Annotated in this window: 60 protein-coding genes (1 of these 60 cut by a window edge); 28 read left to right on the top strand and 32 right to left on the bottom strand. The window is 59.6% G+C overall.

Annotated elements, in window-relative coordinates:
- Positions 1–16 precede the first annotated feature (16 nt).
- Both rpmE and rplS read right to left on the bottom strand, forming a co-directional pair.
- A complete protein-coding gene (gene rpmE / locus ACOTTU_RS13610; protein ID WP_219504657.1) occupies positions 17–238 on the bottom strand; it encodes a 50S ribosomal protein L31 in 222 nt (73 codons plus the stop codon).
- Between the two features lie 11 nt (positions 239–249).
- Positions 250–633: a 50S ribosomal protein L19 gene (gene rplS / locus ACOTTU_RS13605; RefSeq protein WP_219504655.1), complete on the bottom strand. Its 384-nt coding sequence runs from the start codon at positions 631–633 to the stop codon at positions 250–252.
- 386 nt (positions 634–1,019) lie between these two features.
- On the opposite strand from rplS, the gene ACOTTU_RS13600 reads away from it, so the two are divergent.
- Positions 1,020–1,652, top strand: coding sequence for a VPLPA-CTERM sorting domain-containing protein (locus ACOTTU_RS13600; RefSeq protein ID WP_425658764.1), 633 nt, complete (start codon positions 1,020–1,022; stop codon positions 1,650–1,652).
- Between the two features lie 182 nt (positions 1,653–1,834).
- Here ACOTTU_RS13600 and ACOTTU_RS13595 read toward each other — a convergent pair whose 3' ends face one another.
- The 14 genes from ACOTTU_RS13595 to ACOTTU_RS13530 all read right to left on the bottom strand — a co-directional run bounded on the left by ACOTTU_RS13595 (position 1,835) and on the right by ACOTTU_RS13530 (position 10,431).
- A complete protein-coding gene (locus tag ACOTTU_RS13595) occupies positions 1,835–2,137 on the bottom strand; it encodes a hypothetical protein (RefSeq protein WP_298920410.1) in 303 nt (100 codons plus the stop codon).
- Between the two features lie 120 nt (positions 2,138–2,257).
- Positions 2,258–3,049 carry a tRNA (guanosine(37)-N1)-methyltransferase TrmD gene (gene trmD, locus ACOTTU_RS13590; protein ID WP_425658762.1) on the bottom strand — a complete coding sequence of 264 codons (792 nt, stop codon included), beginning with the start codon at positions 3,047–3,049 and terminating at the stop codon, positions 2,258–2,260.
- 1 nt (position 3,050) lies between these two features.
- Complete coding sequence (gene rimM / locus ACOTTU_RS13585) at positions 3,051–3,557, bottom strand: ribosome maturation factor RimM (protein WP_425658761.1); 507 nt, start codon at positions 3,555–3,557, stop codon at positions 3,051–3,053.
- Positions 3,554–3,694 carry a hypothetical protein gene (locus ACOTTU_RS13580; protein ID WP_425658759.1) on the bottom strand — a complete coding sequence of 47 codons (141 nt, stop codon included), beginning with the start codon at positions 3,692–3,694 and terminating at the stop codon, positions 3,554–3,556. Before ACOTTU_RS13580 ends, rimM begins: the two co-directional genes overlap by 4 nt.
- Positions 3,695–3,783: 89 nt before the next feature.
- The gene (rpsP, locus tag ACOTTU_RS13575; protein WP_298920416.1) at positions 3,784–4,146 is read right to left on the bottom strand and encodes a 30S ribosomal protein S16; all 363 of its coding nucleotides are present in this window, start codon (positions 4,144–4,146) and stop codon (positions 3,784–3,786) included.
- Positions 4,147–4,194: 48 nt separating this feature from the next.
- Positions 4,195–4,491, bottom strand: coding sequence for a chorismate mutase (locus tag ACOTTU_RS13570; protein WP_298920418.1), 297 nt, complete (start codon positions 4,489–4,491; stop codon positions 4,195–4,197).
- Positions 4,492–4,593: 102 nt separating this feature from the next.
- On the bottom strand, positions 4,594–5,196 hold the full coding sequence (locus tag ACOTTU_RS13565; protein WP_298920420.1) for a GNAT family N-acetyltransferase: 603 nt from the start codon (positions 5,194–5,196) through the stop codon (positions 4,594–4,596).
- Positions 5,193–5,726: a GNAT family N-acetyltransferase gene (locus tag ACOTTU_RS13560; RefSeq protein ID WP_425658756.1), complete on the bottom strand. Its 534-nt coding sequence runs from the start codon at positions 5,724–5,726 to the stop codon at positions 5,193–5,195. Before ACOTTU_RS13560 ends, ACOTTU_RS13565 begins: the two co-directional genes overlap by 4 nt.
- Entirely contained in the window at positions 5,717–6,298 is a 582-nt protein-coding gene (locus ACOTTU_RS13555) for a GNAT family N-acetyltransferase (protein ID WP_425658754.1), read from the bottom strand. The genes ACOTTU_RS13560 and ACOTTU_RS13555 overlap by 10 nt, the downstream gene beginning before the upstream one ends.
- Before the next feature lie 4 nt (positions 6,299–6,302).
- On the bottom strand, positions 6,303–6,638 hold the full coding sequence (locus ACOTTU_RS13550; protein ID WP_298920427.1) for an NIPSNAP family protein: 336 nt from the start codon (positions 6,636–6,638) through the stop codon (positions 6,303–6,305).
- Complete coding sequence (locus ACOTTU_RS13545; RefSeq protein ID WP_425658752.1) at positions 6,635–7,174, bottom strand: GNAT family N-acetyltransferase; 540 nt, start codon at positions 7,172–7,174, stop codon at positions 6,635–6,637. The genes ACOTTU_RS13550 and ACOTTU_RS13545 overlap by 4 nt, the downstream gene beginning before the upstream one ends.
- Entirely contained in the window at positions 7,171–8,676 is a 1,506-nt protein-coding gene (gene ffh / locus ACOTTU_RS13540) for a signal recognition particle protein (RefSeq protein WP_425658750.1), read from the bottom strand. The genes ACOTTU_RS13545 and ffh overlap by 4 nt, the downstream gene beginning before the upstream one ends.
- A gap of 264 nt (positions 8,677–8,940) precedes the next feature.
- A complete protein-coding gene (locus ACOTTU_RS13535; RefSeq protein WP_425658748.1) occupies positions 8,941–9,813 on the bottom strand; it encodes a DMT family transporter in 873 nt (290 codons plus the stop codon).
- 273 nt (positions 9,814–10,086) lie between these two features.
- Complete coding sequence (locus tag ACOTTU_RS13530; RefSeq protein WP_425658746.1) at positions 10,087–10,431, bottom strand: MarR family winged helix-turn-helix transcriptional regulator; 345 nt, start codon at positions 10,429–10,431, stop codon at positions 10,087–10,089.
- Between the two features lie 177 nt (positions 10,432–10,608).
- On the opposite strand from ACOTTU_RS13530, the gene ACOTTU_RS13525 reads away from it, so the two are divergent.
- The 7 genes from ACOTTU_RS13525 (at position 10,609) to ACOTTU_RS13495 (ending at position 19,263) form a co-directional block, all read left to right on the top strand.
- A complete protein-coding gene (locus ACOTTU_RS13525; RefSeq protein WP_425658744.1) occupies positions 10,609–11,112 on the top strand; it encodes a hypothetical protein in 504 nt (167 codons plus the stop codon).
- A gap of 20 nt (positions 11,113–11,132) precedes the next feature.
- Complete coding sequence (locus ACOTTU_RS13520) at positions 11,133–11,447, top strand: hypothetical protein (RefSeq protein WP_425658742.1); 315 nt, start codon at positions 11,133–11,135, stop codon at positions 11,445–11,447.
- Positions 11,448–11,783: 336 nt separating this feature from the next.
- On the top strand, positions 11,784–13,373 hold the full coding sequence (locus ACOTTU_RS13515; protein WP_425658740.1) for an alpha/beta fold hydrolase: 1,590 nt from the start codon (positions 11,784–11,786) through the stop codon (positions 13,371–13,373).
- A gap of 273 nt (positions 13,374–13,646) precedes the next feature.
- Entirely contained in the window at positions 13,647–14,882 is a 1,236-nt protein-coding gene (locus ACOTTU_RS13510) for a hypothetical protein (protein ID WP_425658738.1), read from the top strand.
- Positions 14,883–15,299: 417 nt separating this feature from the next.
- Positions 15,300–16,247, top strand: coding sequence for a VPLPA-CTERM sorting domain-containing protein (locus ACOTTU_RS13505; protein ID WP_425658737.1), 948 nt, complete (start codon positions 15,300–15,302; stop codon positions 16,245–16,247).
- Entirely contained in the window at positions 16,163–17,719 is a 1,557-nt protein-coding gene (locus ACOTTU_RS13500; RefSeq protein ID WP_425658735.1) for a calcium-binding protein, read from the top strand. The genes ACOTTU_RS13505 and ACOTTU_RS13500 overlap by 85 nt, the downstream gene beginning before the upstream one ends.
- Positions 17,720–18,030: 311 nt before the next feature.
- Positions 18,031–19,263, top strand: coding sequence for a cytochrome P450 (locus ACOTTU_RS13495; RefSeq protein WP_425658733.1), 1,233 nt, complete (start codon positions 18,031–18,033; stop codon positions 19,261–19,263).
- A gap of 237 nt (positions 19,264–19,500) precedes the next feature.
- Here the strand turns inward: ACOTTU_RS13495 and ACOTTU_RS13490 are convergent, their stop codons facing one another.
- Positions 19,501–20,079, bottom strand: a complete 579-nt coding sequence (locus ACOTTU_RS13490) for an FMN-dependent NADH-azoreductase (protein WP_425658731.1) — start codon at positions 20,077–20,079, stop codon at positions 19,501–19,503.
- A gap of 147 nt (positions 20,080–20,226) precedes the next feature.
- Between ACOTTU_RS13490 and ACOTTU_RS13485 the strand changes: the two genes are divergently transcribed.
- Positions 20,227–21,105, top strand: coding sequence for a LysR family transcriptional regulator (locus tag ACOTTU_RS13485; protein ID WP_298920451.1), 879 nt, complete (start codon positions 20,227–20,229; stop codon positions 21,103–21,105).
- Positions 21,102–22,019: a DMT family transporter gene (locus ACOTTU_RS13480; protein ID WP_425658729.1), complete on the top strand. Its 918-nt coding sequence runs from the start codon at positions 21,102–21,104 to the stop codon at positions 22,017–22,019. Before ACOTTU_RS13485 ends, ACOTTU_RS13480 begins: the two co-directional genes overlap by 4 nt.
- Before the next feature lie 114 nt (positions 22,020–22,133).
- Here ACOTTU_RS13480 and ACOTTU_RS13475 read toward each other — a convergent pair whose 3' ends face one another.
- Both ACOTTU_RS13475 and ACOTTU_RS13470 read right to left on the bottom strand, forming a co-directional pair.
- Complete coding sequence (locus ACOTTU_RS13475) at positions 22,134–22,466, bottom strand: ArsR/SmtB family transcription factor (protein WP_298920454.1); 333 nt, start codon at positions 22,464–22,466, stop codon at positions 22,134–22,136.
- Positions 22,467–22,505: 39 nt separating this feature from the next.
- Positions 22,506–22,748: a hypothetical protein gene (locus ACOTTU_RS13470; RefSeq protein WP_425658727.1), complete on the bottom strand. Its 243-nt coding sequence runs from the start codon at positions 22,746–22,748 to the stop codon at positions 22,506–22,508.
- Positions 22,749–22,854: 106 nt separating this feature from the next.
- Here ACOTTU_RS13470 and ACOTTU_RS13465 point away from each other — a divergent pair, with 106 nt between their 5' ends.
- From ACOTTU_RS13465 to ACOTTU_RS13435, 7 genes are all read left to right on the top strand, one after another.
- Complete coding sequence (locus ACOTTU_RS13465; RefSeq protein ID WP_425658725.1) at positions 22,855–23,751, top strand: LysR substrate-binding domain-containing protein; 897 nt, start codon at positions 22,855–22,857, stop codon at positions 23,749–23,751.
- A gap of 202 nt (positions 23,752–23,953) precedes the next feature.
- Positions 23,954–24,286: an AtpZ/AtpI family protein gene (locus ACOTTU_RS13460; RefSeq protein ID WP_298920460.1), complete on the top strand. Its 333-nt coding sequence runs from the start codon at positions 23,954–23,956 to the stop codon at positions 24,284–24,286.
- Between the two features lies 1 nt (position 24,287).
- Positions 24,288–25,037, top strand: coding sequence for a F0F1 ATP synthase subunit A (locus ACOTTU_RS13455; RefSeq protein ID WP_298920463.1), 750 nt, complete (start codon positions 24,288–24,290; stop codon positions 25,035–25,037).
- A gap of 55 nt (positions 25,038–25,092) precedes the next feature.
- On the top strand, positions 25,093–25,317 hold the full coding sequence (locus ACOTTU_RS13450) for a F0F1 ATP synthase subunit C (RefSeq protein ID WP_011567586.1): 225 nt from the start codon (positions 25,093–25,095) through the stop codon (positions 25,315–25,317).
- An 86-nt stretch (positions 25,318–25,403) separates the two neighbouring features.
- Positions 25,404–25,931, top strand: coding sequence for a F0F1 ATP synthase subunit B' (locus ACOTTU_RS13445; RefSeq protein WP_298920466.1), 528 nt, complete (start codon positions 25,404–25,406; stop codon positions 25,929–25,931).
- Positions 25,932–25,935: 4 nt separating this feature from the next.
- A complete protein-coding gene (locus ACOTTU_RS13440) occupies positions 25,936–26,505 on the top strand; it encodes a F0F1 ATP synthase subunit B (RefSeq protein WP_425658722.1) in 570 nt (189 codons plus the stop codon).
- A 129-nt stretch (positions 26,506–26,634) separates the two neighbouring features.
- Positions 26,635–26,766 (top strand): hypothetical protein, encoded by a 132-nt coding sequence (locus ACOTTU_RS13435; RefSeq protein ID WP_425658721.1) that lies wholly within the window; start codon positions 26,635–26,637, stop codon positions 26,764–26,766.
- A gap of 40 nt (positions 26,767–26,806) precedes the next feature.
- On the opposite strand, the gene ACOTTU_RS13430 is transcribed toward ACOTTU_RS13435, so the two are convergent.
- Entirely contained in the window at positions 26,807–27,577 is a 771-nt protein-coding gene (locus ACOTTU_RS13430) for an FCD domain-containing protein (RefSeq protein ID WP_425658719.1), read from the bottom strand.
- A gap of 235 nt (positions 27,578–27,812) precedes the next feature.
- On the opposite strand from ACOTTU_RS13430, the gene smc reads away from it, so the two are divergent.
- Positions 27,813–31,268, top strand: coding sequence for a chromosome segregation protein SMC (gene smc / locus ACOTTU_RS13425; protein WP_425658968.1), 3,456 nt, complete (start codon positions 27,813–27,815; stop codon positions 31,266–31,268).
- 235 nt (positions 31,269–31,503) lie between these two features.
- On the opposite strand, the gene ACOTTU_RS13420 is transcribed toward smc, so the two are convergent.
- From ACOTTU_RS13420 to ACOTTU_RS13410, 3 genes are read right to left on the bottom strand one after another with little or no spacing between them, the layout of a single operon-like run.
- Positions 31,504–32,673, bottom strand: coding sequence for a lytic murein transglycosylase (locus tag ACOTTU_RS13420; protein ID WP_425658717.1), 1,170 nt, complete (start codon positions 32,671–32,673; stop codon positions 31,504–31,506).
- Positions 32,674–32,694: 21 nt separating this feature from the next.
- Positions 32,695–33,600 carry an adenosylcobinamide-phosphate synthase CbiB gene (gene cbiB, locus ACOTTU_RS13415; RefSeq protein ID WP_425658715.1) on the bottom strand — a complete coding sequence of 302 codons (906 nt, stop codon included), beginning with the start codon at positions 33,598–33,600 and terminating at the stop codon, positions 32,695–32,697.
- Entirely contained in the window at positions 33,597–34,550 is a 954-nt protein-coding gene (locus tag ACOTTU_RS13410; RefSeq protein WP_425658713.1) for a threonine-phosphate decarboxylase, read from the bottom strand. The genes cbiB and ACOTTU_RS13410 overlap by 4 nt, the downstream gene beginning before the upstream one ends.
- 196 nt (positions 34,551–34,746) lie before the next feature.
- Between ACOTTU_RS13410 and ACOTTU_RS13405 the strand changes: the two genes are divergently transcribed.
- Entirely contained in the window at positions 34,747–35,127 is a 381-nt protein-coding gene (locus ACOTTU_RS13405; protein WP_298920480.1) for a response regulator, read from the top strand.
- Here the strand turns inward: ACOTTU_RS13405 and ACOTTU_RS13400 are convergent, their stop codons facing one another.
- Positions 35,128–36,102, bottom strand: coding sequence for a glutathione S-transferase family protein (locus ACOTTU_RS13400; protein WP_425658711.1), 975 nt, complete (start codon positions 36,100–36,102; stop codon positions 35,128–35,130).
- A gap of 201 nt (positions 36,103–36,303) precedes the next feature.
- Between ACOTTU_RS13400 and ACOTTU_RS13395 the strand changes: the two genes are divergently transcribed.
- Positions 36,304–36,654, top strand: coding sequence for a hypothetical protein (locus ACOTTU_RS13395; protein WP_425658709.1), 351 nt, complete (start codon positions 36,304–36,306; stop codon positions 36,652–36,654).
- Between the two features lie 9 nt (positions 36,655–36,663).
- On the opposite strand, the gene ACOTTU_RS13390 is transcribed toward ACOTTU_RS13395, so the two are convergent.
- Positions 36,664–37,860 (bottom strand): MalY/PatB family protein, encoded by a 1,197-nt coding sequence (locus tag ACOTTU_RS13390; protein ID WP_425658707.1) that lies wholly within the window; start codon positions 37,858–37,860, stop codon positions 36,664–36,666.
- A gap of 99 nt (positions 37,861–37,959) precedes the next feature.
- On the opposite strand from ACOTTU_RS13390, the gene def (ACOTTU_RS13385) reads away from it, so the two are divergent.
- Genes def (ACOTTU_RS13385) through ACOTTU_RS13370 form a run of 4 tightly spaced genes read left to right on the top strand, consistent with a single transcriptional unit; the run spans position 37,960 to position 40,151 of the window.
- Positions 37,960–38,478, top strand: coding sequence for a peptide deformylase (def, locus tag ACOTTU_RS13385; RefSeq protein WP_425658705.1), 519 nt, complete (start codon positions 37,960–37,962; stop codon positions 38,476–38,478).
- A complete protein-coding gene (gene def, locus ACOTTU_RS13380) occupies positions 38,475–38,972 on the top strand; it encodes a peptide deformylase (protein ID WP_425658704.1) in 498 nt (165 codons plus the stop codon). The genes def (ACOTTU_RS13385) and def (ACOTTU_RS13380) overlap by 4 nt, the downstream gene beginning before the upstream one ends.
- Positions 38,973–38,996: 24 nt before the next feature.
- Positions 38,997–39,902, top strand: a complete 906-nt coding sequence (gene fmt / locus ACOTTU_RS13375; protein ID WP_425658702.1) for a methionyl-tRNA formyltransferase — start codon at positions 38,997–38,999, stop codon at positions 39,900–39,902.
- Positions 39,903–39,914: 12 nt separating this feature from the next.
- Positions 39,915–40,151, top strand: a complete 237-nt coding sequence (locus ACOTTU_RS13370) for a hypothetical protein (protein ID WP_298920494.1) — start codon at positions 39,915–39,917, stop codon at positions 40,149–40,151.
- A 3-nt stretch (positions 40,152–40,154) separates the two neighbouring features.
- Here the strand turns inward: ACOTTU_RS13370 and ACOTTU_RS13365 are convergent, their stop codons facing one another.
- The 6 genes from ACOTTU_RS13365 to ACOTTU_RS13340 all read right to left on the bottom strand — a co-directional run bounded on the left by ACOTTU_RS13365 (position 40,155) and on the right by ACOTTU_RS13340 (position 49,958).
- A complete protein-coding gene (locus ACOTTU_RS13365; protein WP_425658701.1) occupies positions 40,155–43,313 on the bottom strand; it encodes an efflux RND transporter permease subunit in 3,159 nt (1,052 codons plus the stop codon).
- Between the two features lie 9 nt (positions 43,314–43,322).
- Complete coding sequence (locus tag ACOTTU_RS13360; protein WP_425658699.1) at positions 43,323–44,444, bottom strand: efflux RND transporter periplasmic adaptor subunit; 1,122 nt, start codon at positions 44,442–44,444, stop codon at positions 43,323–43,325.
- Between the two features lie 116 nt (positions 44,445–44,560).
- Positions 44,561–45,247, bottom strand: coding sequence for a TetR/AcrR family transcriptional regulator (locus ACOTTU_RS13355; RefSeq protein ID WP_425658697.1), 687 nt, complete (start codon positions 45,245–45,247; stop codon positions 44,561–44,563).
- 3 nt (positions 45,248–45,250) lie between these two features.
- The gene (locus ACOTTU_RS13350) at positions 45,251–46,795 is read right to left on the bottom strand and encodes a trimethylamine methyltransferase family protein (RefSeq protein ID WP_425658695.1); all 1,545 of its coding nucleotides are present in this window, start codon (positions 46,793–46,795) and stop codon (positions 45,251–45,253) included.
- A complete protein-coding gene (locus ACOTTU_RS13345; RefSeq protein ID WP_425658694.1) occupies positions 46,792–49,194 on the bottom strand; it encodes a GcvT family protein in 2,403 nt (800 codons plus the stop codon). The genes ACOTTU_RS13350 and ACOTTU_RS13345 overlap by 4 nt, the downstream gene beginning before the upstream one ends.
- A 110-nt stretch (positions 49,195–49,304) precedes the next feature.
- Positions 49,305–49,958, bottom strand: a complete 654-nt coding sequence (locus ACOTTU_RS13340) for a class I SAM-dependent methyltransferase (protein ID WP_425658692.1) — start codon at positions 49,956–49,958, stop codon at positions 49,305–49,307.
- 93 nt (positions 49,959–50,051) lie between these two features.
- Here ACOTTU_RS13340 and ACOTTU_RS13335 point away from each other — a divergent pair, with 93 nt between their 5' ends.
- The 3 genes from ACOTTU_RS13335 (at position 50,052) to ACOTTU_RS13325 (ending at position 52,900) form a co-directional block, all read left to right on the top strand.
- Positions 50,052–50,954: a LysR family transcriptional regulator gene (locus ACOTTU_RS13335; protein WP_425658690.1), complete on the top strand. Its 903-nt coding sequence runs from the start codon at positions 50,052–50,054 to the stop codon at positions 50,952–50,954.
- Between the two features lie 101 nt (positions 50,955–51,055).
- Positions 51,056–51,724, top strand: a complete 669-nt coding sequence (locus ACOTTU_RS13330) for a GntR family transcriptional regulator (protein WP_425658689.1) — start codon at positions 51,056–51,058, stop codon at positions 51,722–51,724.
- 105 nt (positions 51,725–51,829) lie between these two features.
- Positions 51,830–52,900 carry a saccharopine dehydrogenase family protein gene (locus tag ACOTTU_RS13325; protein ID WP_425658688.1) on the top strand — a complete coding sequence of 357 codons (1,071 nt, stop codon included), beginning with the start codon at positions 51,830–51,832 and terminating at the stop codon, positions 52,898–52,900.
- Here the strand turns inward: ACOTTU_RS13325 and ACOTTU_RS13320 are convergent.
- Positions 52,894–53,649, bottom strand: a complete 756-nt coding sequence (locus ACOTTU_RS13320; protein WP_425658686.1) for an aspartate/glutamate racemase family protein — start codon at positions 53,647–53,649, stop codon at positions 52,894–52,896. The two genes, ACOTTU_RS13325 and ACOTTU_RS13320, sit on opposite strands and share 7 nt — an antisense overlap.
- A gap of 141 nt (positions 53,650–53,790) precedes the next feature.
- Here ACOTTU_RS13320 and ACOTTU_RS13315 point away from each other — a divergent pair, with 141 nt between their 5' ends.
- Positions 53,791–55,123, top strand: partial view of a thiamine pyrophosphate-binding protein gene (locus ACOTTU_RS13315; protein WP_425658685.1) — the 5' portion only. It continues 359 nt past the right edge of the window; 1,333 of the gene's 1,692 nt are visible here — the first part of the coding sequence; it begins with the start codon at positions 53,791–53,793; the stop codon falls past the right edge of the window.

Here is a 55,123-nt window from a genome sequence, read left to right as displayed (position 1 = left end):
GCAGTGAGAGAGAGCTTTAGAAGCCCAGTCCTGCATATTTGTTTTTGAACTTCGAGACGCGACCGCCTGTGTCCATCAGACGGGACGAACCGCCAGTCCATGCAGGGTGCACAGAAGGGTCGATGTCGAGCGACAGCTGGTCGCCTTCCTTACCCCATGTGGATTTCATCTGCACGATGGTTCCATCGGTCATCTTGACGTCGATGATGTGATATTCGGGATGTGTATCGGCTTTCATCGATCAGGTCCTTATGCGCTCGCGCCCGATTTGGGCTTGTAATGAGTGTTCTCGGCGATCCGTGCGGATTTACCGCGACGGCTGCGCAGATAGTAGAGTTTCGCGCGGCGCACACGGCCACGACGGACAACTGTGATGCTGTCGATGTTTGTCGAATGCAGCGGGAACACACGCTCCACGCCTTCGCCAAAGGAAATCTTGCGAACCGTGAAGGAGCCGGCGATACCCTTGCCGTTGTTGCGCGCAATGCACACGCCTTCGTAGTTCTGCACACGGGTGCGTGTGCCTTCGGTCACTTTAAAGCCTACGCGGACGGTGTCGCCTGCGCGGAAGTCGGGAATGTCTTTCCCCAGAGCGGCGATTTGTTCCGCTTCGATTTCTGCAATCAGATCCATCTGATCGTCTCCTATGATGCCCGTGGTTTTCCCCACGAAGTATTGCGCGTTTCAGAGCTCCGGGTTCTTTCGGGTCGGCCGCAGCGCCCGCCGGGAGAGTACAAACATCATTCCTTGTTTCAACGCCTTGCAAAGCAAAACGACCCGGAGCCGCGACAGCGATTCCGAACAGTGGGGGTTTAGGGGCAAATTCCATGCAGTTCAAGCCTTCTGACACGCCAAAGGGCCAGTTATTCGCCTCATTTTGCCGATTCACGTTGCCGACATCAGCTATTATCTGATAATCTGCACGCATTCGGCAATTCGAAATCGACCATTAAAAATAGAATTCGAGAACGGATTGCTTCGAAGGGTACGAAACATAACAAGTCAGGGGTATGATTTACATGAATAAATTAGTGAAGTCTTTGGCGGCTTTTGCCGTCGCTAATGGGCTGTTGGCCGGTGCTGCGAGCGCGGCCTCGGTCATTTTCGAGGATGATTTCAACCGGGCCAACAGCAATAGCGTCGGTAATGGCTGGACCGAGTTGGAAGATGAAAACAACGATGTAAGGATACTAAATAATCGGCTAAGGCTGCGCGATTTTCTACCGGGAAATCCCGATGCCGCAGCTGCCAGTGCGGTGATTGATGCCACTGGATATACAAACATCACCGTGTCTTTTGACTGGCAATCTCTGGAGCCGAATGAGAACAATGATGATCTCTTTCTGGTCTGGGCTCTGGATCCGAGACCGTCGCTTTCAAATCAAGGCGCCTGGACGGAAGTGTTTCAGGGCGATAGCGGTGGAACCAACACGTTTTCTGAGTCCGTGTCCATCAGTCCAGGGGCCGACAACAGCATGTTCAACCTGATGTTCTGGTCGGACGTGGGCAATAGCAACGAAGGCTTCTTGATCGATAATCTGGTCGTTACCGGCGATCTCATCTCTCCGGTTCCAGTCCCGGCATCCTTGCCACTTCTGGCAGCAGCCTTTGCAGGTTTCGGCGTGATGCGGCGTCGTAAAAACAAGAGCTGAAAATTGAGAGAACTCAAAGCGAAGGGGCGGTCTTTTGGACCGCCCTTTTTTTGTTCGATTGGTATTTGGGCAGGATATGGCCCGGGAAGGGGATGCGCGCCTGTCCGATGTGCTGCGCCCCTGCAACCTTCCCGAACGAACCTGCGAATCTGAATAAGTGATCCCGCAAACTGCGGCAGCCTTCAGGTCATGCCCGCAAATCGTTGGGGAAGCGCGCGACGTAAAACGGCAATGGAGACGCGCGCGTCGGAATGTAAATGGGCGGCTTCATCAAAAACCGGTCTCGGCTTTTTGTTGGCCAGCGATACCGGGCGATAGGCGGCGACCGGTATTGATGCACGTTGTTGCGGCTGCGGCGGTGCGACACATTCTTCGGCAATCGGATCGCGCACATGACGCGGCTCGAACCGTGAGAATTTCTTGGTCGGCATCGAGAGTTGTTGTTCGTATTTTGACGCGTTTATCGTGTTGAACAGGCGCAGCATTTAATATCTCCCCAGATTTCCATTCTCTGGAGTGTCGGTGCAAATTTTGACGAAACTTAGTCGAATTGATCGGAGTTTGGGGCAATTGTAAGGCTGCGCCTCCCAAGCGGGCGCAAGCTGTCACATGTCTTCGTGGGTTTTCTTCCACAGGTCGGGACGCCGGGTTTTGGTCAGAGTTTCGGATTGCTGACGTCGCCACTTGGCGATTTCACCGTGATTGCCAGACATCAGAACATCAGGAATATCGCGGCCCTCCCATGTCGCGGGCCGGGTATATTGAGGATGCTCCAGCAGGCCATTTGAATGGCTCTCATCAACGGTGCTGTCGGCATTGCCCAGCACGCCCGGCAAGAGACGCACGGTGGCATCGATCATGGCTTGGGCGGCCAACTCACCACCGGTCATCACGAAGTCCCCCAGTGAAACCTCCGTGACGTTATAGTGCTGTAAAACGCGTTCATCGACCCCCTCAAAGCGACCGCACAGGACGGTCACCCCATCACAGCGCGCCAGATCGCGGGCCATTGCCTGATCGAAAGGGCGTCCTCTTGGGGACATGTAGAGGATTGGCCAGTGGCCTTTCGCGTGTTGCTGGGCAGCTTCAATCGCGGGGCCGACGACATCTGCCCGCATGACCATGCCAGCGCCACCACCTGCGGGTGTATCGTCGACATTCCGATGCTTGCCGATGCCAAATCCGCGCAGATCATGTGTGTGCAATTGCCACGCCCCTTCCTTCAGGGCCTTGCCGGTCAACGAAAAACCGAGCACGCCGGGGAAGGCGTCGGGAAAAAGAGTGATGATCCGCGCTTGCCAGACGCCTGCCAGAGTTTCTTCCGTGCCCATCAATGACTGCGGCGTCAGCCGAGGCTGGATGCTCTTGCGACCGTGGCTTTTGGGCTTTTCCGCCACCTTAGAACAATCCTTCGGGCGGATCAGCGATGATGCGGCCCGACGCAAGATCAACCGTTGGCACAGCCGCCAGGGTAAATGGCAGCAGCACCGTGTCGGAGGAGCCGGGGCGCTGCACTTCCAGAAGATCACCGGCGCCGTGATCCTGCACCAGCTTCACGGTTCCAAGCAATGCACCGCCTGTGTCGAACACGTCCAGGCCCATGAGGTCGGCGTGGTAGTATTCGTCATCGGGCAGGGAAGGCAACTGGTCGCGGGAGGCAAAAAGCTGTGTGCCTTTGAGAGCATCTGCCTCTTCCTTGCTGGAGACCTCCGCGATGCGGGCGGCAAAGCCGTTCTTGATGCCGTGCAGAATGGCCAAGTGAAAATGCTGTGTTCCGGCTTCATCGGTCAGGGGGGTATAGGTTTCGATATCTTCGGCCACGGCGCAGAAGCTTTTGAGGCGCACTTCGCCGCGCACGCCATACGCGCCGCCGATCGCCCCTACACAAATCTTGTTTTCGCTCATTGTGCTCCCCTGCAGAGCCCCGCCAGCATGGTCCCACCGGCAGCAACACAAACATCTGATACCCGGCTGCGCTCAAAAAGCAATCCGGCCAGAAAGGCAATGAAGATCAGGCTCAACGTGCGGATGGGTCGGAACATATGTCCTGCCTTGTTATGAAAAAGCGCTGCCTCATCTTAGAGGCAGCGCCATCTTTGCTGCCGCTATGGCAGCAAATCGCAAAGACGGATTATTCCGCGCTTTCTTCAGCAGGGGCTGCGGCCTTGGCGGCTTTCTCTTCGGCGCGTTCCTGTGCTTTCTTGCCGGGTGTGCCCTTGTTGGGGTTGCTGCGCTCGGTTTTGTCTTTCAAACCAGCGGCTTCCAGCATGCGTGCCACACGGTCGGTAGGCTGTGCGCCCTGACCCAGCCAGTGCTGAATGCGCTCAACATCCATTTTCACGCGCTCTTCGCTGTCTTTTGGCAGCAGCGGGTTATAGGTGCCCAGTTTCTCGATGAAACGGCCATCGCGTGGCATGCGGCTGTCGGCTGCAACGATGCGATAGAAAGGGCGTTTCTTGGAGCCGCCGCGGGCGAGACGAATTTTCATAGCCATGGTGTATTTCCTTTTTTTTGCGTTCGTAAGGTGGGTTTCAGGCCACCGTTATTTCTGGTGTTGGTGATGATGCTGAATGACTTCAGCGATGATGAAGTTGAGAAACTTCTTGGCGAATTCGGGATCGAGATCGGCCCGGTCCGCCAAATCTTCGAGCCGTTCGATCTGTGCTGCTTCGCGCGCGGGATCGGACGGGGGAAGGTCGTGTTCAGCCTTGAGTTTCCCCACGGCCTGAGTGTGTTTGAACCGCTCGCCCAGCGTGTAGACGAGGATCGCGTCAAGGCGGTCAATGGACGCGCGGTGTTCCTTGAGCAGCGCGGCGGCACGGGTCACGGCATCGGTCATGAGCGCCCTCCATGCCCGCAAATCGGGTGTATGACATCTGTGCACAGCCCGTGCACAGGGCGTGCACCGCAAATGTGCTGCAACGGCCGCGAGGGGGTCAGGTCAGTCAAGGGCCCATCCTTTCGGTTTGAAGAGCGGATCGGCGTAGTGGCTGATCTCCATGTCGATCCCATGCGCCAGTTGGGTGCCCTCCAGCGCTGCGGCTGAGGGGTGACGGTAGACCGCGTCATTGCCGTCGATCGTCGCCGCCTGCGGGTCCTTTTTGGCGCCCAGCCGCTCGGCCAGCCGGATGCTGTCGAGGTTCTTGGGGTCGATGTAGCTGACGGCCGTTTCCCAACCCTTTTCGGTGTAGAGATGCTTGCGGACCGCATGGGTCGCTTCCAGCGCATAGCCTTTGCCGTTCTTGTCCGGCCAGATCACCCAGGCGATCTCCGCCTCAGGCCATTTGGCAGGTTTCCAGCCACCGGCCATGCCGTAGGTCTCATCCGTCTGCCTGTCATGGATCATCCACATGCCATAGCCGCGGATCTGCCAATGCCCGATTTCGGCCGCATAGAGCATCCAGGCTTCATAGGCGTTCAGCGGACCCCCCATGAAACGGGCGCGATAACTGGTGAAGGTCGCCTTGAAATCCGGGTAGTCCTCGGGCTCCGGGCCGCGCAGGCTCAGGCGCGTGGTTTCGAGTGTCGGGATCAGGGCAGTCATGCGGCCACCCCCGGGTGCGGGTGGCGGTAGACAAAGACCTCTTTTTCCGGGTTCGGTATATCAGCTTCTGCGTCCAATATGCAGCCGAGTCGTTCGGCCAGACGCACAGAGGCGTCATTTCCCTTGTCGATGTAACTGACGATGGTCTCCCAACCGAGCACGTTCCAGGCATGATCAATACAGGCCTCTGCCGCTTCACGCGCAATGCCCTGTCCTTCGGAGGCGGCGTCAAACAGCACCCAGCCCACTTCCTTTTCCGGCCAGCCATGGGGATACCAGTGACCAACGATCCCCAAGGGATCGTCAGACCCCCGGGCAGTCACCACGAACATGCCAAAACCGCGCATCACCCAATGGCCGATCTCGGTGCCAAAGAAGTTCCACGCCTGACGGGGCGTCATTGGCCCGCCGGTATATTGCGACCGCCCGGAGGCGTAAAAATCCATGAAGGCATCAACGTCCGAAGGTTTCGGGCCGCGCAGGATCAGACGGTCGGTCTGCAGGGTCGGGAAATCCAGCGTCATACCCATCCCTCAGGCGCCGGGTGGCGATAGACGAGAACATCCTCGGGCAGGGTTGCTTCGACATGGCCGTCACGGACCGCTCCCAGACGTTCGGCCAGGCGCTGCGAACGCGCGTTGGCGGGGTCAATGGTGCTGATCAGCGTTGGCAATTCCAGCACCGAAAACCCGTAGTCACGCGCAGCCACGGCGGCCTCATGGGCGTAGCCCTGTCCCTCTGCACTGGCGCGCATCATGAAGCCAAGCTCCGGTTCGGGGTCGCCGGGTTCAAACCCCAGCAACACAAACCCCAGCGCCGTGCCGTCTGATTTTCGTTCGATCGTCCAGAGCCCATGGCCACGCAGGGTCCACCCGGCGATCATCTGGGTGAAATCATACCATGCCGCCTCGCGGGTCTGCTCTTCGAGAATGTACTGGCCCCGGGTCCCGACAGTGATTTCGGCGTAATGTTCAAATTCACCGATATGCGGTGCGCGCAGGCGCAGCCGGTCGGTTTCCAGCACTGGCACCAGCGACTGGAACTGTGCCGCCAGAGCGGCGGCAGGGCCGACAGAAGGGGTCTCGCAGGCAAGCACGGTCATGATGCTACATCAGCCCCAGGTCAGCCGGGCTGGTCCCGTCCAGAACGGGGCGGGTGAAATGGCGGTCATAGCGGCGGATGCATTTGGTACGTTCCGCATGCGCATAGGTCGCGATGCAGGCCGGGTCGGTCGCCATCTCGGTGCGATATGCCTCATAGGCGGCAAGCGACGGGAAGCTGAACGCGCACCATGCCAGGTCCGACGGACCCTCAGAAGGCAGCCAGTAGCCGTGATGGGTGCCGCCCATCCGGTTGATGTTGTGTATCCACGCTTTGGCGTAAATCTCGAAATCCGCCACTTTTGCGGGATCAATTTCGTATTTCAGAAAACATGTGATCATGCTGCGGCCTCCGGTGATGGATGACGGTAGATGAAAAGCTCGCCCAGCTCTTCGTGGGTGAAGCTGCCGTCACGGGCGGCACCCATGCGTGTCGCCAGCGCGTGGCTGCGGGTGTTGTCGGCCAGAACGCAGCCGATCGCGGTTGTCCATCCCAACACGTCATAGGCGTAGGTGCGGGCGGCCTGCGCGGCCTCGAAAGCCACGCCTTTTCCTTCGGCGTCGCCAAAGACCGACCAGGCGATTTCCGGTTCCGGCCAGAACGGCGTGTTCATCAGGCCGACCACACCCAGCGGTGTGTCGTCAGTGTCGGTGACCATCCAGCGGCCATAACCTTCCAGATGCCAGTGTCCGATGATGCCGCAGAGGTTGTCATGGGATTGCTCGCGGTTATAGGGCCCGCCGACACCTTTGCTGCGTTCAGAGCCGCGAAAGGCTGCATAGGCATCCAGATCGGACATGCGCGGGGCGCGCATCACAAACCGTTCCGTCCGCAGGGTCGGAATGCGGATGAGGGTATGATCCTCTGCGGGGCTCATTTCTTCTTGCCAAACCCTGAGAGGCCCGGGGGCAGGGGCATGCCACCGCCCATGCCACCCAGACCGCCGGGCAGTTTGCCGCCCATGGCCTTGGCGGCGGCTTCAAGCTGTTTGGGGTCCATCTGGCTTGGGTCCATGCCGGGCATTCCACCCTTGCCCATCATGCCCTTCATGGCTTGTTTGAGCATGCCGCCTTTGCCCATTTTGCCCATCTTCTTCATCATGTCGCCCATCTGGCGCTGCATTTTCAGAAGCTTGTTCAATTCGGAGACTTCCATCCCCGCGCCCTTGGCGATGCGTTTCTTGCGGCTGGCCTGCAGGATCTGCGGATTGGCGCGTTCCTTTTTGGTCATGGATTGGATCAGGGCGATTTGGTGTTTCAGGACCTTGTCGTCAAAACCGGCATTCTCGACCTGCTTGGCCATCTTGCCCATGCCCGGCATCATGCCCATCATGCCCTGCATGCCGCCCATCTTGATCATCTGTTCAAGCTGCATCTTGAGGTCGTTCATGTTGAACTGACCTTTGGCCATACGCTTCATCATGCGCTCGGATTGTTCGAGCTCCAGCGTTTCCTGCGCTTTTTCCACCAGTGCGACGATGTCGCCCATGCCCAGAATGCGGCCCGCGATGCGCTCGGGCTCAAAGGTCTCGATGGCGTCCATCTTTTCGCCAAGACCCACATATTTGATCGGCTTGCCGGTGACCGCGCGCATGCTGAGCGCCGCCCCGCCGCGTCCATCGCCATCCATCCGGGTCAGCACAACACCCGACACACCGATCTTGTCGTCAAATTCGGTGGCCACATTGACCGCGTCCTGACCGGTCAGACCATCGACCACCAGCAGGGTTTCGCGCGGGTTGGCGACGTCGCGCACGGCGGCGGCCTGCGCGATCAGTTCCGCGTCGATGTGCAACCGGCCCGCGGTGTCCAGCATATAGACGTCATAGCCGCCCAGTCCGGCCTGGGTTTTGGCGCGTTTGGCAATGGCAACCGGGTCTTCGCCCTTGACGATCGGCAGGGTGTCCACGCCGATCTGGGTGCCGAGAATGGCAAGCTGTTCCATCGCGGCGGGGCGGTTCACGTCCAAAGACGCCATCAGCACGCGCTTGCCGTCACGGTCTTTCAGACGTTTGGCGAGTTTCGCGGTGGTGGTGGTTTTACCCGAGCCCTGCAGGCCGACCATCAGAATGGGCGCGGGCGGGTTATCGATCTTTAGCGCACCGGGTTCGCCCTCACCGGTCAGCACGTCGATGAGCGCGTCATGCACGATCTTGACGACTTGCTGGCCGGGGGTGATGGATTTGGTGACCGCCTGCCCGGTGGCTTTTTCCTGCACGGCCTTGACGAAATCGCGGGCCACGGGCAGGGAGACATCCGCCTCCAGCAGCGCCACACGGACTTCGCGCAGGGCTGTCTTCACGTCCTCTTCGGAGAGCGCGCCCTGTTTGGTGAGCCGGTCAAAGACGCCGGAGAGGCGTTCAGAGAGATTTTCAAACATGGGCCAGAGCCCCCTTCGATGTCGGTTGCGGGATAGGCCTGATGTAGGCAACCCGCGGTGAATGCACAAACGCCCCGGCCGGAACCGAAACGAAAAGCGCCCCCGTGGGCGCGACGCGCTGACGGAGGGCGATCCCGACAGAGCCGGGACCGGAAGATCAAAGCTTCCGGATATGGGGGCCGTTTACGCCTGCGCGCGCGGCCTGTCAAGACGGCGCAGGGGGCCGCGCTTGCGGTGCTCAGGGAGCAGTCTCGACCCGGTGCCCTATCCCTCTTGGGTGCCTTCGAGACGGTCAATCAGCGCGTGCCAGAGGACCGTGGCCATGATGACAGCACCACCCATCAGCGCCGTTGCCGGTGGAAGCTCGCTGACGATGAGCCAGGCCAGAAATATGGCGCAGGGGATTTCCGCCGTTCCAAGAAGGGCAGACTGGGCCGAGGGAATGAGCTTGGTGCCTTCGGTCCAAAGGATTACCGCAGCCGCAAATGCAATTCCGAAGAGCGACAGCAATGCCGCGTCCTGAAATGAGACGTCCAGAGGATGTCCCATGAATGCTCCAATGCCAAAAAGCTGCAATGCTGACGCCCCGCCTGCCCAGACGACCGGCACATCGCTGAATTTGCGTATCAACACGATATAGATCGCGTTCCCGATGGTCATGGCGACGGCCAGCAGATCGCCCGCCATCTTGCCTGCGCCAAGCCCGTCCGACACGATGATCATGACACCTGCGAGCGAGAGCGCGCCAGCCACGAGCGTGCGTCCCTTCGCCCGTTCATGCAGGACGCACCAGCCGAGTGCCGCCGCAAAGAATGGGGCAGTCGCATAGATCACCGCGACATTGCCCACATAGGTCAGCTTGAAAGCGTAGATGAAAGCAACGCTGGCGAGACTGCCGATGGTGGCCAGCAACCAGCCTCTCGGCCCGAGTCGAAAGGCCTGGTGTCTGGGCAGGCTGCCGCGCCCAAGCTCGACATAGAGAACAACGGCCATGCCGCCGATCAACCCGCGCCAGCACACGATGGTCCAGCCATCGGCTTCGATCAGTTTTGTCAACACGCCCGAAAGGCTGAAGACAACCGCCGACAGCACCACCAGCAGGGTCCCGCGTCCGTGGTTGGTCACCGTGCGGCTCATCGTTTTGTTTCCTTTGGCTGGCTTTCTTCATCCAATAGCGGAGGGCTGCTGCCAAAGCGTGTCAGCAGTCTTTCGACGCGCATTCCTTCGGGTTCTTACGCGATTGCCGGGCGGGCATGGCGCCACCCTCCGCGGACCCTCGGGCAGAATATAGCCGCAGTTGCGGCATTGACCCGCCTCATCAGGTGCCAGCGGTGCACGTTCCCGTCGGTGCGGGGGGGCGGACCGGCAAGACGCAGAGTAAAACTGCCAGTCACCGACGCGACATAAATGTCAGTTTTCCCCAATCTCGGTAAGCGCTTCTTTCATGGTCAGGAACTTCTGCTCCCCCAGCCGCGTCAGGAAATTCTGCTCGATTTCTTTTTTGACCTCATTGGCAATGTGCTGGCTTTCGACACCTTTATGCGTCAGTCTCACCCGTTTCTTGCGCGCATCCTTGGGATCGGGAAGACGTTCGATAATCCCGTCTTTGACAAGACCGTCCAGATGTTGCTGCACCGCTTGTTTGGTCAGGCCGCTCTTTTCTACAATCGCGTTTTGAGAGACCCCGCCGGGGCCTATGTGCTGCATCAGTGCGCCGCGTGCCTCCGCGACCCAGGGACAGCCACGCTGAACCATCTTTTCAGTGAAGAGCATTTTCCAATGTTTGTACGCTTGGAACAGTCGCCATCCGACGTGATCCAATAATTCGGGTTTGTCTATTTTGGCCACTGTGATCTCAATTTAGTCAAGTTTCTTGACAATATTATCTCCTCCAAATACCGTCAATCTACTTGACGAATCACAGGTAACCTAATGCTGAAACGAACGTTGTTAAAGTCGATTTGTGCACTGCCCCTCTGGTCATGGCCTGAGATGTCAGGGGCGGCGGGGCAGATCACCGAGCGTGACGTATCCTTTGACTGGCGCCACACCAGAGATCGTTTGGTCTGCACGTTTCACGCGCCCACGTGCGGTTGGCTCGCGGTCGGCTTTAACGCCGAAAGAACCCTGAAGGGTACCCGTTTTGTCATTGCGGCACGTGCGGATGATACCCTGCTTGTCGAAGAGCACATTGCGATCGTTCCGGGACATGACCCCGTGGAAAAGCTTGGCTTGTCCCGCGCTGTGACGAGGGCCGAGGTTGTGCATACCCCGGGTGGATCACAGCTGCGGTTTGCCTATCCGCTGACCTTCCCTGACCAGCCAAGGCTGTCTCTTGCGCCAAAAATGGCGACGCATCTGCTTCTGGCCTGGTCGCAAGATACCGATTTCGACCATCACTCGGCATGGCGGAAGCATTACGACATCACCCTGTAATTCAGAAAGAGGATAGAAGAATGGAAACTCTGACCGACGCAATTCTCGCAATCATCATGATCGGTAACACGCATTACGTTGACGTAGGCGCGGGTTCGGACGCGATTATTTTCTATGAAACCGAAAAGACGGCCCATATGACATTGCCGGGCAAGGAGCCGCTGGTCGGAGACATGACGGTTTATGACCACGGGTATCATGTCGCCTGGCAGGGTGGCCCCGCCGGTGACTGGCAGATTGCCCATGAGGCCGGTGCGTTCACCTATATCGGCCCAGACGGTAAAGCAGCCGGGACGATCACGAAAATCGTTCCCGGTAACTCTGAAGGATACTGAACGTGACACGCGCGGTCCACGCCGCGCTGTTGAAACCCGCTTCGAAAACATAAAGCCGCGACCCTACAACCTGCTGTCGATTACAACATGGAACTACGCCATGCCGCGCAGGTTGCCTGCGTGTTCGGGACGGGCGCAGACCACCCAAAGTCGCATCCATCACAAGAACCGCAGCTTCTTAGTTGCGGTCGTTGCGCGGCGGCGAAAACCCGCCTGAACTCACAACGCGCCGATGGAATTCGAGATTTAGCCTATACTGACGTTGCGTGAGGTTCGATCGGCGACCATCTACTGTCGATCCCCGTTCAAGTTTAATCAGTTTCACAGGTCATCCATTTGTCATCGAAATCAAAAAAGCCAAATACCGCCCCACAAGCGACCGCGCCGACGGGTCTGGAAATCTCCTTCTTCGGCGATTTACGGGTGGTTCGCGACGGAACGGAGGTCCCGCTTCCGGCATCACGCAAAGCCCGGGCTCTTTTGGCCTTTCTGGTCGAAACCGGTCGCCCACATCGGCGGGAACGCCTGTGCGAGCTCTTCTGGGATCTGCCGGATGATCCCAAAGCGGCGTTGCGCTGGTCGCTAAGTAAGCTGCGCAAGGTGGTCGATACGCCTGAGCGTGTTCGCATCGTTGCGGACCGAGAACGCGTGGCTTTTGATGGTGAAGGGCTGTCGATTGACGTTCTGGATGTTCAGGCACGGTTGCGCAGCGGCGCAGAGGGCTTGTCGGTTGCCGAGTTGGAAGATCTAGCTCTGCGCCTTGATGCGGTTGTTCTGGACGGCCTTGACGAAGCTGGAAGCGATGCGTTCCGGTCGTGGCTCGCAGCGGTGCGTGACGATGCAGGTGCGGCGCGTAAAGAGGTTCTTCGGCTGCTGGCCCTGCGCTCTGATGGTGCTTCCAAATGGATGCGTCTGTGGCGCGAGGCGGCGCCAGAGGACGCAGGGGCCTTCGCGCAAACGCAGCAAGCTCCCGGCTTTGGCGAGAAACAGGATGCGCTCCAAGGACCTGATGCGCCAAAACCTGGCCGGTTGCTGGCCCAAGACCGTCGGTTGCCTCGACAAGCAAACGCCGAAGCCCTGCGCGCGCAACGCATTGGCTTTTGCGATGCGGCGGATGGCACCAAGATTGCCTATGCGCTGGTCGGATCGGGGGCTCCCATTCTGAAAGCCGCCAACTGGCTCACGCATCTCGAATTCGACTGGGCAACGCCGATATGGGGCGAGTGTTTCTCGGAGGTCGCGCGGGATCGAACCCTTATCCGTTATGACGAACGGGGGTGTGGCCTGTCGGATTGGGACGTCGAAAACCTGAGCTTCGATGCATTTGTCGAAGACCTCGAAGCCGTCGCCGACAAGTTGCAGCTGAAGCGCTTTCCGCTGCTCGGCATCTCGCAGGGCGCGGCGGTTGCCATCGAATACGCGGTGCGCCATCCCGAACGGGTGTCGGGGCTGATCCTCTTTGGCAGCTATGCCGCCGGTTGGCGGCACCTTGCCAGCCCCGAAGAGCAGGCACGACGCGAGGCGGTGCGCAACCTGACCGAGGTTGGCTGGGGCACGGAAAACCCTGCCTACAGGCATATCTTTTCCAAGACGTTCATGCCCGATGCGGGCGCTGACGACCTTGCATGGTTCGATGAATTCCAGCGGCGGACCACCTCGCCACAGAATGCAGCGCGTTTTCAGGATGCGTTCGGCGACATTGACGTGCGTCACAGGCTGGATCAGGTCAAGGCCCCCGCGATCGTGCTGCATTCCAAGGGTGACCAGCGCATTCCTCTGGCGCAGGGACGTGCGGTGGCGTCGGGCATCGCGGATGCGCGCTTTGTGCCGCTGGAGAGCCGCAATCACGTGCTGGTCGACTACGAACCCGCGTGGCGCACCGGCATGGATGCAATCCGGGATTTCATGAAAGCGCATGATCTTTGACGCGCTGTGGCTTTGACTGCGCGCCCAATCCGTCTTCTGGCAACGTGACCCATTCCTGATCATCGGGCGACCAAATCGAAGTCTGTTAGCACCGTTTGATCATCATCCTGCACCGATGCCGACGCTCATGCGAAAAATACAAGGCCAATAGCGGGGCAATACAACGGTCCTGACAGCGCTCGTCACAACGCTCGGTCCCAGATGATCAACACGCGGCGCGAAGTGCTTCCCGGCACCCCCGCGCCGTGTGTTCATGTTGAAAGGAAAAGACGTATGAGTACCACACCCGAAATTCTGACCGGACCGCTCCGGGTCAACACAACAGGCTCGGCGGCCGAACCGCAGGCCGTTGTGATGGGCAACGGCAACCTTGTTGTGGCCTATATCTCCGAGCGGATCGGACAACAGACCACTGACGCCTTCTTTGCGCGTGGTCAGCAGTTCGACTTCGATGGAAATCGCATCGGCGAAGAGGCTCTTTTTAAGTTTCCTGAAGAGACGGACAGGGAGAGTTTTGACATCATCGGGCTGGAAAGGAACCTCATTGCGATTCTCGCTGATCAGGATTTGGGAGGTAACCGCGATGGGCCGTTTATCGGGGTGTTCAATATCAGCGCTGGGGGCCGGGCAAGTTTTGTAAGAGGTCGGAGCGAAAATGTCGGCGGTAGGGCCGTCAAGCATTTTGACTTCGCGCTCACCAAGCGCGGCAACAATGGCTGGATGACCCATTCGATTGGCCGGCGCGGCACAGTAATCTTTATCACCCACGATACGCTGCGTCAGGCCTCGAATGCAAAAGATACGGAGGTGGTACAGGGGCTTGGTGCACGCGGGGGCAGTGATGACGATCTGCAATCCACGGCGCTGGCCAATGGCAACATCGTGCTGCTTGATGACCACGACGGTGACAGAAACGCGGAAGGCCGGTTCGAGGCGCGGATCGTGTCCCTCGGTGGCAGTACCATCAGAAGCGTTTTCCTTGGGAATGGCGGGTTCAGAAACTATGCCGGCACCATTCAGGCCCTGCAAGGCGGTGGCTTCGTTGTGGCCCACAACGAGGCTGCGGACCGCGACAAGGACGTCGTGTTCCATCTGTTCGAAGCCGATGGCACCGTAGTGAAATCCTTCGTCAATGTGACCACGACCGGCGCAATCGGCGACAACAATAACGAGCCCGCGATTGCCCTACTGGGAGATGGTGGTTTCATCATCTTTTACGACAAGGACACTGGCCCGGTGGGGGTCCGCGGTCAGTGCTATGACAGCAAAGGTATCGCGGCGGGCGATGACTTCATGGTCGCCAAGGAGGACGGAACCCGGATCAGTGCGCATCTGCTGGATGGCAGCCGGATGGCGGTGGTCTACCGGCGTGCCGGCGCCGACAACATCCCTTTGGTGTCCGCCAAGGCAGAAATGCCCGATACCGTCACTATCGCCACCGCCACCGGCGGCGACGACGTGCTCACAGGCGTGGGCGATGAGGATGTTCCTGACCTTGAGGCGACCTGATCGGTTCTGGTTCTGACCGCCGGTGAGCGTCCAACAGGGTGCTCACCTGATCCCGCCACCCTGTCCTCAACGCGCATTACAACGCTGCCGGGCGCAAATACAACGCCAATACAACGGTGATGACAACGCTTTGGGCAAGGCGCTTCGCCTATAACGACCCGGGGATAGATTCGCCCCGCCGGTGCCCTGTCCCTCAACAGTGGTGCCGGGCCGAGCAGAATTTAGGGCGGCCCGTTTATCGCCCGCAAAAGCAGTTATTAACAAGTACGCAAAGTTATTTTTGACCATAAAGCCCGGTGCCGGATTCCTAGAAAGGCACCGGGCCCCCCTTTTCCCTCCCCGCCAATTGGCCTCGCCCCGACCCTTGCTTCCGCGAGGGTCGGGGGCCCATCACTCCTCTTTTCAGGAAAATCACAGATGACAAGAATTCTCTCCCTCACCGCCGCTGCGCTCTTTGCCGCCTCTACGGCGCAAGCCGCCCTTGTCGCCGATATCTCGGGCACCCCCGGCAGCGGGCAAACCACCTGGACCTTCAGCGGAACGGCCGTTCCAGACGGTGCGGGAAGCTTTAACGCGGACAGTTTCAGCCTTGCAATGATATGGTCAGGACTGGGCGATTTTACCGCGCTACGGGCTTCAATCCTCACCGATATCCAAGGCAAGGCCAGAGTACGAATTGATAACGAGACGCGCTGGATCGACGAGGTTGTTGTCAACGATGCAAATTCTGTACGTGGTGATCTTTTTGCCATCGGTGTGAACGGTGATGAAAATTTTGCATTCAGCGCCGGCTCTGAAATCACCTGGCAAGGCACTCTCACAGTTTTTGGGATCGACATTAACGTGCTGAGCGAAGGTGGTTTGCCTTCGACGTTCGCGAGCTCGACATTTGGCGTCGAGGGCGTACAGCTCGACCTGGAACTGAACATCGCGGCGGATGAGATCTCCGCCGTGCCGCTGCCCGCAGGCGGCGCGATGCTCCTCTCTGGTGCGGCCGGGATTGCCGCGCTGCGTCGGCGCAAAAAAAGCCACCCGCTGACGCACCAGCGAAGACACGCTCGCCCAGCAAATCCCGTCGGGCGAGGCCGCTCTTTGGCAATTTTTCAAAAAGGATATTTGACATGGCTATCACACCCGAAGTGCTCGTCGCACCCGTCCAGGCAAACGCCACACCCCGAGCGTTACGCCCAAAAGTCGTCGCCCTCAGCGACAACCGGTTTCTGGTCGCGTTTTCCACCGAAACCGGCAGTTCCAGTGGCAGATACCGCATCCATGGTCAGGTGTTTGACTATGATGGCAATCGGATCGGGTCGCAGCTCCTCTTTCCCTTTGACTTCATCTCGGGGGGTGAAAAAAAAGAAATAGATGAGGAACGATTTTCAATCTCGACGATGGGCAATGGCAAGGTAGTCATCGGCACAGAGATGCGGCACTTTACGGCTGAGATTTCGACCCGGACGTTCCGGATTGACGAGGCTGGGACTATTCAGTCCATGGGCGATCAGTTTAAGCTTTTCAGCAATCAGGGCACGGGCCCTAGCAATCCTGAGGTCATTGGCTTTGGTGAGAACAGGTATCGGTTCATCTACGCCTTCTTGGGAAGGATTAGAGGCACCCTCAAGATTGGCGGTTTCAACGGTGGCACCCTGTTGCGTGAAAAACGGATTACCCAATATACCTCCCATGCCAACACCACCATCGACGCCGACGTCCTGACGAACGGCAATCTGATCGTTCTGGTCGACCCGGACGGAGACGGTCGCCGTCGCGGGCAGCTTCACTTGTACCTGCTGCAGCAAGATGGCACGACGATCAGGGACATCATCGGCGGCAGTGAGGATGGCAGGACGTTTCACGCAAAAGTCATAGCCCTGACAGGCGGCGGTTTCGTCATCGCTTTTGCGGAGAATGACGGCGGTGATATCAACATCGTGTACCGCGTCTACAAGCAAAACGGCGACCCTTTGACGACCAATCTTGGTGCAGGCATCGACACCAATGGTACAGGCGACAACAACAATAACGAACCCGCGATTGTGCCGCTGCCTGATGGTGGCTTCATTCTCTTCTACGACAAGGACAGAGGGCTGTCCGAGTTTCGGGGGCGACGTTACAACGCTGCCGGTAGCCCGATCGGGGGTGATTTCCGGGTGGCCGCTGAACGCAGCGCACAGCCTGACGCGGCGCTGCTGGAGGATGGCCGGGTGGCCGTTGCATATCACGTGTCCGGGTCGGAGATCGTCAAGGTCGCGATCCTCAATGGCATGCCGGAGGTGATCCGCGGCACCGATGCCGCCGACACCCTGCTCGGTACGGACGACGACGATGTGATCCTGGGTTTTGGCGGCGATGACACGCTCAGCGGCAGAGATGGCTTCGATCAGCTTGACGGTGGCGCAGGTGATGACGTGGTGACCGGCGGCGGCGGCGCGGACATTGTCCGGGGCGGTCCGGGGGCTGATACGCTCTTTGGCTTTTCGGGGAATGACTTCCTTGAGGGAGGTACCGGCAACGATGTGCTTGATGGCGGGCAAGGTGCTGACCGGTTCATCTTTGTGGATGATGATGGCGTCAATGAAATCCGCGACTTCGATGCATCCCCGACCGGGGACAGGATCGACCTGCGCGCGGTCAGCCGGATCAACAGCTTTGCGGACCTGCGAGCCCTTTACCTGAACCAGACCAATGCATTGGTGAGTGTCGCCCCGGGTGGCGAAGTCGTCACAACGCAGGCTGAAGAACTGGGAGACGTGGTGATCGACGATGGCGTAGGCCTGCGGATCATCCTCAAAGGGATCGACATCGCCGATCTGACAGCCAGCAACTTCATCTTCTGAAGGGGGTCTTTGGTATCTACATCAACGATATGAACAACAGCGGCCTGCCAGTGACCTTCATGACCTTCAACTTTGGCTTTGAGTGAAGCGGTGTGCTGAATCTCGCACCGGGTCATCCATGGGGGCAGCTTCACATTTTTTGCGGGCCACGGCGTCGCTTCGAAAAACAACGATAGCGCGGCGCCATTACCACGGTTGTAACAACGATCGCGACAACGCTTGGGACCTAGGTCCGTCATAAAATTCAGGCGTCACCCCCTCACGAATGGGGCGTGTGTGACGCTTGACGCAAAAAAAACCGGAGTGATCCCATGAACCATCAAAACCAGACCTTCCCGACCCAAGCCCGCCTTATCGACCCCGCAAGTCTGACCGATGCGCCGCACAAGCGGCTGGCAGAATTGCGTCAGGAAACACCCGTGGTACAACTCGGTCCCAATCAGTATCTCGTGCTACAGGCGGCGCATGTGACTTCTCTTCTGACCGACCCGGGCACCCGGCAGATCGAAGGGCGGGAGCTTGTGGCGCTGAACCAGGTACCCGACGGGATGACCGCGCGCTTCATCGCCGATATCTTCCTGCTCTCAAATGGCGAGGCACATCGGCAGAAACGCGGGCTCTTCGCGCGCAGCTTTGCCCACCGGGCGATGAAGGACCTTCGCACAGAAATTCGGGCCGCCGCCGATGCGCTCATCGCGGACCTGCCACGTGGGGAGAGCTTCGATTTTGTTGACCGGTTGGCCGCCCGCGTCCCTGCCGACATCATTGCCGCGATCCTGGGGCTTCCCAAGGAAGATACGCGCCACTTTGCACAGCTGGTCTACAAGGTTTCCCTCGCCTTCGTGCCGATCTATCCGCACGACCGGCACGACATGATCGAAAGCGCCACCACAGAGCTTTTTGACTACGTCGAAGGACAGATGAAGGCCCGCAGGACCGCTCCCCGTGATGATCTGCTGTCCGGTCTCGTCGCAGATTGGGACGCCAAGGGTGATCTGTCCTTCGACAGCCTTATCTTCCAGGTTGTCGGCATGATCATTGCGGGCAGCGATACGACCCGCGGGGCCTTTGCGATGCTCTGCGCGATGCTGCTGCAGCGCCCCGCCGACTGGCGCGCGCTCTGCGACGATCACAGCCTGATCCCGGGTGCCGTGTCCGAGGGCCTGCGCTTTGAACCCTCCGTTGCCACCATTCCGCGCGTGACAACGGTCGCGATCACCTTGGGCGGCATCGAAATACCCGCCGGTGCTTTTCTGCGCCTCAGCACGATGTCGGCGATGCGCGATGCGGGGCTCTACACCAACCCGGATGACTTCGACATCCGCCGCACCGACCATCCGCGTCTTCATCTGGTCTTTGGCCTTGGACCCCATCGATGTCTCGGCGAAATGCTCGCGCGGATCGAAATGGAGGAAAGCCTCGCCGCGCTGCTCGCTGCCACCCCCGAGATGGAATTGCTATCAGCTCCGGACATGCTGGGCTTTGGGGGCTTGCGTCAGATCACGCCGATGACGGTCAGGATTCCTTGCCCGGAAACCATCTGACGCCATGCCGTGAACCCGCATCGTTTGCTATGATCCGATCGGCTCTCGCGAGGGTGCCGGAGTGCGGGATAATTGAGAGAGAATTTCACCATCTTTGATGAGATACGCATCTGAAAGATGTCTCAGCAGAGCCGGAAGAGCCCTTGATATCTGTATTGGAAGGCTCTTCCCGCGCGTCTGGTGCGGCATCTATGCGACGCCGATGCCCATTCGGTCCTGCCGCTTTAAACCCGTGTTTCAGGCGGCGAGGGCGTTGATTTGCGCAGTGGCTTTGGCATGCGCGGCATCCGCATCGCTCATCACCCGGTCAGCGGCGACGATCTGGACGTCGGTGATGCCAATGAACCCCATGATGTGACGCAGGTACCCGGAGGCGAAATCGACCTCCGAGCCAATCTCCGTGCCGCCCGTCGCCAATGCGATCACCGCGCGTTTGCCTTCCAGCAGGCCTTTGGGGCCGTTTTCCGTATAGGCGAAGGTCACGCCCGCCCGGGCAATCAGGTCAATCCATGCCTTGAGTGCCGCCGGTACGCCAAAGTTATAGACCGGCGCGCCGATGACCAGAACATCCGCCGCCTGGATTTCTTCAACCAGTGTGTCGGAGAGCGCCAGCGCCTTTTGGTGTTGTGCGTCGCGTTGATCTGCGGGCGTGAAATTGGCGGTAACCCAGGTTTCGTTGATTTGCGGCAACGCCGTTGTAAGGTCACGGTAGAGAACATCTCCGCCCAACCGCTCGACAATCTTCGCTGAAAGATCGCGTGTTGTGGAACCGGTATGGCGGGCTGATGCATCAATGTGCAGGATGGTCTGTGTCATGTCAGAATTTCCTTGAAGAAGGGAAAGAACTTTACGTCGGTTGGTAACAGATGGGCTATTGCATTTATGAACTCAATTGCTGATATTGAACAAAGTTTGTGCGTTTTCGCACATTCCTGAATGAACCATCCCAACACGGACGCGCAAATGGACAACTGGGACGAGATCAAAACCGCCTATCAGGTGGCCCGCCTTGGAACGGTCAGCGGGGCGGCCGAAGTGCTCGGTGTGCACCATGCCACGGTGATCCGCCACATTGATGCGCTTGAAGGACGGTTGGGCGTCAAGCTTTTCCAGCGCCATGCGCGCGGCTACACTGCCACCGAAGCGGGGCAAGATCTGCTGCGGGTCGCCCAGGCCACCGACGATCAATTCAGCCAGTTGGCAGGGCGCATCAAGGGTCTGGGCAACGAGGTTTCCGGCGATCTGGTGATCACGTCGCTGATCAGCCTCGCCCCGCGTATGGTGCCGCTGCTGGCGGATTTCCAAACGCAATATCCGGACGTGGTGGTGCGTTACCTGACCGGCGAGCGCCTTTTTCGGCTGGAATACGGGGAGGCCCATGTGGCCATCCGTGCGGGCAGCGCGCCCGAGCAGCCAGATAATGTGGTGCAGGCGTTTCATCGCCAGCATATGGGGCTTTTCGCGACGCGCGGGTATCTGCAAGCGCATGGCACGCCGAAAACGATCGAGGATTTTGCCCATCACCGCTTTGTCGGACAGGACAGTGATGTGAGCCGCGCGCCTTTCAACCGGTGGCTGCGCGCAAAGATCCCGACGGCCACCCTGACGTTCCGCTCCAACGATTCGCGCGCCTTGGAGGTTGCGGTGAAAACCGGCGCGGGCATCGGGTTCCTGCCGGTGATGGAGGCGCGCGCGACCCCCGATCTGGTGGAGGTCTTTGAGCGGCAGGAGGAATGGTCCGGCCCGCTGTGGCTGGTCACCCATGTGGATTTGCATCGCACGACCAAGGTGCAGGCTTTCCTGAGCTTTCTCAAAGAGCAATCGAAAGACTGGGAAATATGACACCAGGCAGACAGGGGCATGCAGCGATGCTTGCTTTCTCCGCGCTGGTGGCGGGGTCTTTCTCTCTGGGGGCGCTGGCGGCCAATGAGATCGACCCGGTGGTGCTGAACGCGGTGCGCTTCGTTCTGGCTGCTGTGGTGATCGGCGTGGCGGCGCTTGCCACCACCGGGCTGCCCAGAAGTGCGGCACAGGCCCCGTGGCGATACATTATCCTGGGCGGTATTTTCGCCATCTATTTCGTGCTGATGTTCGAAGGGCTGAAAACCGCCCCGCCGGTGAGTGCGGCGGCGGTGTTCACCCTGACCCCGGTGTTGGCTGCGGCCTTTGGCTGGCTGCTCCTGCGTCAGATCACGACGGGGCGTATGGCGCTTGCCCTTGCCATTGGTGCGGTTGGCGCGCTTTGGGTCATTTTCCGCGCCGATCTTGCGGCTTTGCGGGCATTCGAAGTGGGGCGGGGTGAGGCCATCTATTTCGTCGGCTGTATCGCCCATGCGGCCTACACGCCGCTGGTGCGCAAGCTGAACCGCGGTGAGCCGGCCGTTGTCTTCACCTTCGGAACCCTGGTGGCCGGGGCGCTGTTACTTACGGTCTATGCAGCACCCGACATCATCGCGACGGACTGGTCCGCCTTGCCGCCCATCGTCTGGGTCACCCTGATCTACGTGGCGATCTTTGCCTCAGCGGCCACCTTTGTGCTGGTGCAATTTGCCACCCTGCGCCTGCCAAGTGCCAAGGTCATGGCCTATACCTACCTCACACCCAGCTGGGTCATCCTGTGGGAAATAGCGCTGGGCAATCCGGTACCGGGTGCCCTGGTTTTCGGTGGTGTGGCCATCACCATTCTCGCCTTGCTGATGCTTTTGCGGGATGGTGCTGAAATGCAGACGGAACAAAAGCTGCGGGGTACGGGTTGAGCTTCCGAACACCACAAAGGAGACATTCCAATGCGTAGTATTATCTATCTTGTCGGGCTTGTTGTTGTCGTGATGGCCGTGATCAATCTGGCCACCTGACCTCATACAAGGGGTTCAGCCCCCGTTTTCGGGTAGCTCGGTCGCCAGAAACCTTTCAAATGCGTCGAGGTTTACCGGCTCGAACTGCCCGAACCCCTGCATCCAGACCGAAGCCGCCCGAAGCGCGTCCGGCTCCAGTTTGCACCACTTTACGCGACCGCGCTTTTCCTGAGAAATCAATCCCGCTGCTGTCAGCACGCCCAGATGTTTGGAGATCGCCGCAAGCGACATCTCGAACGGTTCGGCCACATCCGTTACTGCCATATCATCTTCCAGCAGCATGGTCAGAATGGCGCGCCGAGTGGGATCGGCAAGGGCGGCAAAGGCCTGATCGAGATCACGTGTCATACCCCGTCATAGCGCCCGTACCGTGGGAGGGAAAGCGCATCACCCGCGCGGGTGATGCATTGACTGCGATGGCAACTCCAGCCGGTGGCGTTCCATTTCCGCCGGGGTGAGGCCGATGTCGCGCGCCATATGATCGTTCAAAGCGCGGATATGGGGGATGTAAGGCCGCGGCTTGAGGCCCTCCAAAATCTGACGCCATAGGCTCTTGCGCGGCAAAACGGGTGCGTTTAAGACACATTTATCTTGTACGCAGCAAGCTGCGTTCAGGGTCTGAGATTGCATGGAAATCACCTGTTTTCTGAGTTACAATCCAGATTTAGTACCGCTAACGCCATTTCACAAAGACAATTGCTTGACATCACCTGTGCAAAAAACGCACGTATTAATGATGTCACGCAAACTCCCTCCATTGAATGCACTGCGTGCGTTTGAGGCGGCCGGGCGTCATGAGAGTTTCACCCGCGCAGCGGAGGAGCTGGGCGTCAGCCACTCCGCGATCAGCCGTCATGTGCGCGGGTTGGAGCACAGGTTGGGCGCGCAGCTTTTTCGCGATTTGCCACGCGGGTTGCAGCTGACACCAGATGGCAAAGCCTATCTGGCGCGGATCATCCCGGCCCTTGATGTGATCAGCGAAGCAACCGAGGAGCTGGAGGAAGCCCCGGCGGGTCAGATCACGGTCAGTAGCGAAACGCTCTTTGCACAGCGGTTCCTGATCCCCCGGCTGCCGGATTTCTACCGGACCTACCCGGAAATCGAGGTTCGGCTGGATGCGTCGCAAAACCTTGCGGACATCGAACGCTATGAGGCCGATATCGCCGTGCGCTTTCTGATCTCCGGCGAAGTTGATGCCCCCTCTGACCTGCTCAGCAACGCGCCGCTTTACCCCTATGCTGCTCCCAGCCTGATCCCCGAGGGCGCGGTCAGCCCCGATGACCTTCTGCAGTTTCGGCTGCTTAAGGATCGCGGTCGCAATGTCTGGCAGCAATGGTGCGAGGCCGCAGGTCTGGGCGCGGACAGGATTGCCGAGCCGCGTTGGCGCATGCGTTCCACCCTTGCGATCGAGGCAGTGATCCACGGCCACGGCGTGTATCTGGGATCGGCTGAATGTGTTGAGATGGAATGCCGCTTGGGGCGCCTGATCCGCTGTTCCGATGTGAGCATCCGGTCGGGCAGTTATCATCTGGTCTATGGCAGCCGGGGGGTGCGTCGCAAAGCGCTGCGTCAGTTCCGCCGCTGGCTGCTGGAGCAGACAGAACCTTTTCGTGAGGCTGGGGTGCTGGCCTAAGTTCAACCAATTGGTTGAATACCGCAAACGCCTTCAGCGGCAGCCCCGCGTCCTGCGACATTCTGTGATTGGCTTGTCCGACAGTATATAAAATCATTTTGAATCAGTAGTTTAACGTAATTTGGCGAACGCCCCGCCGGCGCTTGACTCGCCGCCTCGCGCACAATAGCAAAAGCGCAACCATCCAAAGGGGTGTTTGCGTGTGACGGATCCCGACCAAAAGCAGCGAATGGCGCAGCTTCAGGCCAAGATCGACGCCGCAAAACAGGCGCAGGCGCCAAAGCCCCGGGTGGATGAACACTACTCTCAGGCGCAGCTTGCCTGGCGGATGGTGATTGAACTTGTGGCCGGTCTCGGGATCGGTTTTGGCATCGGATACGGCCTTGACGTTCTGTTTGGAACCTTGCCGATCTTCATGGTGCTGTTTGTCATGCTGGGTCTGGCGGCCGGGGTTAAAACGATGCTCCGCTCCGCACAGGAAATCCAGGAAAAGAAGCTGGCTGAAGAAGCCGAGAAACGAGACGAGGGGGCCTGAAATGGCGGATAAAGCGGAGACCGGCGGTCTGGTATTCCACCCGATGGACCAATTCATCATCAAGCCGCTTTTCGGGGAGGGTGCCATTACCTGGTACACACCCACCAACGCGGCCCTGTGGATGGGTTTTGCGGTGATCGCCGTCATCGTGCTGATGGTTCTGGGCAGCTCCAAACGCGCGATCGTGCCCTCGCGCGGCCAGTCCGTTGCTGAACTGGCTTACGGCTTCATCTATAAGATGGTCGAAGACATCTGCGGCAAGGAAGGGGTCAAATATTTCCCCTATATCATGACGCTGTTCATGTTCATCGTCTGCGCTAATTTCCTCGGTCTGATCCCCACGGCCTTCACCCCAACCTCGCATTTTGCCGTAACAGTTGTGCTGGCGATGGCTGTTTTCCTGACCGTGACCATCCTTGGATTTGTGAAAAACGGCGCGGGTTTCCTGAGCCTTTTCTGGGTCGCGTCGGCGCCACTGGCCTTGCGTCCGATCCTCGCGATCATCGAATTGATTTCGTATTTCGTGCGCCCCGTAAGCCACAGCATTCGTCTGGCAGGCAACGTCATGGCCGGTCACGCGGTGATCAAGGTTTTTGCAGGTTTCGCCGTCATAACGCTGGTCAGCCCGGTTTCGGTTGTGGCGATCACCGCGATGTATGGTCTGGAGGTCCTGGTGTCCTTCATCCAGGCCTATGTCTTCACCATTCTGACGTGCGTTTATCTCAAAGACGCACTTCACCCGCATCACTAATTCGGACGGAAACGCCCGTTCAAATACGCAACTTCCAATCGTAAGGAGAATTCACATGGAAGGCGAACTCGCACACATCGGCGCAGGTCTGGCAGCAATCGGTTCCGGGGCAGCAGCCATCGGGGTTGGCAACGTGGCCGGCAACTATCTGGCAGGCGCGCTGCGCAACCCATCTGCCGCTGCAAGCCAAACGGCAACACTCTTCATCGGCATCGCGTTCGCCGAGGCTCTGGGCATTTTCGCCTTCCTCGTCGCCCTGCTGCTGATGTTCGCCGTCTAAGACTTAAGACGACGACAATCCTTACGGTCGGGCGGCGCTGATGACAGCGCTGCCCGATGTAACGGCCCGCCGCGCAGGAGACCGACATGGCAACCGAAACACATAGCGCTGAAGCAGCCGCCGCACCGGGCATGCCGCAGCTCGATTTTTCGACATGGGGCAATCAGATTTTCTGGTTGGTCATCGCGTTGATCGCGATCTACTTCGTGTTGTCGCGCATGGCTTTGCCGCGCATCGCAGCCGTTCTGGCTGAGCGTCAGGGCACCATTACAAGCGATCTGGCGGCTGCCGAAGACCTCAAGGTCAAAGCGCAGGAAGCCGAAGACGCATATGACAAGGCGCTGGTGGATGCCCGCGCCGAAGCGCACCGTATCGTCGGTGAAGCAAAAGCAGAAATTCAATCCGATCTGGATGCGGCCATCGCAAAAGCCGATGCCGAAATCGCAGCCAAAGCGGCTGAATCGGAGAAAGCCATCGCGGAGATTCGTGCCGGTGCGCTGGACGCTGTGAAAGTAGTGGCCGCAGATACCGCCAAGGAGATCGTGGCGGCCATGGGTGGCAAAGCGGATGCCAAGGCGATCACCTCTGCCGTTGATACCCGGTTGAAAGGATAAAGCCATGAGACATCTCAGACCCCTTTTGACCGTTACATTCGCGGCAGGTGCTGCGAGCCCCGCATGGGCCGCGAAGGGACCTTTCTTCTCGCTCGGCAACACTGATTTCGTGGTGCTGCTGGCGTTTCTTCTGTTCATCGCCGTTCTGTTTTATTTCAAGGTCCCGGGCCTTCTGGGCGGGATGCTGGACAAGCGCGCCGAAGGCATCAAATCCGAGCTTGAAGAAGCGCGTGCCCTGCGTGAAGAGGCCCAGTCGCTGTTGGCAAGCTACGAGCGCAAGCAACGTGAAGTTCAGGAACAGGCCGACCGCATTGTGGAGGCGGCGAAAGAAGAGGCCCGCACCGCGGCAGAGCAGGCCCGGGCAGATCTCGCAACGTCGCTGGAGCGCCGGATGGCCGCAGCCGAAGAGCAAATTGCCAATGCTCAAAGCGCCGCTGTCAAGGAAGTGCGTGATCAATCCGTGACCGTGGCCGTGGCCGTTGCGCGCGAAGTCATTGCCAAGCAGATGACAGCAGCGGCAGGCAACAAGTTGATCGATACCGCGATTTCGGAAGTCGAGACAAAGCTTCACTGAAGGACGGCCTGTCTGGAAATGGGTGAAACCCCGGCTCATCGCCGGGGTTTTCTGCTTTCTGGTCCAACCATTGAAGCGTTGTTGCACGGCCATATGAAATAGGCTGCTGAGAACAGGCGCCGTTTGGTCATGAGCACCCAATGGACCCGCGAGGGAGAAACCACAGATTTATGTTGCCGGGACAGTGACCCGCGCGACAGGCATATCCTGAAACGGCCATCCGCAGTCGATCCGGCCCGCGATCCGGTCGTTCAAGCGTAAACCTTGTTGCAGCAGATAGGCGGGCGATGAACGCCAGAGGCTAGCCTTTGGCAACCTCGTGATCCAGCCGTTGCCGCGCGACCTCCTCGTTGCGCTCGGCGGTGATCTGATCGTTCAGGCAGAGCTCCACATAGCTCAGGTGTTCTTCGACGGCCTCACGCGCGGCTTTCGGGTTGCGCTGTTGCAGACTATCGTTGATCGCGCGATGCTGATCGAGCAGCAACCCCCGGGTCGCGCGTTGCTTGAACATGATCTGCCGGTTGTAAAAAACGCCTTCGCGCAGCAGCTCATACATCGACCGCATCATATGCAGCATCACCACGTTATGGCTCGCCTCGATAATCGCCATGTGGAACTGCGCATCGAGCCGGGCTTCGTCCTGCGGGTTGTGCTTGGTATGGGCGGCTTCCATCTTGTCAAAGACGGTCTGGACCACGCGCAGATCGGTCTCTGAAGCGAGCCGGGCGGCACGTTCGGCGGCCAACCCCTCCATGTCCCGGCGGAACGATAAATAGTCGAAGACGGCTTCCTCATGGCGGGCAAAGAGCTGCACCAGCGCGGGCGAAAACGCCGAGCCGAGCACATCGGCGACAAACACTCCGGCCCCGGCGCGCGTGCTCAGCAACCCCTGATCCTGCAAGGATCCGATGGCATCGCGCAGGCTGGGGCGGGAGACGTTTAGCCGTTCCGCCAGCTCCCGTTCTGCGGGCAGCCGTTCGCCGGGGCGCAGGATGCCCCGCAGGATCAGCTGTTCGATCTGGCGCACGACGGCAGAGGATAGTTTCTCGGATTGTACCGGACGAAAGGGCATCATTTCACCTCATTGGTCAAATTATATGACCACTGCGCAAGGCAGGTAAACTCTTTATTACGCAAGGCGCGGCAGGGCTCCGCCGACGGGGCTATCGTCTCAAGTTTGCCCTGTTGAGACGTCAATATCTTGTGGATAACTCACTTGAGAGCGCAGCTTGTGGGGTGTTGAGGTTGACTTTAACCCCGAGCGCCCGTCACGCTACTGGACCAAAGGAATCATCACGGGCTTCATTTTGCGCTTCTCGAAACTCAGACTGACCGGCTTCAAAAGCTTCGTGGATCCCACCGATCTGATCATCGCGGATGGTTTGACCGGCGTTGTGGGGCCCAACGGTTGCGGCAAGTCGAACCTGCTGGAAGCGCTGCGCTGGGTGATGGGGGAAAATCGTCCTACGGCCATGCGTGGCGGGGGTATGGAAGATGTGATTTTTGCCGGAGCTGCAACGCGCCCGGCCCGCAATTTTGCCGAAGTGTCCCTGCATATCGACAATTCCGAAAGGCTGGCACCTGCCGGTTTCAATGAGGACGATCACCTCGATATCGTGCGCCGGATCACCCGCGATGTGGGCAGTGCCTACAAGGTCGGTACCAAGGACGTGCGGGCGCGGGATGTGCAGATGCTTTTTGCCGATGCCTCCACCGGCGCACATAGCCCTGCACTGGTGCGTCAGGGGCAGATTGCCGAGCTGATCAATGCCAAGCCCAAGAGCCGTCGGCGCATTCTGGAAGAGGCGGCGGGGATCAGCGGGCTTTACCAGCGGCGTCACGAGGCCGAACTGAAGCTGAAAGGCGCGGAAGCCAATCTGACCCGCGTCGATGATGTGATCGAACAATTGGCCAACCAGCTGGGTCAACTGGCCCGTCAGGCCCGTCAGGCCGCGCGTTATCGCGAGATTGGCAACGATCTGCGCCGGAGGGAAGGCATGTTGCTCTACCGGCGCTGGCGTGAAGCGGATGATGCAAGGAGCACCGCAGAGGATCACCTGCGTAGTCAGGTCACGCTTGCAGCGCAGGCCGAAGCCGCCGTCCGGCAGGCCGCAAAATCCAGAGAGACAGCCGAGGCCGCTCTGCCACCGCTGCGCGAGGAAGAGGCAATTGCCGCGGCAGTCTTGCAGCGCCTGACCGTAGAACGCGACACGCTGACCGATCAGGAAACCCGGGCGCAGGCGTTGATCGAAACACTGACCGGGCGGATCGCGCAACTGGGCCACGATATCGACCGCGAAGGTGGGTTGAACCGCGATGCGGGGGAGACCATCGAGCGGCTGGAGTGGGAAGCGCGAGAGCTGGACAAGGCCGCCGAAGGCCATGAAGCGGCGCTGGCGGAAGCTGCAGAGATGGCGCGGGAGGCGGCTGCGGTCTTGCAGACCCGCGAAGGCGAGATGTCCCAGCAGACCGAAGATATGGCACGGTTGTCAGCGCGTCACGGTTCTGCCCAGCGGTTGCTAGAAGACAGCCGGAAGACGCAATCAAAAGCCGAAGCCGAAGCGGCCCGGGCGCGGGAGGCCGTTGCGGTCAGCCAGGCCGCACTCGCCAAGGCAGGTCAGGATTTTGCTCAGGCGCAGGCAGCCGAAGCCGAAGCGGTCGCAACCGCGACCAGTGCGGAGACGGCCCTTGTTGACGCGGATGAGGCCCGCGCAGAGACACAGGCCCGCGAAGCCGAGGCCCGGGCCCAGCGATCAGAGGCCGAAGGTGAGATGAATGCCTTGCGGGCCGAAGCGGGTGCATTGTCCAAGCTGGTGGCGCGCGATACCGCGGAAGGCGGGCAGATCCTGGATCAGTTGCACGTCAAAACCGGCTATGAAAAGGCGCTTGGCGCCGCATTGGCCGATGACCTCCGAGCGCCGGAGGTTGCGGCGGACGGGCCGTCGGGCTGGGCGGTGCTACCGGCCTACGCCCAGCACCAACCGTTGCCCGAAGGGGTCAAGCCATTGTCGCTCTTTGTGGATGTACCGGACGTGCTGTCCCGGCGGATGGGCCAGATCGGGTTGGTTGACCCTGATGACGGCCCGCGGTTGCAGGCCGATCTGCGCCCCGGGCAACGTCTGGTGTCGCCTGAAGGCGATCTGTGGCGGTGGGACGGTTTCCGCGCCTGGGCCGAAGACGCGCCCTCGGCAGCCGCGTTGCGTCTGCAGCAACTGAACCGTCTGGAAGAACTCAAGCAAAACCTGGAGGCGGCAACGCAGCGGGCTGAGGGCGCAAAGGCCGCTCACGATCTTCTGGGCACCCAACTGGCGGAGCTTACCAAGGCCGATGCGATGGCGCGAGAAGCCCGCCGCGCCGCTGACAGGCTGGTGGCTGACGCGGGGCGCCGCCTGAGCCGGGCGGAGGCGGATCGCAACCTCGCGGAGGGCAGGCTGGAATCCCTTGGTCTGGCCGTTACGCGACACGATGAAGAGGCGATGATCGCCCGGACCCGTCTCAGGGAAGCGACACACGCTTTGGAAGATTTAGGCGATCTGACCGAAGCGCGCGAGCGGGTCGAAGCCGTGCGCATGGCAGTGGAGGCAGCGCGGATCACGATGATGTCGCGGCGATCTGGCCATGACGAGTTGCGCCGTGAAGGAGAGGCACGCACCAAGCGGCGTCAGGAAGTTACCAAGGAGGTCAGTGGCTGGCGGCATCGGCTGGAGACGGCAGAGAAACGCACAGCAGAGCTGGTGGAACGCAAGACGGCGGCCGAAAACGAACTGGAAACAGCCAGCGCCGCCCCCGCCGAGATCGCGGCCAAACGGGCGGAGATGAGCGATGCCATTTCCGTGGCAGAAGCGCGCAAGGCGCAAAGTGCAGATGCGCTTTCCTCCGCTGAAGGCACCCTGCGGGAGGCGAGCCTTGCCGAGCGTGAGGCAGAACGGCAGGCGTCCGAGGCGCGGGAGGCGCGCGCGCGCGCAGAGGCCCGCGCTGATGCAGCCCGCGAAGCTGTTGCTGCGGCTGCCGAGCGGATCGCTGACGAAAGCCAACTGACCCCGGCCCAGTTGCTGACCCAATTGGACGCAACACCTGATGAGATGCCCGGTGCGGAGGCGCTGGAGGCGGATGTGAACCGTCTGAAGCGTCAGCGCGACGCCCTTGGCGCCGTCAACCTGCGCGCCGAAGAAGATGCGCGTGAGGTCCAGACCGAACACGATACTCTGACCGGCGAAAAAGCGGACCTTGAGGAAGCCATAAAGACTTTGCGCGGCGGTATTGCCAGCCTCAACCGCGAAGGGCGCGAACGGCTTTTAACCGCTTTCGAACAGGTCAATTCAAACTTCTCGCTGCTGTTCACCCATCTTTTCGGTGGTGGCGAAGCCAACCTGGTGATGGTCGAAAGTGATGACCCGCTGGAGGCCGGTCTGGAGATCATGTGCCAGCCGCCGGGCAAGAAACTCTCGACGCTCAGCCTGCTCAGCGGGGGCGAGCAGACCCTGACTGCGATGGCGCTGATCTTTGCGGTTTTCCTCGCCAATCCCGCGCCGATTTGTGTGCTCGATGAGGTCGACGCGCCGCTGGATGATGCGAATGTCACCCGGTTCTGCGATCTGCTCGACGAGATGTGCCGCCAGACCGAAACGCGGTTTTTGATCATCACCCACCACGCGGTGACGATGGCGCGCATGGACCGGCTGTTTGGCGTCACCATGGCTGAGCAAGGCGTGAGCCAACTGGTATCGGTTGACCTGAAAAAAGCGGAAACGCTGGTGGCCTGAAGCTAGCCTTGGGCGCGGTTTTCGGCTGTAGAAGCGATGGCCGTGCACAGGGGTGACGGAAAGGTCATTGAACACCTCTAGCAGTAGAGGCTGGCTGCAGGCATTGCAGCTGGGTAAAAAAGACCCTGCGCAGCCTCGGCCCGCAGGGTCAAAAAAGGTAGAAAACAAACCTGAATGTATGTTTCAGCCGGAAAACTACATTCCTGCGGGTAAAAATAGGTTAACGCCGAGGGCGTCAGAGCTTTGACAAAAGCGCCGGCGTGGGCCAGGCATCCGCAGGCAACCCCAGTCTTTTTTGTTCGCTCTGAACCGCGGCGCGGGTTTTTGCGCCTAGGATTCCATCAACCTTTCCAACGTCGTATCCACGCGCCTGCAATTTGCGTTGAAGCTCTTTGGTTTGTGCGCCGGTAAGCCCGATGTCGGGGTTGCCAGCGTCATAGACCGGCGCGCCTTGCAGCCTTGTGGCAAAATACGCGGCAGTCATGACATAGGTAAAGCTTTGATTCCATTCGAAATATACGTTGAAATTGGGGTAGGCGAGGAAAGCGGGCCCTTTGTGCCCCTGCGGCAGTATCAGCGCTGCCGGGAGTCTGCTCTGCAGTGACCCATTGCGTGGCTTGACACCCAAAGACGCCCATTCCGACGTGGGTTTCACCACTTTCAATCCGCTTTGAGACCAATCGAACTGTTGCGGGAGCCGCACTTCCTGTATCCATGGCTCGCCTGCCCGCCAGCCGAGGCTTTTCAGCATGGACCCCCCTGACGTCAAAGCATCTGCGGCGGATGTTTTTAACGAAACCTTACCATCGCCGTCCCCATCGACGCCGTTTTCAAGGATGTCACGCGGCAGCATCTGTACCATGCCGATCTCACCCGCCCAGGCACCTGTCGTGGTGTTGGGATCAAAATCACCCTGCTCAAAAAGTTCCAGCGCTGCAAAGACTTGCGGGCGAAAGAGCTCAGGCCTGCGGCAGTCGTGAGCCAGTGTCACCAGCGCATTTGCCGTGTTGAAATCACCCTGGAACCCGCCGTAATCCGTCTCGAATGCCCAAAAAGCAAGAAGGACTCCACGGTCGACGCCGTAGGTCTTTTCGATACGATCAAAGACAGCGTCATATTTTTGTGCATTGCTCTGACCGCGTTTGACCCTGTCAACTGAGATCAACCGTTTGGAAAAATCCAGAAACGGACGTTGGAAAACGCCCTGTGCTCGATCAGCTTTCAGAACTTTGGGGTCTTGCCGAATGTTTGCAAAGAATCTTTGCACATTGCTGGCGTTGTGACCGTTGGCGATGGCTTCGCCTTTCAGGCCGTCGACAAAGCCGGAGAAGGACCCGCCACAAGCCAGTGACAGGCTGGGCAGAACGGCGATGCATAGGGCCATCAGGGGGGTGGTTGGGCGCATTAAAACCTCCAGGGGGCAGGGCTACAAAATGGCAATCAGGGCGCAGAGGGCCAGAAACCCGGCCCATGCCCGCCATAGCATCGCGATACTGGCGTCGATGTCCACCGGGGTCAGGTCGGCGCGGCCCTGCGCATTGACAAAGGGAAACTCTCGCATTTGCCCGTCGTAGGCACGGGGTCCTGCAAGTGCTATTCCAAGCGCGCGTGACATGGCGGCTTCGGGCCATCCGGCGTTGGGCGAGCGGTGCAACCCTGCATCGGCGGCAATGCCCTGCCAGTCGAAACAGCGGGCGGGCAGGGCGATCAATAGGGCGGTCAGCCGAGCAGGGATCAGGTTCAGAAGGTCGTCCAGTCGGGCCGTCGCCCATCCAAATTCTTCGTACCTGTCGTTGCGATATCCGATCATGCTGTCACCGGTGTTGATCAGTTTATAGACGCAGATTCCGGGCAGTCCCGCGATCAGGAACCAGAAAGCGGGTGCGATGACCCCGTCGGAAAGGTTTTCTGCAGCACTTTCGATGGCGGAACGGGCAATCTGCGTTTCCCCCATCTTGGCGGTGTCGCGGCTTACAATCCGGGACACCATGCGACGTCCTTCCTGTACGGACATGCGCAGGCCGTCGCCAACGGCCCGGACGTGTTGAACGAGTGATCGCTGTGCGAGGAGGATCGCGGTCGCGAGAATCTCCACCACTCCGCCAAACGCGCCAAGGAAGGTTCCTGCAGCCCACCCAACTGCAATCAGGAGGAGCGCCGTGATCGTCCCCTTGGCTCGTCTGTTGTCGCCGCTGTTGAGGTGGTTGTCACACCAGCGTATCAATTTTCCCATGAGGACGGCAGGATGCGCGACACGATCCCAGAGCCAGCGCGGCTCCCCGATCAGCGCGTCCAGCAGCAGGGCAAAGATCAAGATCGCGGCGAAACTCATGCGAGCGCGGCCTCGACACGGGGCCAGTGGCGGGCATGGGGCAGTCCAAGGCGCAACCAGCTTGTATTATAGGGAAAACATCTGCTCCAGATCCTATGCTGTGCCAACCTGCGCTGCCAGTGCATTGCGTCACCGACGTCGTAAAGGCGGAACAGGGTCGTACCGCCGATCGGTTTGGCTCCGGCTTTTTGCATCAGGGCATCCAGCCGCGCACTGTCTTTGCAGAGGCGGATGCGGGTTTGATCGGCCCAGGCGTCGTCACCCAGTGCCGTAGCACCGATGTGCTGGGCTGGTCCGGAAACCGCCCAGGGGCCGACCGCCTCGACCAGTCGATCCAGCAGAGCTGGATCGCCAATGGCAAACCCCAGTCTGAGCCCCGCCAGACCCCAGAATTTTCCAAAACTTTTGAGGATCAGCAGGCGCGGCTCGCCAGCCTGTGCAATCAGAGATTCTTCAGGGACGACATCGCAGAAACTTTCGTCAATTACTGTGAGCTCCGGTAGGCGGACCGGTAACGTCTGCGCGCTCCAAATCCGGCCATCGGGATTGTTTGGATGCACAACCACCTGGGCCGTCGCGGGGCCTTCTTCGTGAACTTCCCAGCCAGCCGCGCTGAAAGCTGCGGCGTGTTCGTTGTAGGTGGGTCCGGGAATGCTGACCGTGCTTGCAGGCAGCAGCCCGGGGATCTGGGCAATCAGAGCGGAAGCCCCCGATGCGGCGATGATTCCGGCGCGTTCCGGCACGTTCCAAAAGCTGCGTGCTGCCGCGATCAGACGGGTTTGCGCGGCCCGGTCCGGCAGTGCCGTCCAGGCATCATCCGGCAGCTTCCCGACCGGATATGCATGCGGGTTGATGCCTGTCGAAAGGTCGCACCAATCGATTCGACCTCCCCCATGTTCGAGAATGGCGGCATCGAGCCCGCCACCATGATCACGTTTTTTTTTAGTCAACAATCTGCTCTTTTTGCCTTGATCGTGGCGCAAATCCGCGCCTTTACTTGTCGCTAAAAGCGGAAAGTAGCCGGTTAATCAAGTCTGATTGCAAATGATAAATTTGTCATCGAAAGTTTAATCGTTTGTTAACCTTTGAAGCAGACGACAGTATTACATAGTGAAATAATTCCGGAGCTTCCGGAATGGAGGGCAGATGAAGGTTCTAATTGTCGAGAGCCAGAACGATCTGGCTAGTATTTGGAAAAGACACCTCGAACGGATGGGTATGACCGTCGCGCGCTGCGCCGGTCAGGCGGATGCCATTCGTCATCTCAGCACGCATCACACAGATATCATCATTATGGATCTTGTGCTGGGGGAAGGCTCTGCACTGGCGGTGGCGGATTACGCGAGTTACCGGCAGCCCGAGGCGCAGGTTATTTTTGTTACGAATACATCTTTCTTTTCAGACGGATCAATTTTTTCCCACGCAACCAATGCCTGCGCGTTTGTGCAAAGCGCAACGCCCCCCGAAGATCTCGCTGCCATGGTGGAACACTATGGCGCGCATTCAGAACAGAGTGGGGCGGCCTGATCACCCGCGTCCGTGCGGTGTGTCAAAATTCAGTTCCGGCCCGATCGGGATAATGCGTTGCGGATTGATGCTGTCATGGCTGAAGTGGTAGTGCCGGATGATGTGGTCGAAATTCACGGTCTGCGCCACGCCGGGCATTTGATAGAGTTCACGGGTGTAGGCCCAGAGGTTGGGAAAATCGACTAACCGCTTGCGGTTGCATTTGAAATGCAAGTGGTAGACGGGATCAAATCGCACAAGAGTCGTGAACAGACGCCAATCCGCTTCGGTCAGTGTATCGCCCATCAGGTAGCGGTTGGCAGACAGCTTTTGTTCGAGCCACTCCAGGGTGTCAAAGAGCGGCTCCACGGCTGCGTCATAAGCTTCCTGTGTCGTGGCAAAGCCGCATTTGTAGACGCCGTTGTTGAAGCTGTCGTAGATACGCTCATTGATCGGCGCGATGGCCTCGTGAAGCTCTTCCGGCCAGTAGTTGTCACTGTTTCCTGTCACCGCGTCGAAGGCCGTGTTGAGCATGCGAATGATCTCTGAGCTTTCGTTGGAGACAATGGTCTCGCGGGTCTTGTCCCACAAGATCGGCACCGTGACCCTGCCGGAATATTTTGGGTCCGCTTTTGTATAGATGTCGCGCGCATAGGGCAGTCCGTAGAGCGTATCGCCGGTGGCCCCCTTGTCGTCGGTCTCAAACGTCCAGCCGTTCTGCAACATATCCGGATGGACGGCTGAGACGGAGATGTGATCTTCAAGCTCCTTCAACTGGCGAAAGATCAAAGTGCGATGTGCCCAGGGGCAGGCATAGCTGACATAGAGGTGATATCGACCCGATTCGGCTGCAAACCCACCTTCGCCTGTGGGGCCCTCACTACCATCGGTAGTAATCCAGTTTCTGAAACCCGCTTCAGAGCGTTTGAATTTTCCGCCGGTGGACTTGGTATCATACCAGGTGTCCTGCCACACGCCGTCTACCAGTAAACCCATGTCATTCTCCTTTGTACGTTGGCCAGTCTCTATGTGGCGCTGAGCGCAAGGTAATTTGGCGCCCGTCGGAATAACAGGTTTGTGCGCGCGCAAGGTCTCTGCGCAAGCGCACACGCTATGCGGTATGACATAAAAACTTAACTTGATTTTTAGGGGACCGCGTCATCATCTGGCATAGGGGATGGTAGGAAAGTAACGAATATGGAAGCGATTTTTTCCAAGGAAATTCAAGCTGGTCTGGATCAGGCACGCTTGGAAAGCCTCAAACTGGCGTCGCGGTTGCGTGTCGATGTGGGCGGGCAAATTCATCCGATTTTGCGCATGTGGAAAACCGGGTTCGCGATGGAGCCGGAAACGCCAGCGTTGCGGGGGTTTGTGGACGTCTATGATGGCAGCCTGCACCTGTTTCAGTGCCTCATCGTCACGAGCGACGAGGAGGATGGTGAGCGCTGCTACGAGTTCAAGCGCGCCACAGCCGTCTCAGAAGGACCCGCCGTGGATTTTGAGATCGCGGATGATGCGCCTGTGGGGCTGATCGAAGACGCGCGCTAGGCCCTGCGCCTACTGTAAATCGCCGAATGCGGCCTGAAGCCTGTCGCAGGCTTCCTGGATGCGTGCGCGTGGCGTGGCCAGATTGAACCGCAGGAAGGTTTCACCGCCTGCGCCGAATTCCGGGCCCGAACTGGGCGCAATGCGCGCCTCCTTCAGGACACGTCGGGAAATTTCTTCGTAACTCATGCCGGTTCCGGAAAAATCGACCCAGGCCAGATAGGTGGATTTCAGCGGCAGCGAATGCACGCCGGGGATCGCATCCATCGCCGCATCAAAAAGCCGGCGGTTGCCTTCCAGGTAGGCGACCTGCGCATCGACCCATTCCGCCCCTGCGAGTGAATAGGCAGCGGTGATCATCAGCAGGCTCAACCCGGCGGGTTTGTAATCCAGGGTATTCAGGCGGTGTTGCATCTGACGGCGCAACGCGGTGTTGGAGATGATCATATTGCCAGTGCGTTGCCCGGCGATATTAAAAGTTTTGGAGGCGGAGGTCAGGACAACCATTCGGTCCTGATGCTCGGGTGCGGCGACATGCAGCGGCACAAAGGTGCTGCCGGAATAGACAAGATCGTGATGCACCTCGTCGGTCACAAGCAGAAGATCGTTGCGGGCGGCGAATTCGGCAAGATCGCGCAATTCAGTGACGCTCCAGACCCGCCCTGAGGGGTTTTGCGGTGAACACCAGATCAGCAGCTTTTCCCGCCCCGTCAGGCGGCTCTGCGCATCTGCCAGATCAAGCTGATAGGTGTCCCCGTCGCGAACCAGCGGGCATTCGGTCACTTTGCGGCCGGATTTTTCGATTTTCACGCGGAATTCGTGATAGACGGGGCTGAAGATGACAGCGTGATCGCCCGCATCACTCCAGACATCGAGCGCCAGCGCGATCGCATTGCCCAGCCCCTGCACCGTGAGAATCCATTCAGGATCAATCGTCCAGTTGTGCCGAGTCTGCATCCACCATTGGATCGCTGCGTGATATTCGTCGTTTATCGGCGTATAACCGAAAATGCCGTGATCGGCGGCAGCATGCAGCGCTTGCGTGACACAGGCGGGTGCCGGGTAGTCACTGTCTGCGGTCCACATGGCAAGGCCATCTGTTGGCGAAACGCCGTAGTATTTCTCCATGTAGTCCCATTTGCTCGACTGGGTGCCACGACGGTCGATTACGGTATCAAAACGGGCGTCGTCGTTGTCATCCAGACTCATGAGGGGGCTCCTTTTCGCTGGCCATATAGCTAGCGAGATTCTGGCGGGCTGCAAGTCCCGGATGTTGCAGGCGCTCCGTTCCTGTCATACATGAGGTCCATGAAACGAAACATTCTGTTGCACCCCGATCCCCGGCTCAAAAAGCTCTGTGCGCCGGTGACCGATCTGACCGATGAGTTACGCGCTCTGGCGGATGATATGCTGGAGACGATGTATCATGCACCGGGCGTCGGGCTGGCCGCACCGCAAGTCGGTATTCTGCAGCGTTTGGTGGTGCTGGATTGTGTAAAGGGCGAAAACGAACCCGCCCGGCCGCTGATCATGTTCAACCCCGAGATCGTCTCGTCCTCCGATGAGACCAGTGTCTATGAAGAGGGTTGCCTTTCGATCCCGGAACAATTTGCCGATGTTACCCGCCCGGCCGAAGTGGAAGTGCGCTGGACCGACCGCGACGGGAAGGAACAGACAGAAGTTTTCACAGGTCTTTGGGCTACCTGTGCACAGCACGAGATTGATCACCTGGATGGCAAGCTGTTCATTGACTACCTCAAACCGCTCAAACGCCAGATGATCACCCGCAAGATGGTCAAGTTCAAACGCGAGCTGGCGCGCGCATGACCGTACGGCCTTGTCTGCCCTGGCCTGACAAGCGCCTGCGCACGCCTGCCGCCGAGGTGGCGGAGATCTCCGACGACATCCGGGCGATCTGGACTGACATGATCGACACGATGGACGCTATGCCGGGCGTGGGGCTTGCCGGTCCGCAGATTGGCGTGATGCTGCAACTGGCAGTGGTTGACGCCTCAGACAAGCGTGATCGCCGCATCCGGATGGCGAACCCGACTGTTATTGATGCCTCTGCCATTATGAACGAGCACGAAGAGGCAAGCCCCAACCTGCCGGGCGTTTTTGCAAAAATTTCGCGCTCAAGAGGGGTTGCCGTCCGGTTCATGGATGAGAACGGGCTTTATGTTCGTCGTGATTTTGTCGGGCTGGAAGCGACCAGCGTTCAGCATCAAATCGACCATCTTCAGGGGAAGATGTATTTTGACCGCCTGAGCAAGGTCAAACGCGATATGCTGTTGCGCCGCGCCCGCAAAGCCAAACGCTGACGTCAGGCAGTCAGGGGAACAAAGATGCGCATCATCTTCATGGGAACGCCGGATTTTTCTGTGCCTGTGCTGGACGCCCTGGTCGAGGCCGGGCACGAGGTGGTCTGCGTTTACAGCCAGCCACCACGTCCGGCGGGCCGTGGCAAGAAGGATCGCCTCGGTCCGGTCCACCAGCGCGCTGAGGCTCTGGGCCTGCCGGTGAGGACGCCCACATCGCTCAAATCGGCGCAATCGCAGCAGGAATTCGCGGCGCTGTCGGCAGATGTCGCGGTTGTTGTTGCTTACGGGCTCATTCTGCCGCAGGCCATTCTGGACGCGCCAGACAAGGGTTGTCTGAACATCCACGCCAGCCTGTTGCCGCGCTGGCGGGGGGCCGCGCCCATCCACAGGGCCATTATGGCCGGAGATCGGTCAACCGGTGTCTGTATCATGCAGATGGACGCGGGGTTGGACACAGGCCCGGTTCTGCTGCGTGAAGAGACACAGGTAGCGCTCGATGAGACCACACAATCGCTGCACGACCGTCTGGCGGGCATGGGCGCCGCTTTGATCGTCACGGCCCTGTCGCAGCTGGACCGGCTTGCACCGGTCGCGCAACCTGACAACGGCGTCACCTATGCGGCAAAGATCGACAAGTCCGAAGCGCGGGTCGACTGGTCACGCCCCGCAGCGGAGGTGGACCGCCTGATCCGGGGCCTTTCGCCTTTTCCGGGGGCATGGACGATGAACGCGGATACAAGGATCAAGCTATTGGCCTCGCGCCTGTCAGATGGGGCAGGGACGCCCGGAGAGGTGCTGCAGGACCCGCTGCGCGTGGTTTGCGGCGATGGTGCAGTGGAACTCATACGCTTGCAGCGCGCGGGCAAAGCTGCGCAGGATGCGACGGAGTTTCTGCGCGGTTGGCCGCTGACCGCTGGCAGTATTCTTTGAAGGAGAACGCGCATGTTTCCGACCCTCATCGGCACCGTGGTGATCGCGGGGATCGTTGGTTATCTTTGCGAGAAATCGGGTTTTACCCATAACGGTATCCTGCAGAGCATCATCATCTGCATTGGCGGGGCTTTCCTGTTCTATTTCATCCGGCTGATGTTTGGTTTTGGCTTTTCGAGCCCCGGCATGAATGCGATCGTGTCCTCCATTGGGGCGCTGATCATCGTGCCCTTTCACTGGCGCAGGTAGATTTCACTGCGCCGGTGTGGCGGGCATGTCCTCTTGCGGTTTCGGGGTGCGCACGCAGAGCCGCAACAAGGGCGGTACCGTCAGAAGTGTCAGAAACGCCGACATCGACAGCCCGCCCACAACCACGGCCCCCAATCCGCTGTAAAGCTCCGATCCCTCTCCGGGGAAGATCACCAGGGGCAACATGCCAAACACGCTGGTCAGCGTTGACATGAAAATCGGACGGATGCGGTTGCGCGTGGCTTCCTCAATGGCGTCGATGGGCGCCATGCCTTCGTCGCGCAGGTGAAACAGGGTCTGATGCACAATGAGGATCGCGTTGTTCACAACGATCCCCACCAGAATGATGAACCCCAGCAGGGTCAACATGTCGAGCGGCTGGGTCTGGAACAGGTTCAGCAAGGCCAGCCCACCAACACCCCCAGCTGCGGCAACCGGTACCGAGATCAGAATGACCAGTGGCAGAACAAAGCTCTCGAACAGAATGGCCATCACCAGGAACACGATGACAAGCGCAACCGCAAGGTTGATCTGAATGGCGTCCCAGGTCTGGCTGAGCTGGTCGGCGGTGCCGGACACACTCATGCGGATGCCGTTTGGCAGGCCGCGCTCCTGAAGAACCGATACAACTTCATTCTGCAACAATTCTACGGCGGCTTCGAGAGGCAAGGCATCCGAGGGGCGCACTTCCAACGTGACGGTCCGCAACCGGTCCCGATGCCTGATTTCGGTAGGGCCGGCCGTCACGATCACATCCGCAAGGGCGCTGACCGGCACGATCTGTCCCGAAGGTGTCACCACCGGGTAATTGCCGATGTCCTGCGTGCGCTGGGCAAGTTGTAGCCCGGTATCGCCCTTGAGCATCAGGTTCAGCCGTTCCGCGCCCACGGTGATCTCTGCCACGCGCAGCCCGTCGTTGAAAGCATCCACTGTCAGGGCAAGATCCGAGGCCGTGAGGCCCGCATCTGCCAGCCGCAGCCTGTCGGGCACAAGACGCACCTCTGGTGCCCCCAGTTCAAGACCGGGGATCGGACGGAATTGATGGCCTTCGGCGCGCGGCAGCAGACCCGCGATGGTGCCAGCGGCCTGACCGGCTACCGACAGGATATCGTCTAGGTCCTGGCCGGAGATATTGAGCTCAATGGTGCGCCCCCCGCCGACACCACGCCCGAAGAGGGACGGCTGGGTCATGAAGCCGAAGGTGCCCGGTTCGGCAAAGATTGGCCCGGACAGAACCGGTATGAGGTCCCCCGCACGTGTCCCGTCAACGGCGGCGGCCCCTACGAAACTGTTTCCGGGGGTGGCCACGAAGAAGAAGTTTTCAATTGTCGGCGTGCCGTCGGGCATTGCGATTTCTGGCGCGGCTTCCCAGAGCGGGCGCGCCGTTGCCTCTATCCGCTGCGCGATGGTCTGGGTGGTTTCGAGGTTATATCCGGGTGGGGGGATGATCAGCCCGAAAACAAGGTTGCGATTGCCTTCTGGCAGGTATTCCAAGCGCGGCAGAAACAGGAAGGTTGCGGCGGCTGCGCTGCCGGCAATCGCGGCCACCATCATCAGCCCGATGGCACGATACCGCACGGTCATCCGCACGTAGGACATGACAAGATGATGAAACCCCCGTGCCAGATGATCGAGGCCCCAGACCTTCATCGTGCTGTGGGTGCCTTGCTGTAACAACCGGCTGGCCAGTGCCGGGATCACGGTGACCGCGACGACAAGCGACAACAACACAGAGACCGAAATGGCCACCGCGATATCGCGGAAAAGCTGCCCGGCTTCGAGTTGCATGATCAGGATCGGGATGAAGACCAGCACGGTTGTCAGGGCCGACACAAGAATGGCACCCCAGACCTGTTTGGCGCCGAGGTAGGCCGCTTCGCGACGCGATTTACCCTGTTCCCGCAGCCGGTAGATGTTTTCCAACACCACGATGGCGGCATCGACGATCATGCCCACGGCAAAGGCGATGCCCGCCAGCGAGATTACATTCAGCGTCCGCCCGGTCGCGGCCATGGCCACAAAAGTTGCCACGACGCTGACCGGGATTGCCAGAGATACGACCGCCGTGGCGCGCGGACTTCGCAGGAAGGCCAGCAGGATTGCAGCCGCGAGCATGGCGCCGATCCAGATGTTCTGGGTGACCAGATCAATGGCCCCGTTGATGTAGACGGTTTCGTCATAGGCCTGCCTCATATTGAGGCCGGCATCAGACACCGGGCCGTCATTCAGCTCGGTCAGAACGCGGCGCACGGCTTCCATGGTGGCAATGACATTCGCCCCGGGTTCGCGCACGATGTTGAAGGCAAGCCCGGGCTCCCCCCGGAATCGCAACCTTGCGGTCGGGTCGCGATAGGAGAACCCCACATCGGCCACATCGCCCACGCGCACCCGGCCCGACCCGCTGCCGCCGCGCTCTGAGCGCAAGACAACTTCCTCGATGGCCGCTGCGGTGTTGAGGTTTCCTTCGGCGCGCACCACGTAGCGGCGTTTACCTTCTTCCACATCCCCCGCCGAGAGGGAGATGTTCTCATTGCGAAGGGTCCGGACGACATCGGGCACAGTCATCCCGAACCGCGCCAGTTGACGCGGGTCAACCACGACCTGCAACTCGCGGGTAACCCCGCCGAATACATTCACCGCAGAGACACCCTCGACCCGCTCAAGCCGGTCCTTGATGATGTCCTCAACGAAGTCCCCATAAGTGGGCATCTCGCGCGTATTGCCTTCCTTGGCGCTCAGCAGTACCCAGGCAATGGGGCTGTCATCCGCACCTGACGTGTCGAGCGACGGCTCTCCGGCCTCATCAGGATAGTCGCCCACCCGGTCGAGCCTGTTGGAAACCAGAAGCAGGGATTGGCTCATGTCCGAGCCGATGCCAAATTCCAGCGTCACCTCCGCCTCACCAGAACGGGCGCGCGAGGTCATGATGTCGAGACCTTCAAGACCGCGCAACGCCTCTTCCTGCGGGTTGATGATCTCGCGCTCTATTTCCGAGGGTGCGGCCCCGGGCCAATCTGTCGTGATGACGACGATCGGTTTGCGCACATCCGGTGCCAGTTGAATGGGGATGCGCGTGACCGCGAGGATGCCAAAGAGAACGGCCATGACGACGGCGGCGATAACGGCGACGGGGCGGTCAATCGCAAAACGGATGATGTCCACGATTGCCCCCTAGTTGCCTGCGTTCATCGGGGCAATGGGTTGACCCGGTCGCAGACGTTCGTTGCCGCGCGTGACCACCACATCGCCTGCGTTTAAACCATCCAGAACCTCGAAACGATTGCCCAGGGCCACGCCGATCTGAATGTTGCGAGGCTGTGCCTGACCTTCCTCGGAGACAAAAACCATCCACCCGCCGCGCGCCTGTACCAGCGCATCCTTGGGAACCGAGAGGACTTCGCGCGGGGCGCTGATCGGGATAGATACTGTGATCGACTGGCCAATGGCCACCGTGCGCATCTCCATCAGAGCGGGTGAAGCAAACCGTACCGGCCGGGTCCGGGTCGCGGTGTTTTCCACCGGCAACAGAACGCGCACCGTCAGGGCCAGCTCTTCGCCTGCTTCCGTGACGCCGGTGACCTGCAGGCCCGGTTCCAGCACGCGGATGTATTTGGCCGGGACGCTGGCCTCGATCTCGAAAGCCTGCGTGTCCAGAAGAGACACAACCGATGCACCGGAGCTGATGTACTCACCGGGATTGGTATCCACCTCAAGCACGATGCCCGAGAAAGGCGCTCTGATTTTGGCGCGTTCCAGCTGGTAGCGGGTTTCGGCGGCATTGGCTTTGGCTGTCTGCACCCGGGCTTCGGCTTCGGCCAGCTGGCCGCGCGCTTCAAAGAAATCGCTTTGTGCTTCGTCAAACCTGCTGGTCGAGAAGGACGTTGTTCCCCGCAACCCCTCGATCCGCCCAAGCGCCTTGGTGGATCTGTCCACACGGGATGCGGCGGTGGCGATCCCGGCGCTTGCCTCGGCAAGGCGTGCTTCTGCCTGCCGGGCCAGAATTTCCAGAAGTTCAGTGTCGAGTTCTGCCAGCACGTCGCCTTCTGTAACCGCGTCACCTTCCAGCACGTGGACGACCTCGACGGTTCCGGCGATGCGGCTGGCTATCGTGCCTTCTCTGGCGGTCACCACTTCGGCAAAAAGCGGAACGGTTTCTGCAATGCTCTGCATTTCAACTGTTTCAACACCGACCGAAGCCGCGCGCCCCTGCGCCAGCGCGCCGCTGGTTGCCAGGGCCAAGGCACTTGCCGCGACGAGGCTGATAAACGGCAATGAAACGAAAAATCTGGTCATGCGAAGCCTTTTGAAGTCATCACGTCTAAGCGTTGCATGCAGTTTGCAAACACCCGTGCCGATCACCTAGCACTTAACGAAACGGAATCCCGCTTAAAAGATCACGCTGGGGTAAATTAGTCGCGAGATTTCGCCAGCTTACGCGCTTCGATCTCCTGCGTATAGGCCACCATTGCGTCAACCTCATCGGGGGTCGGCTCCTGCCCGGTGAATCCCAGAATATAGCTGGCATTCAACCGGCTGCGCTCCTGCATGGGTTCATTCAATTGCGCGTCATCGTAGCCGATCTGCATGTAGTAGAGGATGCGCGCACGGGCGATGGCCTCAAGTTCCGGGTAGCCGAAACGCACAAAAAGCGACCGCAGCGCTTCGAGCCGTTCGGTTTCGGAGGCGCGTAGCACGGCACGAACCTCATCAGAGCGGCGCGCCCAGTCACGGATCGCGAAATCGAGCCGCGTGTTGAAAAGATCCGGATTTACAAAACATCGAAAGATATTGCTGACGGCCTCGGTGATCGTTTTGGCGGGGGTTTCCACCTTGGCAATTAGCGCAGCCGTATTTGTTTGCTGCCAGTGATCGAGAAGCGCGTCGAGAAGGTCCTGCCGGGATTTGAAATACCAGTAAAAACTGGAGCGTGACACATTGAGCCGCGCGCCCAGAAGCTGAACTTTCACCCCCTCGACGCCGTGTTCGATCAGCGCCTCGCGGGCGGCATCCAGCCAATCCTGTCGCGTCACCTTGATGTTGCCGACAAGCTCAGGTGCGTCATCAGGCGCGGGGGGGGAGGTCTCAGGAGGGCTCAAGGATCAGCTTTCCGGCGGCGCGCCGCCCGCGTCGGTTTGGGTGCGAATATAGTCCTGCATATGTGCCAGCGCGTCCGCGTCCACGGCGGGGCCTTCTGCCTCGTTCAGAATGCGCTGCCACATCTCGCTGGCGCGGGTGGTCGTGTCCTTGGCGCCGCGCTCTTCCCAGGTGCCGAAATTGGACAGATCGCCAATGAGGGGCTCGTAAAACGCCGTCTGATAGCGCTCCATGGTATGGGCCGCGCCGAAAAAATGCCCGCCCGGCTGGACTTCTGCCAAGGCATCCAGCCCGATGTCGGCGTCCTGTGCGGGCGTCTGGGCGCAAAGCTCGGCCACCATCTGCAAGACCTCCAGATCGGTGATCAGTTTTTCATAAGAGACCGTCAGCCCGCCCTCCAGCCAGCCGGCGGCGTGGATCACCACCGTGGCTCCGGACAGAAGGCATCCCCAGGTGCCGAACTGCGTTTCACTTGCTGCCTGAACGTCATTGAGGTTGGCCGCCGACCCGCTGGCGCAGCGCCAGGGCAGGCCCAGTTTGCGCGCAAGCTGCCCTGCGGCAAGGCTGGCCTTGAAATGCTCTGGCGTGCCAAAGGCGGGCGCGCCTGATTTCATGTCCACATTCGAGGTAAACGTGCCGTAACAGACCGGTGCACCGGGGCGCACCAGTTGGGTCAGCGTGATGGCGGCCAGCGCTTCGGCATGGCTCAGCGTCATCGCCCCGGCGACGGTGATCGGTGCCATGGCCCCCATCAGCGTGAAAGGCGTGACAATGCTGACTTGCCCGGCTTTGGCGAAATCAATCAGGCCCTGTGCCATGGGGATGTCGATTGTGCGCGGGGAATTGGTGTTGATGATCGTGTAGCAATGCGACTGCGCGGCAAATTCAGCGTCGGAAAGCCCACGGAAATCGCGCAGCATCTCAAAGCTCTGCTGGACCTGTGGTGTGCCGCGCGAAAAGACGAAGGGCAGTTTGTCGGACAGGGACAATTGTGCCTGCATGGTCGCATAGTGGCGCAGATGTGTGGGTACGTCCTGTGGCTCGATCAGCGGCGGCACCATATGCAGCACGTCGAAATGCTGGGTCAGTTGGATAAGCTCGCGGAAGTCGCGTTCGGTGCCGGGCCTGCGTCCGCGCAGAATATCGGTGGCGTGTGGTGCACCGGCGCCGGGCTGAAAGACCAGATTGCCAAGTTCCAGCGTGATGTCGCGATGGGGTGCACCCGCCTTGACGGGGATCGAAGTTGGGGCGCTGGCGAGAGCCGCCGCCACGATGTCGCGCCCGATAAAAACCATCTCGCGCGTGTCATCGACGGTTGCACCACCCGCGCGCAGGAATCGCCGCGCCTCCGGCAGCAGGACCTTGATACCAAGGGTTTCAAGCACGTTGAGTGCTGCCTCGTGAATGGCCTCGATCCGGTCATCACTGAACACCGACATGGGCGGGAAAGGGTTGCGCAGGGTGCGGTAATCGACCTTGCGCACCGCATGGGCATGCGCCCCGCCGCCCCGCCGCGTGCGTCTGCGGCCCGTGTTTTCGCGCAGCGTCATTCCCGCATCACCTTTCCGTCCGGATCATAGGGGGAGGCGGGGATGACGCGGGCGGCGCGTTCAATACCCACCACATGCACCGACACTTCCGTTCCCGGGGTGGCCTGATCCCGGTCGATCAGCGCCATGGCCAGCGATTTGCCGGTTGTGTGACCAAAACCGCCCGAGGTCACGAACCCGACCTGAGTGCCGTTGGACCAGATCGGCTCATAGCCGCTGGCATCAGCACCCTCCGCCGCGATTTCCAGCGTCACCTGAACCTGCGCAGGGCCATTGCCGTCGCGCTCCGCTAAGGCGGCATCCTTGCCGACAAAGGATTTATCCCAGTCAATCCAGCGATCCATGCCCGTCATGCCGGGGGTGTAGCCTTGGGTAAATTCCGCATTCCAGATGCCGAAGCTCTTCTCCAGCCGCAGGCTCAGGAGCGCGTTGAAGCCGTATTCGCGGATGCCTTCATCCGCACCGGCCTCCAGCAGAATGCGCCTTAACGTGGCGTGATCACCCGCCCGGCAGTGGATTTCATAGCCCAGCTCACCCGCGACGGACAGCCTGCCGACCTTGCAGCGCAGCAGCCCAATGTCGAAAGCGCCGCAGCCCATGAAGGGCAGATCGGCCACCGGACCATCGGTCAGTTTTTCAATGACCCGGCGCGCGGCGGGACCGGCCAGAGAGAAGCCGCCCGTATCTTCGCCCAGATCGCGCAGCGTGACGCCATCCTCCATATGATCGTCAAACCAGCGCATGTGCCAGGCGCGCAGGTAGTAGCTGCCCATGATCCACCAGGTGCCGTCACCCCAGTTAAAGACGGTCAGATCCCCTTTGAGACGCCCGTCTTCGGCCAGCATCGGCGCAAGGCGCGCGCGGCCCGGTTTCGGCAGTTTCGAGGCCATGATACGATCCAGCCAGCGCTCTGCATTTGGCCCGGAAACCTCGAAACGCGAAAACCCGGTGATGTCGAGCAGACCCACCTTTTCGCGCACCGCCTTGCATTCCGTCGCCACGATGGCATGCGCGTTGGAGCGGCGCAGCGAGGGCGTTTCCTCAAACCCCGGTTCGGCAAAATAGAGCGGCACCTCCAGATCCCAGCTTTGCCCCCATTGGCAACCCGCAGCGGTCATATCCGCATAGGCCCCGGCGGTTTTCAACGGTCGGCCCGCAGGCAATTGTTCGTTGGGGTAGGTCATCACGAAGCGGCGGGTGTAGAACTGCCCCGTGGTCTCCTTGATGTATTGCTTGTTCTCGGCCCAGGTGCCGTAACGGGCCACATCCATGCCGTAGACGTCCGCTTCGGGCGCGCCGTGGATCATCCATTCGGCGAGGCTTTTGCCGACCCCGCCGCCTTGCAGGAAACCGGCCATGACCGCGCAGGCCGACCAGTAGCCGCGTTTACCCGGCACCGGGCCCACCAGCGGATTGCCATCGGGCGAGAAAGTGAAGGCACCGTTGACCCATGTTTTGACGCCGACCTCCTGCAGGCAGGGGTAACGCTCAAACCCGAGGGTCAGTTCATTTTCAATGCGGTCCGGATCTTCCTGTTGCAGCTCAAACCCGTATTCCCAGGGCGCGCCATCCATCATCCAGTGCTGGTGGTTGATTTCATAGATGCCCAGTAGCACGCCTTTCTGATCCTGTCGCAGATAGGTGAACCCTTCGAGATCCACGGTCATGGGCACTTCGAAATCAATCTCTTCAAGCTGCGGGATCGTGTCGGAGATCAGGTAGTGGTGATTGAGCGGGGAGACCGGCAGTTCCACCCCCGCCATACGGCCCACCTGCTTGGCCCAGAGACCCGCCGCATTGACCACATGTTCGCAGGACACCGTGCCTTTTTCCGTGACCACCTCCCAGCCTTCCAGCGTCTGGTTCAGTTCCATCACGCGGTTGTGTTCGATCACATCCGCGCCGCGCTTTTTGGCAGCCCCCGCATAGGCGTGCACGGTGCCGGTGGTGTCGATATAGCCCTCGCGGTCGGCCCACATGCCCCCCAGCAACCCCTCGCCAGACATGATCGGGTTCAGCGCCACGGCCTCCTCGACGGAGACAAGGCGGCAGTCGTGAATGCCGATGGACTGGAACGTGCGGTACGCTGACTGCAACCATTCCCAGCGATCAGGTGTTCCGGCCATGGTCAGCCCGCCAGTCATGTGCAAGCCGATGTTCTGACCGCTCTCCGCTTCGATTTCACTCAGCAGATCAATGGTGTAGGCCTGCAACTGCGCGATATTGGGGTCCGCGTTCAACGCATGAATGCCACCCGCCGCGTGCCAGCTTGACCCCGCGGTCAGCACCGAGCGCTCGATCAGGCAGACATCGCGCCAGCCCAGTTTGGCCAGATGATAAAGCACCGAAGCGCCGACAACGCCGCCCCCAATGACAACGACACGGTAATGCGATTTCATGAAGGACCCTCCCGATGCCCAGATTGCGAGCACTGTACAGTAGTGTACAATGCTGTGCAGACGCTAAGGTCAAAGGATATCGTCCGTCAAGAAATTGATTCAGATACGTGCTACCGGGGCTTTTTGGCGACGATGAATACACCCTTGCGGGGGCCGGGTTTCCAGGAGGTTTCGATGATGAAACCAGCGTCTTGCAACATCGACTGCAGCTCCTCCACCGTGAAAAACGCAACCTTCGGCAAGAGCCTCAGGGCTGAGCCAATCGCGATAATTGGCCGGAACCACGACATTTCCCCGCTCAGGCAGGCCGTGCTGGAAAAGAAATACCCACCCGGTTTGAGCATGTCAAAGGTCTTGGCGATGGCCCTGCGCTGATCCGGCAGAAGGTGCAGGATACTCATTCCCAGAACCGCGTCATAGCGATGCGCGGGGGGATCAAAGTCCTCGATCCGGTTGGTCATGAATGTCACGTTTTCGATGCCCTGATCCCGGGCTTTGTCCTGCGCGATGCGAATCATCTGTTCAGAGAAGTCCAATGCAAGGATGTGTTTCACAAATGGCGCATGGATCAGAGCGGTTGAGCCAGTGCCGCAGCCAAATTCCATGACATCCATGTGCGGTTTCAGATGAGAACGGGTGATTTTCAGTTTGCGCTCATAGGTTTCCTGATCCGCAACGAGGCTTTTGGCGTAGCGATTTGCGATCCTGTTCCAAAAACCTGATCCGGCAAATTTTTTCTGCGATGTGATAGGGGCGGTCGTCATTTGGTTACCTCAAGCAATTGCAATGCGGAGGTTTAGCTCTGCGTTGATGGAAAATAAATTGACGAATTTCGCGTTGTTGATATGCATTTTTGCATGGATTGGAGGTCAATGAAATTCGACTGGAACCGCGCCCGCGCGTTTCTGGTTACCGCGGAAGAGGGCTCGCTTTCGGCGGCGGCGCGCGCTTTGGGTGTGACGCAACCAACGCTGGGACGACAGGTCGCAGCATTGGAGGAAGAACTGGGCGTGCTGCTTTTCGACCGTGTCGGGCGTGGGCTGACGCTGACGGCCAATGGTCTGGCGTTGGTCGATCATGTGCGCGCCATGGGTGAAGCCGCCAGCCACATCTCCATGACGGCCTCAGGGCAGGCCACGACCATCGAAGGCACGGTGCGGGTCACCGCGACGGAAGTCGCTTCGGCCTATCTGCTTCCCCCAATGATCGCCGGATTGCGCAAGAAGCACCCGGGCATCGAAATCGAGCTTGTCGCGACCAACAACATGCGTGATTTGCGACGTCGCGAGGCTGATATCGCCATCCGCACGGTGCGTCCGACCGACCCCCAACTCATCGCCCGCAAACTTACCCGCGAAGCTGCCCATCTATACGCCAGTCGTGACTACCTCGATCAGCATGGGCCGTTTCAATCTGCGGAAGCCTTGTCGTCGGCGGAGTTTTTGGGGTTCGAAGACAATGAAGATTTCGTCGAGGCGCTCAATAACTTCGGGTTGCGATTGAGCGACGCGCAGTTTCCGGTTCGAACGGCGGCGCATTTGGTGCAATGGCAAATGGTTCGCGAAGGAATGGGCATCGGGGTTATGGCTGCGCGCATCGGGGACGCGGACCCAGAGGTTGCACGCGCCGCGCCCTGGTTGCCAGCCTTTGAATATGATGTATGGCTTGTTGCCCATCGGGAGGTCAACTCAAGTCGCCGCGTGCGACTGGTCTTTGACTGGCTGGTCGCGCAATATAAAGCGCTCCCCGCAGTTGCGTGATTTGCCTTATCGGGGTTGGTCGACTTGCCTGGGCCGCCTAAAAGGAAGAGCATTGCAAAAGAGGCCCGACCACGTTGAGGCAGACAGAGGAGGGGACGCAGATGAATTTGGGGCAGAGCAGTGCCGACCGTGTCTATCATGCAGTGCGGGACATGGCCGTCGCCTTTGCTTTCAAACCGGGTGAGCGGATCAACGAGTTAAATCTGGCGAAAACGCTGGGCACCAGCCGAACGCCTCTGCGGGAGGCGCTTAACCGGTTGTCAGCCGAAGGTTTCCTGACCTTTCAGACCGGACAGGGGTTTTCCTGCAGGTCGCTGGACCCCGGTGATATTCTCGATCTCTATGAGGCGCGACAAGCGGTGGAATGTGAGGCGGTCTGGCTCGCGGCGGGCCGGGCCACAGATGACGACATTGACGCCATCATAGCTTTTCTCGAACAGACCGAGCAGCAATATCACGATGGTTCACCGGTGGAGACGCTGGTCAATCTGGACGAAGAATTCCACATGCGGATGGTTCGCCTGTCGGGCAATCGTGAGATGGCGCGGCTGCTTGCCAATCTGAACGCGCGACTGCGCTTTGTGCGCTGGATCGACATGGAAGAATTGCACGGCATCACCCCGCGGCATCATTTTCAGATCATCACCGCGCTTCAGGCCCGCGACGGCGAAGCGGCTGTTGCTGCAATGCGCGACCACATCACCCGGCGCAGGGAGCAGGCCACTGAAGCGGCGCGCAAAGCCGTGCTGCGGCTTTACGTTCCGGGATAGGATCATTCTCGGATTTCAGCTTTTTGGCGGTTGCCAATGGTGCTTGAACCGGCTTTGCATGGCGCATCTGACATGCGTTGAATGAAGACATCGGGGAGGGGCGCCATGGATCGCATCGTGGTTTTGGGATTGGGCAAGGTCGGCACATTGGCGGGCGAGTTGCTGCACGACGCTGGCTTTGCCGTCACCGGCATTGATGTGCGTGCCAAATCGCGGGAGTTGCCGTTTATGACAAAGGTCCTGGACCTGTCCGATCCCGCGAAATTTGCGCCGGAGCTTCAGGCCGCTGATGCGGTCCTGTCCTGCTTGCCCTATCATCTGAACACACCGGTTGCGGAGATTGCTCATGCTGTCGGTATTCACTACTTCGACCTCACCGAAGATGTGCCTACGACCAAGGCGATCATGGAATTGTCGGAAACCTCCAAGGGGCTGATGGCTCCGCAATGTGGTCTTGCACCGGGGTTTGTCGGGATTGTCGGGGCCGATCTGATTGGTCAGTTTTCCGAATGCAGGGCCTGCAAGATGCGCGTTGGTGCCTTGCCGCAGAATCCGACCGGACTGATGGGTTATTCCTTCAATTGGTCGCCGGAAGGTGTCGTAAATGAATATCTCAACGATTGCGAAGTGCTGGAGGACGGCGAAATCAAGACCGTGTCCCCGATGGAGTGGATCGAGAAGCTCTATATTGATGGCACCGAGCTGGAGGCTTTTACTACTTCGGGTGGTCTCGGCACCATGTGCGACACCTATCTGGGGAGAGTGCCCAACATTGACTACAAGACCATGCGGTATCCGGGGCATGTGGATTTGATGAATTTCTTCTTTCACGAACTGCTGATGCGCGACCGGCGCAAGCAGGCCGGCGAAATTCTGGTCAACGCCAAGCCCCCTGTCGAAGACGATATCGTCTATGTGCATGTTTCGGCCGAAGGGTTGATCGAAGACAAGCTTGCGCGCCGCGAATTTGTGCGGGGCTACAAACCGATCACGCTGGCCGGGCATCGGCGTACGGCAATTGCCTGGACCACCGCGTCCTCAGTGGTTGGGATCATAGAGATGGTGCGCGACGGGACCCTGCCCAACGCCGGTTTCCTGAAACAGGAAGAGGTGCCCCTCGCTGCATTCTTGAAGACGCGCACCGGATCTGCCTATGCCGATCATGGCGCTTACTGAGACAGGAAGCCCTGGCGCGGATCATCCAGTTCGCTGGGGAAACGTCGCGGTGACAGGGCTGCCTGAAACCAGGTGACCAAGGTGTAGATCGAATAGACCGGCAAACCCGTCGCCAGCCGGATGTCGCGGGCGTAGGGAACCATATTGGTACATTCCAGAACGATGGCGCCGATGCCGTCATGTGATGCGACCAGTGATCGCGCGGCATCAATGAGGTCACACCTGCAAGCGTCAAAGTCGATCTCGTTGTGATCTGATAGGATCGCTTCGGAAAAGCACCTGCCTGCATCCGTTCCCATAATAGGTGTATCCAGTGGCACACCCGCACCGGCAAGATGGTCGGGTGTCAAACTGTCTTTCGAGATCGTCAAAACGCCAACCCGCCGACCGGGTGGAAGCGTTTGGGCGATCATCGGCACCTGCATCAGCGACGAACTGGCAACCGGGACGCCCAGAGCGGTCTTGAGGTCGTCCTGAATTATGGAAAGGAACCCGCAGTTGGTCACGATCCCGTCGCACCCCATTTGAACAAGCGCCTGTGCTTCGCGGATAAACGCGTCTCGCATGGCGCGCGCATCGTGGCGCACGATCAGATCAGGCGTTGCCCCCTGCACAATGCGGTAATGCACGGGGAAGGGCCATGTGGTCGCGTTGCCAATGTCGCCGGGAATACGGGGGAATCTGGTTTCCAGCATCAGGATGCCGACAGTGGCACCGTAAACTGTTTTACCACCCTGCTGAAGGGCCATGCAGGCTATCTCCGAGTTGATCAACCGGCTTTCCGCATAACATGAACAATGTGGTTCGGACAGGGCGAATGATTGCTTGAAACAAAATTGTATACAGGTATGCATACAATTGAACCGAAAGGGCTCACCGGGAGAATCACCATGGCCAACACCCTCAATGGCGCGGAAGCGATGATCCGCATGCTCGACGCCCACAAAGTGCGTCACGTGTTCGGGCTTTGCGGGGACACCAGCCTGCCGCTTTATGATGCCATGCGTGGGATGAACCACGGGATCACCCATGTTCTGACGCGGGATGAACGTTCTGCGGCCTATATGGCGGATGGGTATTCCCGCGTTACCGGTCGACCGGGCGTGTGCGAGGGCCCTTCCGGAGGTGGGGCTACCTACATCCTGCCCGGGTTGATCGAAGCAAGTGAAAGCTCATATGCGGTCTTGGGCCTGACGACGGACATCTCGGTTGGCACCTACGGAAAATACCCGCTGACCGAAGTGGATCAGGAGGCGCTCATGCGCCCGGTCACAAAATGGAATACGGTCATCAAACAGGCGGCCCATGTGCCGCGCATGGTACGTATGGCATTCAGGGCGATGACCACGGGCCGGCCCGGGGCGGCGCATCTGGGGCTTCCCTACGACATCCAGTATGATCCGGTCGATCCTGATGATATCTGGGCAGATCCGATGCACCAGAGCTATCCGGCCTATCCCACGGCTGCCGCGCCGGGTGCCGTTGAGGCCGCGATTGACGCGATCCTGTCAGCCAACTCCCCGGTGATCGTCTGTGGGGGCGGTGTCGTTATTGCAGGTGCCATGGAGGAGCTCGACAGGCTTGCGACCCGGCTTGATATCCCCGTGGTCACCTCCATTTCCGGTCAGGGATCGCTAGCTGAGACGCATGCTTGCGCCGTTGGCGTTGTCGGCTCCAATGGTGGGACTGATGAAACCTGGGAGGCCATGGCAGAGGCGGATCTCGTGGTGTTCATGGGATGTCGGGCCGGGTCCACCACCACCGCACGCTGGGAAGCCCCGAGGCCCGGCAGCCGGATCATACATTTTGACAGCGATCCAATGGTAATCGGGGCAAATTACCGCACTGAGGTGGGCGTTGTTGCCGATCTGCGCCTCGCGCTCGCAGAGGCCAATAGTCTTCTGGACGCGCGGGGTCAGGGGCACGCCACCTTTGGTGGTGCGGCCGCGGCAGCGGAGATCAAACGCCGCAAGTTTGCGGCATTCCACAAGCTGGCGGCAAGCGATGAGACCCCCATCCGCCCGGAACGCGTGATCGATACCTTGCAGAAACTGCTTCCCGCAGACGCCACGGTCGTTTCAGATCCGGGCACCAGTTGTCCCTATTTCTCGGCCTACTACCAACTGCCACAGGCCGGGCGTCACTTCATCACCAACCGTGCCCATGGCGCTTTGGGCTATGCAATGTCGGCAGCTCTGGGGGCGTGGTTCGGGCGACCGGGCA

The organism is Roseobacter sp. EG26 (genome assembly GCF_049830555.1).
In the GTDB taxonomy this organism is placed as follows: Bacteria; Pseudomonadota; Alphaproteobacteria; order Rhodobacterales; family Rhodobacteraceae; genus Roseobacter.
The sequence above is the reverse complement of the archived record's forward strand: the minus strand, read 5'-3'. Positions and strand labels throughout refer to the sequence as shown.

Coding starts and splice junctions, on each gene's coding strand:
- ACOTTU_RS13325 (WP_425658688.1), top strand. CDS start 51,830: ATGGATCGCATCGTGGTTTTGGGATTGGGCAAGGTCGGCACATTGGCG.
- ACOTTU_RS13395 (WP_425658709.1), top strand. CDS start 36,304: ATGGAAGCGATTTTTTCCAAGGAAATTCAAGCTGGTCTGGATCAGGCA.
- ACOTTU_RS13535 (WP_425658748.1), bottom strand. CDS start 9,813: ATGAGCCGCACGGTGACCAACCACGGACGCGGGACCCTGCTGGTGGTG.
- ACOTTU_RS13445 (WP_298920466.1), top strand. CDS start 25,404: ATGGCAACCGAAACACATAGCGCTGAAGCAGCCGCCGCACCGGGCATG.
- ACOTTU_RS13560 (WP_425658756.1), bottom strand. CDS start 5,726: ATGGGTATGACGCTGGATTTCCCGACCCTGCAGACCGACCGTCTGATC.
- ACOTTU_RS13455 (WP_298920463.1), top strand. CDS start 24,288: ATGGCGGATAAAGCGGAGACCGGCGGTCTGGTATTCCACCCGATGGAC.
- ACOTTU_RS13320 (WP_425658686.1), bottom strand. CDS start 53,649: ATGGCCCTTCAGCAGGGTGGTAAAACAGTTTACGGTGCCACTGTCGGC.
- ACOTTU_RS13465 (WP_425658725.1), top strand. CDS start 22,855: ATGTCACGCAAACTCCCTCCATTGAATGCACTGCGTGCGTTTGAGGCG.
- fmt (WP_425658702.1), top strand. CDS start 38,997: ATGCGCATCATCTTCATGGGAACGCCGGATTTTTCTGTGCCTGTGCTG.
- def (WP_425658704.1), top strand. CDS start 38,475: ATGACCGTACGGCCTTGTCTGCCCTGGCCTGACAAGCGCCTGCGCACG.
- ACOTTU_RS13440 (WP_425658722.1), top strand. CDS start 25,936: ATGAGACATCTCAGACCCCTTTTGACCGTTACATTCGCGGCAGGTGCT.
- ACOTTU_RS13595 (WP_298920410.1), bottom strand. CDS start 2,137: ATGCTGCGCCTGTTCAACACGATAAACGCGTCAAAATACGAACAACAA.
- ACOTTU_RS13565 (WP_298920420.1), bottom strand. CDS start 5,196: ATGACTGCCCTGATCCCGACACTCGAAACCACGCGCCTGAGCCTGCGC.
- ACOTTU_RS13475 (WP_298920454.1), bottom strand. CDS start 22,466: ATGACACGTGATCTCGATCAGGCCTTTGCCGCCCTTGCCGATCCCACT.
- ACOTTU_RS13555 (WP_425658754.1), bottom strand. CDS start 6,298: ATGACCGTGCTTGCCTGCGAGACCCCTTCTGTCGGCCCTGCCGCCGCT.
- rplS (WP_219504655.1), bottom strand. CDS start 633: ATGGATCTGATTGCAGAAATCGAAGCGGAACAAATCGCCGCTCTGGGG.
- ACOTTU_RS13495 (WP_425658733.1), top strand. CDS start 18,031: ATGAACCATCAAAACCAGACCTTCCCGACCCAAGCCCGCCTTATCGAC.
- rimM (WP_425658761.1), bottom strand. CDS start 3,557: ATGAGCGAAAACAAGATTTGTGTAGGGGCGATCGGCGGCGCGTATGGC.
- ACOTTU_RS13490 (WP_425658731.1), bottom strand. CDS start 20,079: ATGACACAGACCATCCTGCACATTGATGCATCAGCCCGCCATACCGGT.
- ACOTTU_RS13420 (WP_425658717.1), bottom strand. CDS start 32,673: ATGCGCCCAACCACCCCCCTGATGGCCCTATGCATCGCCGTTCTGCCC.
- ACOTTU_RS13335 (WP_425658690.1), top strand. CDS start 50,052: ATGGATTGGAGGTCAATGAAATTCGACTGGAACCGCGCCCGCGCGTTT.
- ACOTTU_RS13525 (WP_425658744.1), top strand. CDS start 10,609: ATGCTGAAACGAACGTTGTTAAAGTCGATTTGTGCACTGCCCCTCTGG.
- ACOTTU_RS13570 (WP_298920418.1), bottom strand. CDS start 4,491: ATGACCGATGCCGTGACCCGTGCCGCCGCGCTGCTCAAGGAACACCGC.
- ACOTTU_RS13340 (WP_425658692.1), bottom strand. CDS start 49,958: ATGACGACCGCCCCTATCACATCGCAGAAAAAATTTGCCGGATCAGGT.
- ACOTTU_RS13450 (WP_011567586.1), top strand. CDS start 25,093: ATGGAAGGCGAACTCGCACACATCGGCGCAGGTCTGGCAGCAATCGGT.
- ACOTTU_RS13360 (WP_425658699.1), bottom strand. CDS start 44,444: ATGACCAGATTTTTCGTTTCATTGCCGTTTATCAGCCTCGTCGCGGCA.
- ACOTTU_RS13390 (WP_425658707.1), bottom strand. CDS start 37,860: ATGAGTCTGGATGACAACGACGACGCCCGTTTTGATACCGTAATCGAC.
- ACOTTU_RS13330 (WP_425658689.1), top strand. CDS start 51,056: ATGAATTTGGGGCAGAGCAGTGCCGACCGTGTCTATCATGCAGTGCGG.
- ACOTTU_RS13345 (WP_425658694.1), bottom strand. CDS start 49,194: ATGAAATCGCATTACCGTGTCGTTGTCATTGGGGGCGGCGTTGTCGGC.
- ACOTTU_RS13510 (WP_425658738.1), top strand. CDS start 13,647: ATGAGTACCACACCCGAAATTCTGACCGGACCGCTCCGGGTCAACACA.
- ACOTTU_RS13530 (WP_425658746.1), bottom strand. CDS start 10,431: ATGGTTCAGCGTGGCTGTCCCTGGGTCGCGGAGGCACGCGGCGCACTG.
- ACOTTU_RS13470 (WP_425658727.1), bottom strand. CDS start 22,748: ATGCAATCTCAGACCCTGAACGCAGCTTGCTGCGTACAAGATAAATGT.
- ACOTTU_RS13505 (WP_425658737.1), top strand. CDS start 15,300: ATGACAAGAATTCTCTCCCTCACCGCCGCTGCGCTCTTTGCCGCCTCT.
- ACOTTU_RS13350 (WP_425658695.1), bottom strand. CDS start 46,795: ATGACGCTGCGCGAAAACACGGGCCGCAGACGCACGCGGCGGGGCGGC.
- ACOTTU_RS13520 (WP_425658742.1), top strand. CDS start 11,133: ATGGAAACTCTGACCGACGCAATTCTCGCAATCATCATGATCGGTAAC.
- ACOTTU_RS13600 (WP_425658764.1), top strand. CDS start 1,020: ATGAATAAATTAGTGAAGTCTTTGGCGGCTTTTGCCGTCGCTAATGGG.
- def (WP_425658705.1), top strand. CDS start 37,960: ATGAAACGAAACATTCTGTTGCACCCCGATCCCCGGCTCAAAAAGCTC.
- ACOTTU_RS13370 (WP_298920494.1), top strand. CDS start 39,915: ATGTTTCCGACCCTCATCGGCACCGTGGTGATCGCGGGGATCGTTGGT.
- ACOTTU_RS13405 (WP_298920480.1), top strand. CDS start 34,747: ATGAAGGTTCTAATTGTCGAGAGCCAGAACGATCTGGCTAGTATTTGG.
- ACOTTU_RS13545 (WP_425658752.1), bottom strand. CDS start 7,174: ATGAGCCCCGCAGAGGATCATACCCTCATCCGCATTCCGACCCTGCGG.
- ACOTTU_RS13435 (WP_425658721.1), top strand. CDS start 26,635: ATGAGCACCCAATGGACCCGCGAGGGAGAAACCACAGATTTATGTTGC.
- ACOTTU_RS13580 (WP_425658759.1), bottom strand. CDS start 3,694: ATGTTCCGACCCATCCGCACGTTGAGCCTGATCTTCATTGCCTTTCTG.
- ACOTTU_RS13430 (WP_425658719.1), bottom strand. CDS start 27,577: ATGCCCTTTCGTCCGGTACAATCCGAGAAACTATCCTCTGCCGTCGTG.
- ACOTTU_RS13480 (WP_425658729.1), top strand. CDS start 21,102: ATGACACCAGGCAGACAGGGGCATGCAGCGATGCTTGCTTTCTCCGCG.
- rpsP (WP_298920416.1), bottom strand. CDS start 4,146: ATGGCTATGAAAATTCGTCTCGCCCGCGGCGGCTCCAAGAAACGCCCT.
- ACOTTU_RS13400 (WP_425658711.1), bottom strand. CDS start 36,102: ATGGGTTTACTGGTAGACGGCGTGTGGCAGGACACCTGGTATGATACC.
- rpmE (WP_219504657.1), bottom strand. CDS start 238: ATGAAAGCCGATACACATCCCGAATATCACATCATCGACGTCAAGATG.
- ACOTTU_RS13550 (WP_298920427.1), bottom strand. CDS start 6,638: ATGATCACATGTTTTCTGAAATACGAAATTGATCCCGCAAAAGTGGCG.
- ACOTTU_RS13485 (WP_298920451.1), top strand. CDS start 20,227: ATGGACAACTGGGACGAGATCAAAACCGCCTATCAGGTGGCCCGCCTT.
- ffh (WP_425658750.1), bottom strand. CDS start 8,676: ATGTTTGAAAATCTCTCTGAACGCCTCTCCGGCGTCTTTGACCGGCTC.
- cbiB (WP_425658715.1), bottom strand. CDS start 33,600: ATGAGTTTCGCCGCGATCTTGATCTTTGCCCTGCTGCTGGACGCGCTG.